The following is a 57,671-nucleotide window of genomic DNA, read 5'->3' as shown; positions in this document are numbered from 1 at the left end:
TATATAAAGGAATTGATCAGGCGATAATCGGTAATCATGTAGGAGACATTGGCTATGCAATTGAAAGTTATGTAGCAAATGAAGGTTTTTCTGTCGCAAGAGACTTTACGGGGCACGGGATTGGGAAAGAGATTCATGAAGAACCAGCGATTTTTCATTTTGGCAAACAAGGACAAGGTGCAGAATTACAGGAAGGAATGGTAATTACGATTGAGCCAATTGTAAATGTAGGTATGCGATATTCTAAAGTAGATTTAAATGGATGGACTGCGAGAACGATGGACGGGAAATTATCAGCTCAATATGAGCATACAATTGCGATTACAAAAGAGGGGCCGATTATTTTAACGACGCTTTGAAATGTTATGTAAGAGTTTACAAAACTCGAACGAAAACAGTGGTTTTTAAAATTTTGTACGTGTTTTTTTGATAAATGCTTTTCAAAGTATAAAAAGTGCGTTATAATCCTTCTATAAAATAAATAGTTAGCTACACTCATATAATCGCGGGGATATGGCCTGCAAGTTTCTACCGAAGTACCGTAAATACTTTGACTATGAGTGAGGACGAATATATTTGCTTGTTTAGCATTCTTTTTTGCGAAACTCCAAAAGCGCGTCTCTCACTTGTAACGAGTGGTGGCGGCTTTTGGAGTTTTTTATTGCATAAGAGGGGGAACAAACATGAAAGTATTACAAGAAAAGATTTTGAACGAAGGAAAGGTTTTATCTGGTGACGTATTAAAGGTAGATGCATTTTTGAATCATCAAATTGACCCAGTACTTATGCAAGAGATCGGAAAAGAATTTGCTAAACGTTTTAAAGAAGAGAACATTACAAAAATCGTAACGATTGAATCTTCAGGCATTGCACCGGCAGTTATGGCTGCATTAGAGCTTGGTGTAAAAGTAATCTTTGCAAGAAAACGTAAATCGTTAACGTTACAAGATAATATGTACGTTGCAAACGTATATTCATTTACGAAACAAGAAACGAATGAAATTTCATTATCTCGAAATCATATCGATGAAAATGACCGTGTTTTAATTATTGATGACTTTTTAGCAAACGGTCAGGCTGCTTTAGGTTTAATGAGTTTAGTAGAGCAAGCTGGAGCGAGTATTGCAGGAATTGGTATTGTTATTGAAAAAGCATTTCAAGATGGAGGAAAGAAGCTTCGTGAACAAGGAGTTCGTGTTGAGTCACTAGCAGAAATTGCATCACTTGATAACGGCACAGTTACATTTGTACAGCAAGAAACTGCGGAGGTGAAATAAACGATGAAGCAACATCCATTTAAAATCGCATCGCTTGGTATGCAGCATATGCTTGCTATGTATGCTGGCGCAATTATCGTTCCGCTTATTGTCGGCGGCGGACTTGGTTTAAATCAAAAAGAGTTAACATACTTAGTCTCAATTGATTTATTAATGTGCGGCGTTGCGACAATTTTACAAGCATTATCAAATCGCTTTTTCGGTATTGGACTTCCAGTTGTACTTGGTTGTACATTTACAGCGGTTGGGCCGATGATTGCAATCGGAAAACAATACGGCGTGTCTTCTATTTATGGAGCAATTATTGCTGCCGGGTTATTCGTTGTTATTTTTGCGAAATTATTTGGAAAGCTTGTAAAACTGTTTCCACCAGTTGTAACAGGATCTGTCGTTACCGTAATTGGAGTTACACTTGTTCCAGCAGCAATTAATGATATGGCTGGAGGAGTAGGAAGCAAGGATTTCGGTAGTCTTGAAAATTTAGCATTAGCATTTGGTGTGTTACTATTTATCATCATTATGTATCGTTTTTTTGACGGATTTATTCGTTCGATCTCTATTTTACTAGGTCTATTGTTCGGTACAATCGTTGCGGCATTTATGGGGAAAGTAAGCTTGCAAGCGGTTGGAGAGGCTGATTGGTTCCATGGTATTCAGCCATTTTACTTCGGTACACCAACATTTGAATTGACGCCAATTATTACGATGATTTTAGTTGCTTGCGTAGGGATTGTGGAAGCAACAGGTGTTTACTTTGCATTATCTGATATTTGCAATAAAAAGATTGGTGAAAAAGAATTAACAAAAGGCTATCGCGCAGAAGGATTAGCGATGGTGTTAGGTGGTATTTTCAACGCGTTCCCATATACAACATACTCTCAGAATGTAGGACTTGTTCAATTAACTGGAGTAAGAAATCGCGTTATTATTTATACTTGTGGTGGTATGTTAATCGTTCTTGGGTTCATTCCAAAAATCGCAGCCATTACAACAATTATTCCGAAATCAGTACTTGGCGGTGCAATGTTAGCAATGTTCGGTATGGTAATGGCATATGGTATTAAAATGTTAAGTAGCGTTGATTTTGGAAGACAAGAAAATTTATTAATCGTTGCATGTTCTGTTGGGATTGGGCTTGGAGTTACAGTCGTTCCTACTTTATTCTCACAACTTCCTGAAAATATTCGTATTTTAACAGATAACGGAATTGTACTTGGAAGTGCGTCAGCAGTACTTTTAAATATTGTATTTAATATGGTGCCGCAGCGTAAAGCGAAAGTAAAAGAAGAGCCAGTTTCTATACAAAGTGCAGTAAGAGAAGCGTAAAAAGCAAGGTCTCGTTATGAGACCTTGCTTTTCTTTTTAAGTGGCATCATTTTCCCGTACGTACCAAGACGCCAAATGTACTCAAGTGGCCCGTATTGATAACGTGACAGCCACCAGCGGCTAATAAAGATTTGCAACGTGTAGAAACCGATGCAGAATAGTGGTCCTACCCATAATGGAGCAAGATAATTATTTTTGAACAATAGTCCGAATACAAGTAACGTAACAATTGTATGTGAGATGTAATTTGTTAACGCCATTCGACCAACGTATTGGAATGGACGTAATAATGTTTGCCATTTTTCTTTTTGTAATAAACGCATGAGCGTGAAAATGTAGAAGATGAATAATGTCTTTCCGCTAAACATTGTAAAGGCCTGCATATAAATTGGTTCATAAGATGGTTTTGATAAGAAATAACGGACCATGAAGAACCACATTGGCAATGTTAAAATGAACATAATAATTTGCCATTTTTTAAGCTTTGGATCTAACTCTTTCGTACGGCGGAAAATATCCTTTTTACCGGCATATAAACCAAGTAAAAATAGCCCAACCGTTTCTGGGAGCATGAATACGTTTAGTCCAATTCCATCAGCATAAAATGCATGGAAACGATTTTGTATTTGTGACACCCAGTCTTCAAGTGGCATGATTGGTAAGGATAACCCAAGTTCCTCCTTTGGCATGAAGGCAATACCAATACTAGCAATTAGCATAAGAAATTGAAAAATACTTAATAAAAAGATGACCCATATTAAAATTATGCGAGGTTCTCTCTTATAAAATAAAAATAAGAAAAATCCAGCGATTGCATACGTATGTAAAATGTCTCCGTCCCATAAAAGAACGTAATGTAAGAAACCAAATAATAATAAAATAAGTAAGCGACGAACAAATAAAGTTTTTGGTCGATCTGTTTTCGCTTCAGCACGAGTCATAAAAATGTAAAAGCCTAGGCCAAATAAAAATGAAAAGATAGTATAAAACTTTGTTTGAATAAACATATCGTAAAATAGACGGATATAGCTATCTAGCCCCTCATAAATTCCGGAAAGATCACGTGAGTCAATCCCAGCGATAACAGGCCAGTTTACAAGAAAAATACCTAGTACAGCTATTCCTCTAATAATATCGATGGAGTGTATCCTCTCGCCTTGCGTAATATTTTGTGTCATTATTTTCCTCCTTGTTAAGTAATTCCCTTTTATTATACAAAATGTAAGATGGAGGGTATAGGGTAGATTTCCATTTTTTTTAACTATTAAGTTGCGTAGTATGAGATATAATAAGAGTGCACAACAAGTTTTAATCTTCTTCAAAACAGGCAGTAAAGCTCCTTATTATAAGGGGCTTTCTTTATGAAAAAGTGTTGATAATGATTCTCTTTAATGATAAAATGTATTCAAAAGTGATAATCATTATCAAAAAAGGTTGGTGTATGAGTATGGTATATGCATTAGTAGCAGGTACAGTTGCTGTATATGCAGTTATTACAAAGTATGTTTTAAATGGAGTAGGAACAGCAAAATGAGTGATATGACATAAAATCCCTTTCATTTGTAAAAAGAATGAAAGGGATTTTTTATTTTTAATGAGAATATGCTGAAAATTTAGTATGATAGTAAAGTGAAACTGTAATCAATGAGAGGATGTATGTCCCGTTGATTATGAGCTCGCAAATAGCGGGGAAAAGTATATACATCTTGGATAAAGGGGAACAAGGGGATGACAAACATAGTACAGACAAACGGTATGAAAAAACTTGTTTGTTTTTATGAAGAGTGGCAAAAACACGGCGATGCAGAGAATAGTTTAAAGTTGTTTGAGGTGATTCAAAAATATAAGCAAGAGCAGCTTATGATTGCGTTCTGCGGTCACTTCTCTGCAGGGAAATCAACGATGATGAATCATCTATATAAAGCGCAGTTGTTACCAACAAGTCCAATTCCGACAAGCGCTAACGTTGTCAAAATTGAAAAAGGGATAGATCGTGTTGTTGTAACGGTTAAATCTGGAGAACAGTACGAGTATGACGGTGCATATTCAGCTGAAGAATTAAAACAAATTTGTAAAGACGGTGATGAGGTAATTGGTGTTCACATTTATCGGAATGATGCGCCAATTCCTGAGGGTGTTATGTTAGTTGATACACCAGGGATTGATTCAACAGATGATGCCCATCAACTAGCGACAGAATCAACGCTGCATCTAGCAGACGTAATTTTTTATATGATGGATTATAATCACGTCCAATCGGAAGTGAATTTACAATTTGTTAAAGAATTGAAACAACGTAATAAAACGGTTTATCTCGTTGTAAATCAAATAGATAAACATAAAGAAAATGAATTATCGTTTGAGGATTATAAAGATAGTGTAAAACAATCGTTCTCTAACTGGGATATTGAAGTAGATGGAGTGTATTATACTTCATTACGAATGATGAACCATACACATAATGAAATTGGAAGCTTAGAAACATTAATTACTTCTATTATGAAAGAAAAAGAGCAGTATGTAAGAGATGGAATGGAGAGAGAAACAGAATATTTAATGGGGGAACATTTCTCGTTTATTCTTTCTGAAAATGAAAAAGCTCTTTTGAAATATGAGGAAGAGTTAGCATCACCGCTTTCCATTTCAGAGATAGTTGAAAAGAAAGAAGAGCTAACGGAAACGAAACATCGCGAGACTAGTAAAGAATCTCATGTGAGAAACGAATTTATAAAGGGCTTACAAGCTATATTAGATAACGCGTATTTAATGCCATTTGAAATGAGAGAATTGGCAAATGCGTATTTAGAAACGAAATTAACAAAATTTAAGGTCGGTTTGCTATTTGCGAAAGGAAAGACGGAGCAAGAAAAACAGAGACGTTTAGATGCTTTTTATTCTGCCTTGCAAAAGACTGTTGAAACACAACTTGATTTTCATGTGAAAGAATTTATTGTTGCCTTCTTAAAAGAAGAAGGATTGTTTACAGAGGAAATTGGGAAAGACATATATGCATTAGAAATTGCTTTTGGACCAGAAATGTTAGCCGAAGTCATTAAACAAGGTGCAGGTTTCACAGGTGATTACTTACTTCTTTATACAGTGGATGTAGCGAATGAACTGAAGAAACGTTATTTTGCAAAAGCACAGCAAATTTTTGATAAAAGTGCAGTCGTTTTAAAGCAAAAGGTGAAGGAAGAAGTTGCCCGTATTGAAGAAGAGATAGAAAAATATACGATGTTGCAAACGGCAAAAGAAACGAAATTGCAATACAGTAACAATTTGGAGACATATGAAAGTTATTTGCAAAATGTTTGGCATGAGCGTATTGCTACACCAGAAGGATTGCAAATAGAGGAGATATTGCAAAGTAAAAAACAAATTGTTAGTGAGAAATTCACACTACAAGAGCAGGAAATTGTAAATGATAACGTAGCGGCTCATGAAGAAGAGATAAAAGGAACGGCAGCTTTAAATATTCAGCGTATATTAGAGAAAGTGAAGAAAGCTGAAACGATATTAGAGCCATTGCCAGCGCTGAAACATGTACAGCAAGAGGTAATAGAAAAAAGGCGTCGTGTGGAAACGAAACAATTTACAGTAGCGTTATTCGGAGCTTTTAGTGCTGGGAAATCATCATTTGCCAATGCATTGCTTGGTGAGAAGGTACTTCCTGTATCACCAAATCCGACAACGGCAACGATTAATCAAATTTTGCCGGTTACAGAGGAAAAACCACACGGAACAGTAATGGTTCAATTCAAATCAAAGCAAGCTCTATTAGAAGATATGAAAGCTGTTTATAAGCTGTTTCATTATGAGGTTACTACGTTAGATGAGGCGTTAGCACAAATTGATAAAGTTATGAAATATCCTTCACCAACTGGGAAGCAAAAAACAACATTTAGCTTTTTACGAGCGGTACAAAAAGGGTATGATATGGTTTCTGCTCATTTAGGGGAGCAAGTACAAGTTACATTAGAAGAGTTTTCTGATTATGTAGCGAATGAAGAAAAATCGTGTTTTGTTGAGTACATGGAGCTTTATTATGATTGTGCTTTAACAAGGCAAGGAGTAGCGCTTGTAGACACACCTGGAGCGGATTCTATTAACGCCCGCCATACGGACGTTGCATTCCAGTATATTAAAAACGCAGATGCTATTTTATTTGTAACGTATTATAATCATGTGTTCTCTCGTGCTGACCGTGAATTTTTAATTCAGCTTGGTCGTGTAAAGGATACCTTTGCTCTTGATAAAATGTTCTTCTTAATTAATGCAGCCGATTTAGCAGAGTCTGAAGAAGAACTTGAAATGGTAAAAGGTTATATCGCAGACCAGCTACTGCAATACGGTATTAGAAATCCGCGTTTATTTGCAATTTCAAGTTTATGTGCGCTTGAAGAGAAACAAGGAAAGAATATTGAAAAAGAGAAATATGGTATTTTACAAAACTCTGGGATTGCTAAGTTTGAGGAATCATTTACATCCTTTATGATGAGAGATTTGATGCTTGTATCTGTGCATGCTTTATATGGTGCATTACAAGGAGCAGGTCAGCTTTTAGTAAATATGATAAATGGTGCAAAGCAGGGGAATGAAGAGAAAGAGAAGCAAACAAAAAAATATGAAGCAGAGCGTGATCAGCTACTTCATATTATTTCATCATATAGTGTGCTTGCCGAAGAGCAGGCAATGCAAAATGAAGTGAAAGAATTGCTTTATTACGTGCACCAGCGTCTATTCCTACGCTATAACGATGTGTTTACTGAATTTATTAATCCAGCGTCACTTCGAACGGATGGAAATGTGAAAGTGCAGTTGCAACAATGCGTTATGGAATTAGTAGCATTTATTCAGCATGATTTATTACAAGAAATGCGTGCGACATCATTACGTCTTGAAAAATGGATAGATGAAGCGATGAAGCGTGCAAAGAATGAAGTTGTATTGAACTGTAAAGCAGAGAATAAATCAATTTCTATGAGTGGAACAGTGGATTATGAATATAAAGATATTACACATAAAGAACCGTTCCCGTCAGTTGAAGTAAAAGATTTTAAAAAAGCACTAGCACATTTTAAAAATGAAAAAAGCTTTTTTGAAAAAAATGATAAAGCTTTCATGCAAGAAGATGCTAAAGCGGTATTAGAACCGCTTGTATCAAATTATGTAGCTGATGAAAAAGATTTATTTGTTCATCATTATAAGCAAGAGTGGGATATGAAATGGAACTTATTCCAAAAAGTGATGCAGCAAGATGTGATGAACTATTATGAAAGTATATTATTTGCATTGGCTGAAACAATCGATGTATCACTATATGAACAAAGTAAAGAACAATTGCAAAAGCAGTTAGTAGAGATTGAAAGAGAAATTTATGTTATATAATCATTATGAGAAAAAGATTCGTTCGATTTTCTTTTGCAGTACTGTATCTAAAGATTTTACAAACCCTGCAAATTCATCAGTAGAAATCATATGAGTAAGAACAAGTCGTCTGCCGTCTGGTGTTTCACCGCATAAGACGAATGAAGAAAATTCATATGTTTTGTTTTCTACTACTAATTTTGGATAGGAATACGTGTCGCTTTTTTTCTTCTTTCCATCAATAGAGATGACGTTGCACTTTTTCTCATTGTTGTCCATGGTGAATCCCTCCTTTTTATTATTTATGGTAGACAAGGAGGGTTTAGAACAATAGAGAAGGGGGAATTTTTTATGTCTGTTGTAATAGAACCTATTTCGAAAGAAGCTATACCGAAATCTTTATTGCTGCTTGCTGATCCAAGTGAGCAGCAAATTGATGCATATGTACAAAGAGGGTTAACATATGTAGCTAAGCAAGAGGAGAGTGTTATCGGTGCATATGTTCTTTTGGAAACAAGGCCGAAGACGATGGAAATTATGAATATTGCGGTTGTAGAGCATTTGCAAGGAAAAGGGATTGGGAAGAAGCTAGTAAGTCATGCCATAGAAACTGCTAAAGGATATGGTATGTCAAAACTTGAAGTTGGTACAGGCAATTCTAGTGTTTCACAACTTGCTTTATACCAAAAATGTGGATTTCGTATTTTTTCTATTGATTTTGATTACTTTTCGAAGCATTATGAAGAAGAGATTATTGAAAATGGGATTGTATGCCGTGATATGATTCGGCTTGCAATGGAATTGACTCAGAACGTATAACTTATTTAGGGGGAAGAGAAGATGGAAGTACATAAAGCAATTACAGCACATTCTCGTAAACAAAATGAAAGTGTAAAAGCATGTTTACAATTAGATGCGCAGCGTGAAGCAGCTATTGAAGCAGCCGTATCTCTTGCGTCAAATGGGAAAGAATTTTCGGTTGATGTCATTAATGTTGTAACAAAGCAAATTAATGCTCTTGCAAAAAATGGTGTTACACTACAGCGTAAATATGTTACAGAAGAAATGGTTATGGAGTATGTAAGTCGTTTGCAAGAGAAAGAAGGTCGTTAAAGATGATAGTTACAGTCGAATGGTTACGTGAGCATATAGAAGATGAGAACGTCCGTATAATCGATTGTCGTTTTGATTTAGCGAATCCTAATTGGGGTAGAGAAAAGTATGAGGAAGAACATATTCTCCATGCGTTATATTTTGATTTGAATGTAGATTTATCAAGTCCTGTAACAGAACATGGTGGTCGCCATCCATTGCCGAATATTGAGGAGTTTGCAGACAAGCTTTCGCAAGCTGGTATTGATGAACATACGACAGTAATTGCATATGACAGTCAAGCGGGTGCAAATGCTTCTCGTCTCTGGTGGTTATTAAACTATGTAGGACATGAGAAAGTATATATATTAGATGGCGGATTTCCAGCTTGGAAAGAGAATGGACTACCGGTAACAACGGAAATGCCTGTTGTTATACGAAAAACATTCAAAGCCAATATACAAGATCGTATGCTTGTAACGATGGAAACGGTCAGAGAGAATATTCATGCAGGTGCAGATGTGACGTTAATTGATTCTAGAGAGCCAAAACGTTATGCTGGTGTAGAGGAACTAGTTGATCCAAAAGCAGGGCATATTCCGACAGCAGTAAACTATTTTTGGAAGGATGGAATTGTCCAATCAGGACAATTTAAGAATGAAGCACAGCAACAAGAACGATTCCAAAATCTTTCGAAAGATAAGGAAACAATTGTATATTGTGGTTCTGGCGTTACAGCATGTCCAAACATTCTTGCATTGAAATTAGCTGGATTCCAAAATGTTAAATTGTATGCAGGTAGCTGGAGTGATTGGATTTCTTATCCAGAAAATCAAATTGCAAAAGAAGAAGATTAATCACTTGCATGCAAAAATAATTTGTATTAAAATAAGGTCACAAGCAAGAAATTGCTCGAAAAACTTTGTATTTTACACATTGGAAACAATGTGATAATATAACGACAAGTAAATAATACATCCTGCGGTGTACGTAACTTATTTATGTCTAAAACCGATGTTAGTTATACGGAAGCTCAATATTTAGCGACCATCATCAAGCCTTCCTTGTGGAGGAAGATGTACGGTAACTGTGAGGGCATCCACCTGCGAGTAGCGGGTTTTTGGACATTTACGAGGAGCGGCACGTGCGGGGGTCTTATTTCAACTAACATTATATAAAATTCCTACGGTGTACGTAGCTTATGCATGTCTTAAACCAATAAGTTTAATATGGAAGTTCAATATTTAAATGTAGCTAACATGCCATCTTTTTAAGAAGGAAGTTACAAACATTTGTGAGAGCATCCACCTGTGAGAGCAGGTTTATGGACATCTAGAGAGAACGGCATATGTGGGGCTAAATAAAAACCTTACGTTTTATACGTAAGGTTTTTTTGTTGTATACATTTATCCATGTTATCTTGATTCACCTGTGAAGTTTCCATAATAAATATAGCACTTTCTGTCTTCATCAATCTCTCTTGAATCTAAAGTGAACTCCATATACATGCCGTCGCGCTGAATAAATATGATATCGGAATGAAGAGATGGTAAAATTTCTTCATAGTTCCATACATCTTTACTTTCAATCAAGTTTGAACTCGTATCCTTTAGCTCTCTAATTTCAAAACCGATGTGGAAGTAAGTAGGATCTGAAGGATCGTTAGAAAAAGTTTCTTGTTGAATATATATAACTGCTGTTCCGTCTGGATCTACTGAAGTTGCGGTAACAACATATGTATTTTTATCTTTTATAAAATATTCACAAGTCATGCGTGCGATGATTTCAGAATTAGAAATATTTGCGTAGTTCCATAAAGCAGGATACCCTTTTGTTTCATCATTAAGTCGATATTCTAAGCGCATTTTATCCCTCTTCTTCCTTTTTCTTCTACTTTATCATGCCATCTTATATAATAGGAATAGAATTTAAAAAGGGGAGTGCGAAGGTGACAAAAACGAAATGGCTAGTAGGCGGTGTCGTAACGTCTTTAATGACCGGCACCTTATTTGGCTGCGCACAAGATCTTCCCCCAAAACCGAATGATAATAGTTGTTCAGATTGGGATTGGGATGATGAACTTGGGGTATGGCAGTGTGATGATAGTAGTTCAGGTTATCGTGGGCATTACTTTTATGGTGGGAGTTACTATCAAAATAAATCCACTTTTAAAAATTCATCGGCGTTTAAATCGTATCAATCGTCTGCGGAATTTAAAGGTGGAATTGGAAGCGGTTCAAAGGGAGGATTTGGGGGCTAAAATATGTCGCAGTACATAAGGGATCGAAAAGAGTTTTATTCGAAATATCCGAATTTTTGGTCGGATCTATATGAATCTGAGTATAGTTTGTTTCATATTTTCTCTATAACAAATCAGACTATGAAACAATTACAATTAGCAACTGAACGAATGGGGAAAATATTTTTCAAGACTGCTAGACTTTTGCGTAATTTAAGTAACGAACAGCTTCTTGAACTTGGGTTTCCTCCTGCGAGCTTATCGTTCATTAGAATGAAAGGGTTATATCCTGAATCTGTTATTTCGCGGTTTGATTTCGTTTTAACAGGTGATAACCAAATTAAAATGCTCGAGTTTAATAGTGATACACCAACTTTTATTATGGAATGTTTTCAAATGAATGGAAAAGTTTGCGAGAAACTAGGCTATGATGATCCAAACTCGGATCAAGAGCGATTACTATCTTCTGGTATTACAAAAGCCATAATGGAAGCGACCAAGGGAATAGACAACCCAAATGTTGTTTTTACAGCACATCATGAACATATTGAGGATTGGAATACGACCATGTATTTGAGTCAGCTATGTCATGTTGAAAATAAAGTAGTGCCAATGTCAGAACTTAGAATTACAAAAGATGCTTTAGTGGATAGGAATGGAGTACAGATTGATGTTTTATATCGCCAAACATATCCGATAGAAGATTTAATTGAGGATCAAGATCCTGAAACAGGAGACTTGGTAGGTGTGGAACTGTTGCAACTTGTAAAAGCCGGAAAGCTTTTTATAATAAATCCATTGTCAGCATTTTTACTTCAGCCAAAATCAATCCAGTGTCTTATTTGGGGGTTAGCAGAAGAAGAGGCCTTTTATACAAATGAGGAACAACAGTGGATTAAAGAATATATGTTACCTACATATCTAGAACCAGATTTATTTTTAGGAAAAGATTTTTTCGTTCAAAAACCTTCATTTGGGAGAGAAGGAGATACAATTACCGTTCGCGATAAGGACGAAAATATTATGCTTCAAAATGCACACCAAACGTATAAAGCGTCACTACCGATATTTCAAAAGTATACAGAACTTCCAGTCATATCTTTGGAAACAGAGAAAGGGATGGAGAAACTGTCGTATGTGTTTGGTTCGTTTTTAATTGCTGGAAAAGCGAGTAGTATCGGTATTCGCGCGGGGGAAAAAATTACGGGGAATGAATCGTACTATTTACCAGTAGGTATAAAAAAGGAGGAAAGTATATGATTAATTTTTTATTATATTTAGCAGTAACATTGGGACTTTTATGTATTGGTCTTTTCCTGATGGAAGTGACAACGAAAGTAAAAGAATTTAAGTTAATGGCCCAAGGAAATAAGGCGGTAAGCTATGTGCTTGGAGGACGATTACTTGGATTAGCTATTGTTTTATATTCGACAGCAGCTAATTCCATTTCACTTCTTGATATGGTTTCGTGGGGAGCAGTTGGGATTTTGGCTCAAATTATCGTCTTTTATCTAGCTGAGTGGCTTACACCACGCTTTAATATAAATAAAAGTCTCGAAGAAGATAATCAAGCAGTCGGTCTTTTCCTTATGTTTTTATCGCTTTCCATTGGGATTGTAATTGCAGGTTGTATAACTTATTAAAAACTTTACGTTAGTTTGCCATACCTTTCGAAAAAATTGTAGGCTACTGTTGACATCTATTTTAAATAAGAGTAACATTTTCTATATAATAAAAATAAGTCTCTGTTAGGTGAGGCTCCTGTATAGAGAAATGCTACTGCCCAAAAATGTCGAGAGACGCCAATGGGTCAACAGGAATGATCGAATTAAGGTTTTTCTTAACGTAGCTGGTAATGTACCTATGCTATACAGTGCTAAAACTCGGCGAGGGAGAGGTCCGTAGATTTCTAATTGTATTAGGAATCGTTTATTTGTGTATGTCATGACCTTTACTCTTTTCGGAGTAAGGGTCTTTTTGTTACCAAGCTATGAGTAGTTTCATAGTATAAACTATAAAATTAAACGAGGAGGTGAGGAGCATGTCAAATTCTGACTCGGTTCCGTTACCCATATACTTCAAATCAAAAATATATGATGTAGGCAGGAAACGACTTGTTCCTCCCTCTATATTTATCGTAATGTAGCGTTTATATGCACGTTTAAGCGCTAGACACTTTCGCGGTAAAGTGGAAAAATTGAGAAACAAAGCGTTTCTTCCTATGTTGTACAGGAGGAGACGATAATATGTTATATGCAAACAAAACTGTGGGTAACACGTCATATAAATTAAGTAAAAAATCAATGAAAGAACAAACAATGCTTCAAAAAAATAAAGATTTATTAATTGAAATCGCAACGAGAGATGTAAAATCTGTATTTGCGTATTTTAAAACAACAAGAGACGGATTATCTATGAAAGAGGCACAAAAACGCATTCAAGTATACGGCCGAAATGAATTAACTTCAAAAAGAGCGCGTATTGCAGAAGTAATGATGAAGCTAAGTGGAATGATCCCAGGTTTTTCAAAACAACATGTGCGTGATAGATTACAATGTGAGAAAATTACTGTGTCTCGAGTAGCGTGTTCAAGTGTAACAGGTTTAAACGGTGAATTAAAAATGATGAATTTACCAGTACAAGAACTTGTTCCTGGTGATATGATTTTTCTTTCAGAAGGCGATACAGTACCAGCAGATGTACGTATCATTTACGCGAATGATTTATTAGTAAATGAATCTGTGCTAACAGGAAAAGATGTAAGTATTGAGAAATTTGAAAGTTGCTATCACCTTGAGCGTAAACGATTTATTCCTTTAAAACGAATGAAAGACTATAATCCACTTGAACTTGAAAATGTATGTTTCAAAGGGACGTATATTGTTGGCGGAAATGCAAAGGCTGTAGTTGTTTCGACTGGGAAAAATACGTATTCAGGAATTCTTCATACTTGTTGTAGTAGAACGTCCTAATGTGTAAATGATGCTAAATATACAAAAACAATGTATAATAGACAAAGTTGAAAAAACGTAGAATGGTAATCTATTTATATAACCTTACGTGATGACGTGGGGTTATTATTTTTTGGGTAGGAGAGGAATTATGAAAAAAGTATTATTAGTTGATGGTATGGCACTATTATTTCGTGCTTTTTACGCAACAAGTGTCTACGGACAATTTATGAAACGACAAGATGGTACCCCTACAAACGGGATTCATGGTTATATGAAACATTTATTAACAGCTATGCAAGCAATTGAACCAACACACATCGTAACATGCTGGGATATGGGAAGTACGACATTTAGAACAGAATCGTTCTCAAATTATAAAGCGAATCGTGCAGCGCCGCCTGAAGAATTAATTCCGCAATTTGATTTAGTACAAGAAATGACTGCGAAATTGTCCATTCCAGTTATCGGTATGAAAGGGTATGAAGCGGATGATTGTATCGGTACGCTTGCAAAACAATACTGCAATGAAGCGGAAGTTTATATTTTAACAGGTGACACGGATTTACTTCAGCTTGTTGATAAGAACGTTACAGTTATGCTCTTGCGCAAAGGAATTGGAAATTACGAATATTACACACCAGAAAAAATTATGGAAGAAAAAGGCGTAGAGCCGTGGCAAATCGTGCATGCGAAAGCGTTCATGGGAGATACGAGTGATAACTATCCAGGGGTAAAAGGTATTGGTGAAAAGACAGCGTATAAGCTTATTCAAGAGCATGGAACAGTATCAGCTGTACTAGAAAATGTATCATCATTAACGAAAGCGCAGCGTACAAAGATTGAAAGTGATTTAGAGAACTTAGATATTTCATTACAATTGGCACAAATTCACTGTGAAGTTCCAATTTCATGCTCACTAGAAGAAGGATTGCACACAATGGATGAAGAAAAACTTAGATTCGTTTGTGAAGAAATGAATTGGGGAAGACCTGAAATATTAATCAATATGCTATAAATAGTTTTGTAAGAGGGATGTTGCATAAGTCGAACTTTGACTTGGTGACACCTTCTTTTTGTTTTGGAAAACAGTTTCTTAGTAAGTGGGAATATGTGTAATGAAACTTTAAATATTTCGACAAGATAAATCGATATAAGATGATGGAAATGGTAATTTGTATAATTAAATGAAGCAATTTCAAAATGGTTTTAGGAGAATCTCTTTTTGTGTGTTCACAAAGTTGTCAGAAAATAAACGGAATTTTCATATGAAGTTCAAATGGAATTCACAACAATCAATTATTATAAGGGCACACAGATAATTCCTTATCTTTTATATAAACCATCCCCCAAGGAGGACAATGAAAATGAGAAAAAAAGTGAGAAAATCTTTTAAACAATTATTAATTGAAAATAAACAATCACTATTAAATAATAAAGAAAATATGAAAGAAATTGAAGAGAGAATTGAGAAACGACATGTAGCATACAGTGCTGCTAGCAATTGATAATTTTGCTTATGAAAAAAGCTTGTAGTTTGGATACTATCCAAACTACAAGCTTTTTCTTTTTTATTACCTCCACCAAATCCAAGCCCAAAAGTAATTTCGTATATTTCGAGGAGTAACGCGTATAAAACGTTCCCCGTCAAAGAAGCAATTTAAATTTGGAAGTGTTTCATCTGGATTGTCTGAAATAAAGGCGACAATGTTTTCATTGCTTGTAACGGTTACTGTAATTGGTGGATCGGTAGGCGAGACTTGAAGTTGTAACGAAATATTGGCCGTATTTTTAAATTCATTATTAACAGGTGGACTTATCACTTGCACTGTGAATAACACGCTGATTGTTTCGTTTGGTTCCAAAGTAGTAGCGACTAGGAAACCGATATTTGGATTCGCTAGTGGAGAACGTTCACCGTTAATAAAGACAGTATCGTTCATAAATTGTAAACCTGCTGGAATGGTATCTTGTAAAGAAACGTTTGAAAGTGAAATATCAGAAGTATTCGTAATACGCACCGTATAATCAAAATATTGGTTTAAATAAGCTGAGCTGACGGAAGCGTTTTTTACTACTGTTGCAGTTATAAATTGAACTGGTATGCGTACAATGTTTGAATTAACAATGAAAGTAATAATCGGTTCTTGTGGTGTCAATTGGAAAGCTGCTGTAACTGTTGCGGAATTGACAATTGTATTGTTTGAAGGAATAGAAGTGACTAGAACTTCAAATGTTATCGTTGCTACTCCATCTGCAGGTAAAGCGCCGATATTCATACCAGTGTCTGGACGAACATTTGGAACAGGAGTACCGTTAATTGTTACGCTGTTTTCTATAAATGTTGTACCAGCTGGAATGATATCTAGGACAGAAGTACTGATTGTAGGAATTGGTGAATGATTTATTACTTCCAATGTGAAAGTTATGGTCTCTCCTGTTGTTACGATAGATTTATCAGCTGTCTTTTCAATGCGAACCATCGGATCAACTACTGTTGTTGTAACGGTATTTGTTTGCTTTGTAATTGTAATAGGCGGTTCATTCGGATCAATGGTAACAGTGTAGGAAACAGAAGCATCGTTATTGATTGCAGATTGAAGAGTTGAAGGAGATATTGTTACTTGGAAAGTAATAATATCAGATTCATTAGGAGCAAGGTTTCCTAACGTAATACCATTTTCAGGATTTGCGTTAGGCTGATTAATTCCGTTAATCGTAACGCTGCCCGTAACGAAGGTTGTATCTACTGGTACAGTGTCTATGGCAAGAAGATCTTCAATCGTTACATTACCGCTATTCGTAATTGTAATTGTATACGTTAAAGTTTGACTAGGTAATGCATTCGTGGTATTAACAGACTTGGTGGCAACGACATTATCATTTTGGACAGTTGTTGTGACAGTATTTGTTGTAGTCGTATTTGTAACAGGTAAGTTATTTGGGTTGACTATATAGTTAAAAGTAGTAATTGCTTCGTTGTTGAGTTCATTTGGTGTTGGAATAGAAGTTACAGTTACTTGGAAGGAAGTGATAGCATTTCCACCTACTATTATAGTGCCAATTGGTATGCCACTTACTGGATTCACTCCCGGAAGAGTTTCTCCGTTTACAATGACGCTATTTTCTATAAACGTAGTACCTTGAGGAATAATATCTTGAATGATTACATCATTTGCTGCAACATTACCAGTTTGATTGAGTGTAATCGTATACGTTAACGTATCACCGACCGTTGCAAATGCAAGGTCAACAGCTTTATTACTATTCAAATTCGCATGATGAATTTCTGTTACAGCAGCTGATGAAATAATAGTTTCGGTAATAGGTGGTTGATCTGGTACTGTGTATTCATATTGAATTGTACTCGTGTTAGAGATTGGATTTGTTTGTGGAATGGAAGTAACCCGTACTTGGAATAGAATAGTGGCTGTCGTATTAGGCGGAATGTTATCAATTTGTATACCATTAAGTGGGTTGTCATTTGGACGAGCGTTGCCATTCACAATAACGCTATTCTCTATAAAGCTCGTATTTGCTGGGATGATATCTGTAACGATAATGTTTTCCACTTGTATATTTCCGTTATTTATGATGGAAATTGTATAAGGGATGATAGTTTGTAGGTCAGCATATTGGATAGGTGTTGTTTTTGTCGCAATTACATTAGCAGAAATAACTTCAGTGAAGGTAATGTTACTAGTCGATATTTCTTCTTCCCCGTTTATCGTATAACGAGAAGTTGATTGATTTTGAACATGGCCGCTAGCTGGAAGAGCTACGACGGTAACAGAAAATCTGACTGGGATAGAAATGTTAGGAGCAATCGTTCCTACAAGTATACCGGTACTTGGATTGGCGTTAAGCTGTGGAATGTTATTTACTAAAACGCTACCGTCTATAAAGGTTGTTCCATCAGGAATATTGTCTGTAAATATAACAGCAGTGGCATTCGTATTCCCTGTATTCGTTAAAGTTGTTGTATAAGTTAAAATGTCACCAATCGTTACAGAGGTCAAATCAACAGTTTTAAGTGAAACGACATCAGCATCATTAATTTGAACGAAAGTAGTATTGGAAGTAGTGGATTTTTGAATTGGTGCAAAGTCAGGATTGAAAATAAAGTCGTAGACGATGTTTGCAGTATTAGGTGTTGGATTTACAGCAGGTAAATTTGTAACGGAAACTTGGAATGTTATTGTAGCCATTTGACCTGCTGCGACATTAGGAATGGAAAAGCCGATATTCGGATCTGCTGCAGGAAGTACAGTATTATTAACTATTACACTTCCTGGAATAAATACTGTTCCATCCGCTATAGTATCTGTAAAAAAGATGGAGTTAGTTGTAGTCGATCCATTATTTTGAATGAATACTGTATATACAATGGTTTCATCAATATTAGCTAATACAGTATTAGCGGATTTTGTAGCAATAAGAATAGCATCAATAAATTGTATATTTGTACTATTGGAAGAGGTCGTTTCTGAAATTGGTGGTGCGCTTGAGTCTGGTCGATACTCATAGTGAATGACGGCGATATTATTAATGTTATTTTGTGGTGGTATAGAGACTACATTTACTTGGAACGTAACAATAATCGTATTATTTGGAAGGATAATACCAAGATTGATACCGGTAATTGGATTTTCATTAGGTCTTGGTATGCCATCTACAAGGATGCTATTTGAAATGAATGTGGTGCCAGCAGCAATTGCGTCAATTAGGAGAGTATTTGTAATAGGTACTGTACCAGCGTTTGTAACGGCGACTGTATATGTGATGATTTGACCGATACGTGTAATAGATCTGTTAGCGGATTTAATTGCACGAACATTCGCCGTCCGCACTTCAGTGTTTACTGCATTTGATAACGATCTACGCTGAATAATAGGAGAACTAGGGTCAATTTGGTATTCATATGAAGTGCCTGAAATGTTAATGACTGTATTGCCCTCTGGTATATTTGTAAGTTGTACTTGGAATGAAATAGTGACTGTTTCATCTGGTTGTATCGTGCCGAGAGTTACTCCATTTTCAGGATTCACACCAGGCTGAATCACATTATTTATTGATAAGCTATCTTCAATGAATATAGTACCTTCTGGAATGTTGTCAATGAACACGGTATTGTTAGCTGGCACGGTTCCTACATTTTGCAGTGTATTTGTGTACGTAATATTTTGCCCGATTGATACGAAAGTAACATCGGCCTGTTTAACAGAAATAATATTTGCATTTTGTAGTGATGTTGTAACGATATTAGAATTTGCAGAGCGATTCACTGGTGGAGCTGTAGGAATACTTACATATTGATAATTTACAGATGATTGATTTACAATTTCGGTTTCAGTAGGTGGATTATTTGTTTGTACTTGAAATAGTATTGTTTTTGAACTGTTTGGTGGAATCGTTCCAATTGGTATTCCATTTTCAGGATTTACACCAGGCTGAAGTACACCGTTAATTGTGACACTATCGGGAACGAATGTAGTCCCAGCTGGAATAGAATCTGTGAAAATAATATTTATTGCGTCAACATTGCCTATATTTCTCGCTTCCGAAATATAAAGTATAGTTCCACCAATATCCACAGTTATTGGATTGGATGTTTTTGTAATTATTAATTGTGCTTGCACGAAATTTGTAATGACGATATTACTTGTAGATGTTTCATTAATAGGAGGTTGCCCTGGATCTGGCTGAATTGTATAAGTTGTATTAGATTGATTTGTAATCGATTCTTGCGAGAATGGAGCGTTAATAAGAATTTGGAACGAAATCAGGTGAGTAGCATTTGCTGCTAGGTTAGGCAAAGTAACACCTACATTTGGATTGGCACCAAGTATAGCTGTTCCGTTAAGTGTAAAACTATTTTCTACGAATGTAGTCCCTTCTGGAATAGTATCTGAAAATATGAGATTTGTAGCTGGAATATTTCCGGTATTTTCTAGTGTTATTGTGTAGGTTAAAATGTCGCCAGTTGTTGCTTGTTGTGCATTGACTGCTTTTAAAGAAAGAATATTCGCATCCGAAATTTGTGTGAAAGCTGGGTTAGACGTAATTGTTCGAGAGATGATAGGAGCAGTTGGATCGGCGATAAAAGTATAGTCAATACGGGCTATATTAGAAATTGGATTCACGCTTGGAATGGATTGAACGGTAACTTGGAATGTGACGGTGACAATTTCTAACGGTGCGATAGAGTTTAATGGTATCCCTACGTTTGGATCAGCACCTGGAACTGAAATAGTATTAATGGTCACGCTATTCGGAATGAATGCCGTTCCTTCTGGTACTAAATCTGTTAAAGTAACTGTATTTGCCGTAGTATTCCCCTTATTTTGAACGACTACAGTGTAAGTGACTGTACCGTCAGTAGATTGTACGAGAGAATCTGTATTTTTAATTACAGATAATGATGCATCAACGACAGCTGTAGTAACTGTATTAGATGAAGATGTTGCTGTAACTGGAGGTTGACTCGGATTAACAATATACGTGTAACTTGTAAGTGCTTGATTTATAATTGCTCCTTGGGGTGGAATAGAGTTTGCAAGAAATTGGAACGTAATAGTAGCAGAATCACCTGGTGCGATAATACCAACTGGAATACCGAGAGTTGGACTTGCATCTGGCAGTGAAACCCCATTAAGCGTGACACTATTTGGAACAAATAATGCTCCTTCAGGAACTCCGTTAATGAGTAATACAGAGTTTGCAGGGAAGTTTCCAGTATTCGTTAATGTTGCTGTATACGTAATTACATCTCCGATAGATACGATTGTTCGATTTGCTTCTAAAACAGTTGTAACAGTAGCGTTATTAATTTGTGTTGAAGCGCCATTAGAATTTATTGTGCCTGTAACAGGAGGAGCAGTCGGATCAACAATAAATGCGTATTGAATAGATGCAACGTTTGTAATTGGATTTGAAGGTGGAGTAGATGTAACTACGACTTGGAAAGTAACAGTTAAGGAACTACCCGCGCTAACGGTTCCGATATTAACTCCGTTATTTGGATTTGCACCTGGAATGGTACTTCCATTTACAGCAAAACTATTTTCAACAAAGGTCGTTCCTGCTGGAATCAGGTCTGAGAAGTTTAGATTCGTAGCGTTTGTATTTCCACTATTTTGAATTAAAATGGTATAAGTGATCGTGTCACCGATATTTGCAAAAGCTGTATTAGCAGTCTTTACAGCTGAAAGTATTGCTGAGTTAATAGAAGTAACGAAGACGTTCGTTTCCACATTGCCAGGTTGAGCCTGTAATGCATTGCCTACGTTATATTGGAAGTTAACAAATCCTAAGTTTTGGAGTTCAGGAGTGAATGTTGTTGGATTGCTTACAATTTGAACTTGGAATATGATTGTTACAGTTTGATTTGGATTGATTGTATTTATACCAACACCGTCAATAATAGAAGCGGATGATAATGAAGTGCCATCAACAACAACTGATCCTGCAACAAATTGTGTCCATGTCGGTAAAGGGTCTGAGAAAACAACATTGTTAGCTGGAATATTTCCTGTGTTCGTAATCGTAGTTGTATACGTAATTGTATCACCGATCGTTGCAAAAGCTTTATCTCCGATTTTAATCGTGTTTAAAATAGCACTTTCAATTTTTGTTGTGACGTTGTTAGAAGTAATATTTTTTGAAACTGGAGGATTTGCTGGATTAACGATATGTTGGAAGCTAACGCTAGCTTGGTTGGAAATTGGATTTATAGGCGGAATTTCATTGGCATTAATATGAAATGCTACGATGACAGATTGGTTTGGCGCGATATCACCAATTGGAACACCTGTAATTATATTTGCATTTGGGATGCTAATTCCGTTAAGTGTAAAACTATTCGGTTCAAAGGAAGTTCCGTCTGGAATAAGGTCGGTAAAAATAACATTCGTTGCACTAACATTTCCGCTATTTGTAATTGTAACGGTGTAGATGATATCCTGCCCGATATCTACCGTTGATACATTTGAATTTTTTTGTGCAGTAAGGATAGCACTATTAATTTGTGTGGTCGTTGTATTAGATTGATTGGAAGTTGTAATAGGTGGCTGGCTAGGATCAACGACGTAATGATATGTGGTTGAAGTAGAATTAGATATTGGATTCAGTGTTGGAAGTGTAGTAACAGTTGCTTGGAATGTGACGATTGCCGTAGTACCACCATTAATGGAACCTATATTTACACCAGTAGATAAATCAGCGTTTGGAATGGTTTGCCCATTAACTGTGAAACTGTTTGGAACAAAAGTTAAATTGCTATCAAGTATATCGATAACGGTAACATCAGTTGCGGTCACATTCCCGGTATTAGGGAGGTTAAGTGTAAATGTTATTGTATTACCAACATCCGCAAAAGTAAGATCTGCTGTTTTTGTACTTATAATATTTGCGTTGTTTATTTGAAGAAGCGTAGTGTTGGAAGTAGCTGAACTCGATACTGGAGGATTAACAGGATCAACAATAAACTCATATGTCGTTGATGCTGTATTCGGTGCTGGATTAATAGGTGGAATGCTGTTAACCGTAACTTGAAAGACGATACTGTATATTTCATTTGGTGGAAGTGTTGCAAGTAATACACCTGTATTTGGATTCGCATTCGGTTGTAAAACGCCATCGACAGTTAGTGTGTTAGGAACAAATGTGAGTCCACTTGGTAATACATCTGTGAATACTATATTAGCTGCATCCGTATTTCCTATATTGGAAATAGAAGTAGTGTAAAAAGCAGTTTGCCCGATATCTGCAAAGGATGCACTTTCATTCTTCGTCATAGATAATATGGCTTCTTTAATTTGCGTTGAAACAGGATTGCTAATTGAAGTTTCTGCATCAGGCGGTGAGACTAATTGATATGATGTCGATGAGAAATTTACAATTGGGTTTTCGGCTGGTAATGAGGTCACGTTTACTTGGAAGGAAACATTTACTGTAGCCCCCGCTGTTATAGGCCCAATATTTACACCGTTTGTTGGATTCGCACCACTTTGAGGAATTCCATTAATGGAGAATGTGTTTGCAATAAATGTAGTTCCGTTCGGCATAGTATCTGTGAAAATAACATTTTGTGCAGATGAGTTTCCATTGTTTGTTAAAGCGACAGTGTAAGTGAGAGTATCTCCGATGTGGCTAAATGCTTTATCAACTTGTTTAGATGAAAGAATGGTAGCTGTATTAATTGTAGTAAATGTTGTGTTTGAAGTAACATTTCTTGAAACAATCGGTGCATTTGGATCAGCGATAAATGTGTAAGAAGCAGTAGCGGAATTGGCAATAGGATTTTGGACTGGTGTAGAAGTAGCGGTAACTTGAAATGCTATAGATATTGATTTGTTAGGAGCAATTGATCCAATTGTTATACCTGTATTAGGGTTGAGTCCGATTTGTGTGATGCCATCTATTATAACGCTATCAGTAATAAACGTTGTACCATCTGGTATAAGGTCAGTGAAAGTAATATTCGTAGCGTTTGTATTACCGGTATTTGTCAAAAGCGTCGTATAGGTAATGGTATCACCTAATGTTACAAGTGTTTGATCGACCGATTTTACCATCGTTATCATAGCATCTAGTACCGGGTTTGTAACGATATTCGTTGAAGTAGAAGCTGTAACAGGAGTTCCGTTTGGATCAACAGTGTAAGAATATAAAATTGTATCGTTACCCATAATTGAACTTGAAGGGGGAACAGAAAGAACATTTACTTGGAAAGTAACGGTTACGGTTTCACCAGGAGCGATATTTGGTATAGTTACTCCAAGTGCTGGTTGCGCACCAAATTGCTGAACTCCATTTATTGTGACTGAGTTTGGTATAAAGGTAGTGCTAGCTGGAATTGCGCTCGTGAAGGTAATATTCGTAGCTGTTGTATTTCCTGTATTCGTAATCGTAGTTGTATACGTAACTGTATCACCGACGGAAATGATAGATTTATCAGCACTTTTTTGGGTTGTTAATATTGCACTATTAATTGTTGTCGAAACAGCATTAGATACATTCGTTTGTGATACGGCAGGTTGGCTAGGATCAACCACATGTGCAAATTGTACAGAACTAAAATTAGAAATTGGATTTATACTTGGAATGTTTGTAACAAGTACATTGAGAGTTATAACGGCCGTTCCACTTGGATTTATATTTCCAATCTGAATCCCGCTAGCTGGATTTCCAATTTGCTGTGTACCAGAATCATTTGTCAAAGTTCCGGAAATAAATGTTGTTCCTTCAGGTAAAATATCTGTAAAAATTATATTTTGTGAAGTGACATTTCCAGGGTTACTTAATGTAATTGTATAAGAAATTGTATCGCCAATCGTTGCGAAAGTTTTATCTACAGATTTGATTGCCACAATTTCCCCAGAATTTATTTGTGTCGAAACAGGATTGGATGTCGTACTTCTTGAAACGAGTGGTAAATTCGGTCCTGTCATAAATTGATAATCAATGGAAGCTCCGTTTACAACTGGTGAGTTTGGTCCTCCAGGTCCGATTGTAAAAATAGGATTTGGGATGCTAACTACTTGCACACGGAAGGTAACGTTTATAAAATCTCCTGCAATAATATCTCCAATTGGTATCCCGTTCGCTGGATTTACTCCAGGTAATAAAGCCCCACCTACTCGAACGCTATCCTCTATAAATACTGTATTATTTGGAATCGGATCTGTAAAAATGATATTAGTAGCAGTTGTGTTCCCTATATTTTCTAATAAAACAGTATACGTTAAAAATGAATTTCCAGGTGCGACGTCAGAAAAGATACGGTCCACACTTTTCGTTGCTTGAATAATTGCTTCATTAATTTGAACTAAAGTTGGATTACTTGTAGCTGTTTCTGTCACCGGTGGCTGGGTAGGGTCGACAATGATGGAGTATGTTGTGCTAGATTGGTTCAATGTTGGATTTGTAGCTGGAATTGAGCCGACAATAGCTTGAAAGCTAATTGTTGTCGTTCCTCCAACTGGAATTGAGTCTAAAGAAATCCCGCTATCTGGCCTAAATCCAAGTTGTGGGATGGAGTTAATTTGTACGCTATCAGGAACGAATGAAAGTTCAGGTGGTAATATATCGATAAAAACAGGTGTGTTTGCGGTAGTATTTCCGCTATTCGTGAGGGTAGTTGTATACGTAATTGTATCTCCAACAGCAGCAAATGCACTGTTTGCAGTTTTTGTTGCGATAACGGAAGCAGTATTTACTTGTGTAAAAGTTTTATTGGATTGAACTGTTCGTGAAACAGGCGGCTCATTTATATCAACAATAAAGCTATATTGAAGCGATGATTTGTTCGGAATTGGATTAGGGTTTGGAAGCGTTGTAATGTTTACTTGAAAACTGAGTGTAATCAATGCATTTGCATTCAAGTTACCAATATTGATACCGTTTTGTGGATTTGCATTCGGGACGGTTACACCATTTATTTTAAAGCTATTTGGGACAAAGGAAGTACCGTTTGGAATTGCATCTGTAAAAACAATGTTGTTTGCAGTAGTATTTCCTGTGTTTGTAACAGATGAAGTGAATGTAATCGTATCACCAATCGTAGCGAAAGTTGTACTCGCATTTTTATTTAAAACTAAAGTAGCATCAATAATTGGAGTAACCGTCGTATTCGTAATTGTACTACTAACAGCAGGTGATTGGTTTGGGTTCACGGTATATTCATAATTTACAAGAGCATTATTTGTTAATGTGCCACTAGGTGGTATCGCTAAAATTTGTGCTTGAAAAGTAATGAATACAGTATCTTCTGGCGAAATATCTGCTAAGTGAACACCAAGTGATGGATCTAATCCTGGTTGTGGAACATTATTGATCGTTACGGAGTTTTGGATAAAGGAAGCTCCTGCGCCAAGCCCATCCGTTAAAACAGTTGCACTAGCAGGGATATTACCTGTATTTGTTACTGCAATCGTATAGGTCACGATATCACCAATTGCAGCTGTCGGTGTATTCACAGACTTCGTAGCGACAATAGTAGCATTATTAATTTGAGTTGTTATTACGTTACTTAACGTATTGGCGGATGCTGGAGGTAAGTTAGGATTTACGACATACTGGTACGTTGTATTGCTTTGGTTCGGGATAGGATTTGGATTCGGGATAGAATTTACTTGTACTTGGAACGAGATGGTCGTATTTGCATTGGGGTTTATTGGATCAATTGCTATGCCATTTGCTGGATTTACATTAGGGAGTGTATTCCCCTTTACTGTAACACTATTAGGAATAAAAGACGTCCCGTTTGGAATTACATCTGTAAATATTACATTTGATGCAAGTGTGTTCCCGCTATTCGTTAAAGTAGTCGTGTACGTAATAATATCATTTACATTCGCAAACTGTTTATCTGCAGATTTCTTAGAGGTAATCGTAGCGTTATTAATAGTTGTTTGTACAGTGTTAGAAGCAACCATCTGCATTACAGCAGGTTTGGATGGATCGTACGTGTATTGGAATGTTGTGCCCGATTGATTTGTAATCGGATTTACAGCAGGGATACTTGGTACAAAAACCTGGAATGCAACAGTACGTGATGAATTTGCTCCTATCGTACCAATTAAAATGCCATTAGCAGGATTTGCATTAGCTATAGGGACACCGTTAATTGTTACAGTATTAGGAAGGAAGATGGTACCAGCTGGAATGCTATCTGTAAACGTTACATTAGAGGCAGGGATATTGCCGTTATTCGTTAAAATTGTTGCATAGGTTATGATATCGCCAACATCAGCGGAATTTGTACTTGTTAGTTTCGTAGCAACAATATTAGCGGTGTTAATTTGTGTCATTACTATATTGCTAGTAGCATTTTTAACAATAGCAGGTAAATTTGGATCGGCGATAAAGCTATATTGAAATGTAGCACTGTTTTGCGCTGGATTTGGTGAAGGTAAACTATTTGTACTAATTTGGAAAACAATAGTTGTAATTCCGCCTGCTGGAATCGTACCAACTTGAAGGCCAACATTTGGATCCGCACCTAGCTGTAAAGCACCACCTATAAAAATACTATTTGGTACAAGAGTTGTGCCAGGAGGTAGTATATCGGTAACAACTACATTATTTGCTGGAGTATTCCCAGGATTGGCTAAGGCAATTGTATATGTGATTGGTTGCCCAACATCTGCGATAGTTAAGTCTACATTTTTGAAAATAATTACATTTGCTAAATTAATTTGTGTACTTACAGTATTACTTAAAGATGTTTCTATAGTTGGTGGATCACCTGGATTTAGAATAAAGCTATATTGTGTACTAGATGAATTTATTGTTGGATTTTGTACTGGTAAAGAGGTGACAGTTACTTGATAAGAGACGGTAAGTGAGCCGTTAGCAGGAATGGCAGGTAACGGAACACCTATATTTGGATCTGCATTATTTTGAAGTAAACCGTTAATAAGGAAAGTGTTTGGAATAAAGGTAGTGCCATCTGGATTTGTATCTACGAAAGTGGGACTATCAGCAGAAACACTTCCTGCATTCGTTAAAAGAATGGTATAAGTTAATATATCTCCAACGGTAGCGAACTCTCGATCCACCGTTTTTGCCGAAATGACATTTGCATCGTTTACTTGAGTAAATGTAGTGGTTGAAGTAGTGTTCTTACTTACAGGTGAAGCGTTTGGATCAACGATAAAGTTATAGGAGATGGAAGCGCTATTTGAAATAGGATTTGGGTTTGGAATGCTAGTTATTACTACTTGGAATGAAGCTGTAATTGTAGTATTAGCATTGATGCTACCAATATTGATGCTAGCTGGTGTAACACCTGGTTGAGCAACACTGTTAATCGTAACACTGTTTGGTACAAAGGCAGTACCATTTGCAATTGAATCGGATAGTACTACATTGTTCGCCGCAACATTTCCATCGTTTGTAAGAGAAAAGGTATAAGTTAATACATCTCCAACTTCCGCAAACGTTTGATTTACAGACTTGTTAGTATGAAGATTTGCTAGTCTAATTGTTGATGTTACAGAATTAGAATTTGCTGTTTTCGACGTCGGTGGCAGACTTGGATTTACAGTATATTGATAAGAGGCGAAAGCATTATTAATGATAGGATTTTGGGCGGTAATATTGATGACTGTTACTTGGAAAGAAAGGGTAAAAGTAGCTCCGCCAGGAATTGTGCCGATAGGTAAGGCAATGAGAGAATCTACATTTTGCAAAACGCCGTTTAGTGTTACAGTACCAGGAGTCAATATCGTTCCATTTGGAAGTGGATCTGTTAGTTGCACGTTAGTTGCAGCTGTATTTCCACTGTTTGTAATAAGGATTGTATAACTTATCGTTTCGCCAATTGTGGCAAATTGTTTGTTTGTTGATTTTGTTACTGTTACATTCGCGTTGTTAATTTGAGTGGAAACAAGATTAGAAGAGATGTTTTTTGTAACGGGTGATTGGATAGGATTTACAGTATATTGATAAGAAGCGCTGGATCCATTAGATACGACATTTGACGCAGGTATTGTGTTTACTACTACTTGAAATGAAATATTTTTTGTTGTACCAGTTGGGATAGATCCAATGTTCACACTATTAGCAGGATTTGCTCCAACTTGTGTCGTGCCATCTATTGTTAAACTGTTAAGGACAAAAGTGGTTCCGTTAGGAATGACATCTGTAAAAATAACATTGTTCGCATTCGTATTACCTGTAGCTGTAAAGGCAACAGTGTAAGTCAGTGTATCGCCAATATCTGCATAGTTTTTATCTACTGCTTTTGCCAAAGTTACAGTAGCATTATTCACTTGAGTAGAGACAATATTCGTCGTATCAGTCCCACTTACTGCTGGTTGATTTGGTACAGGAATGTATTGATAAGTTGTTGTACCGCTATTTAATATTGGGTTTGTTTGCGGGATAGAAGGAACGAGTACTTGAAATGAAACAGTAGTCGTAGAATTAGCAGCAATAGATCCAATTGATATCCCATTTGCGGGATTTGCCCCAGCTTGAGTAACTCCGTTAACAGTTACACTCCCTGGAATGAAAGTAGTCCCACTTGGAATTGGATCTGTATATATAACGTTAGTTGCAGGGATATTTCCTATATTAGCTAAGGCAATACTGTAAGTTAACGTTTCGCCAATATCGGTAAAGATTTTGTTAACTGATTTTGTGCCATTAATATCTGCAAGATTAATTTGTGTTCCTGCAGAGTTGCTTGTTGCGAGACCGTTAAAGGTTGTTCCTCCGGCAATTGGTGTATATTGAAAGGTAATATTAGCAGTGTTAGAGATAGGGTTTTGATTTGGAAGAGAAACGACAGTTGCTTGGAAAGTTACTGTACGAGAAGAGTTATTATTAATTGTTCCGAGAGATATACCAGCGGCAGGATTTGCATTTGTTTGTGGTACGTTATCTATCGTCACGCTTCCAGGTATGAAGGAAGTGCCGTTAGGGAGTATGTCTGTAAAAGTAACGTTATTAGCAGGCAGAAGCCCGGTATTAGGGATAGTAACGGTATAAGTGAGAACATCTCCAATGGCAGCGACACTTTTATTCACGTTTTTCGTTGCTTGTATATTTGGTGAATTTATATTGATTTGTAAACCGACTGTATTTAACATATAGGCATCTCCGTTAGTTGTTAAACGGATTGCGGCGGAAACTTGTGAGTTTGTTAAATAAGGAGAAATATCAATGGAAGTAATGTCCCAACCTTGCCGGCCGGCGGATATATTTGTGCTTGTAGAAGCACTTTGATTTCGTGTTCCAAATGTCCCAGTTGTATCTAAATTTCCAGCAGCATTATTAACTTGGGAACCGAAGAAATTATTTACAGCATTATTTGGCCCAGATAAAGCATTTAATGAACTGAAATTTGGTCCGAATAATGCTTGATCTCCAGTTAAATCAGCATCCCCTTCAGTAGAACTTATAAACAATCTCCCGCTTACAGGTCCCCCGGCAGGTGTTAAAAATCCTGAGACAGATACATCTGCACTACCAGTTTCTACAGAAACACGGTTACCAGCTACGTAAATTGTTAAATTTCTTGCGGGTAAGGAACCGTTTTGATAAGCGACAATGAGCGTCCATCCAGAAGAATTGATAGCCCCGTTAGAAGCATCTAAAGGATCTACAAGTCCAGGAACGGAACCTGTTGTATAGGATCCAGATCCAGCAGCTTGCACGAGTGATGTTACATCTGCGGATCGTGTATAAAATCCAAATGTGACAGATCCAGAAACGAATGTTTGATTTGAAGCTGTAACAGCTGAAGGAGTAATCGAGTATGTTGATACAGGTGTTGTGAAAGAAACAGGATTCCCTAAAACACTCGTAATGTTTTGATCACGAGATAAGTAGTTTCCGCCCCAAACAAGTTCTGCGTAAAGAATAGTACTACCAGCAGGGATATTTAAAATAGCGGTAGAACTATTTTGTGTATAGTTTAACGTAGTACCAGCAGGAAAAGTTGTGACTTGTAAAGCGGTATTCGTAGTTATAAACGCTCCAATTGCACCGATTGTACCAGCACGGTTTTGATTACTAATTTTACTTAAGCCTAAAGTGTTTCCTGTAATAGCGAGTGCGCCGTTAGTGGTGGTAGAAAATCGATTTGTAATTGGCATGTTGTCACCTCATTTACAATATAGTCTTGGTCAAAATAGGATATGTGTGTGACAAATAAAGGGAAACATGTACGAGTTGATTTGATAATAATGATTTAAATGTCTAGATAAGGGGATGAAGTATGCTTGAATTGGAAATTAAGGTGGAGCGTCTTAGGGACGAACAAATAGGCGATATTGTAGCATTATCTTCTTATATTGGCTGGGATTATAATAGAGAAGAAATCGAAACGATTTTTAATTCAGGTATTGTATACGGTGTGTGGAATGAGAGGAAGGAACTTATTGCGAGCGCTGCAATTATATTATATGGAGAGACGTTAGCGTCTATCGGAATGGTAATTGTACATCCAGATTATAAAGGAAGAGGAATTGGAAAGGTAATAACGGATTCATGCGTTAAAAGCGTATCAACTCGAACTCCAATTATGCTTATTGCTACGGATGAGGGAAAGCCTTTATACGAAAAGTTAGGGTTCAGGGCAGTGAGCGATGTTTCTAAATACATATGTAACTCATACAATGCGAATCATAAATATGCAGGAAATGAAGAATATATGATGGATTATGAAGAGGGGAATTTAGAAGAAATAATAAAAATAGATGAATATGCATTTGGAACAAATAGAAAAGAGTTTTTAAAGAAAAGAATTATACAAAGTGAACAGTGTATCGTTGTGAAGGGTAAGGAACAAAATGTACTAGGATATGGTTTAAGCGTACAAACACCAGAAAATAAAATAATAGGACCAGTCGTTGCTAAAAATGATGCGATGGCAATGCGAATTGTTCATCATTTAGCAAGAGATCATAATGGTAAATTGAGAATTGATGTACCAAAAGGAAAGAACAATTTTATGAAAGAATTAGAGGTTGCTGGTTTTAAAAAGGTTAATACACCACCAATTATGATGAGAAATAGTGATCAATTATTAAAAAGGAATAATGGGCTCTATAGTATTGCAGCACAAATTTTTGGGTAAAAAAGAATCCTTTCGTGAAAAGGATTCTTTTTTACAGTTAATTTAATCACGATATTGATCATGAATAGGTTGAAAAAGGTCTTCTTCGACATCTCTAACAACTGAAAAATGATCAACGTTATAATGCCCATGTAAAATTTTATTGTGATGACCAATAATTTGCTCTGCAGACAACACGTTAGAATCAGTGGTTGAATGACCGTTTTTAATTAATGTGACGTCAAAGCCTTGTACAGTTGCTGTTCTAACAGCAGTGTCAATACAATGTTCTGTTTTACATCCACCAATAACAATATGATTAATATTTTCTTCTTTTAAAAGTTCAAGTAAAGAAGTGCCATAGAATGAATTGGTTGCTGCTTTATTAATAAGGGTCGCAGACTGAGGTACTTGAATTTGATTATGTACTTCAAAGCCCACGCCACTACCAGAAGCAACATCGATATCTCTTACGAAAATAATAAGAGCATTAGAATCTATTGCTTTCTGTACAGCTGTATTTAATGTAGATAATAGCTCGGTTTTACGAAAAACCTCATTTTCTTGCTCATTTCCATCCATTAATTCTTGCTGAGCATCGATAATTAATAGTGCTTGTTTCATCGTGTCTCCCCTTTAATATGAAATAAGTTCCACTGTACATATTCCGTTAGATTGATGGGAAATCCTTCATTGCAAGCGAAGTAGACGATAGATTTACAAAGTTGTCAAATAAATTTCATTCTCTTAGCGTGTAAAAACATGTATGATAGGAGATGGAGAATTTTTGAGTAGGTGGGAATAACATGCAAACAGTAGAAGATTATCTTTCATTCTTACATACGAAAGGATTTAAATTATCAGAGGAAGCACAAGGATTTATTATGTTCGGACAAGGATATACTGGTGCGTCTGATGGAATTGTGAACGCGGCAATAGAAGCGACAATTAAACATCAATTACAGTTTGATGGGAGTTATTTTGTTGCGTTATTAGAACGATTGAAAGAAGAAGAAATTACAGATAAAAAAAGCGCTAAGGCTTTTATGCGGAAGTTACAAGGGTAACTTCACGCAGCCTGCGCTTCTTTTTTTGTTTTGGAAGGTAATTCAACAAAAACCATGCCTAGGAAAATACATAGGCATCCGATAATAGCAGAAATAGAAAGTTGTTCGTTTGCAACGAGAACGCCTGTTAATGCAGCAAATACGGGCTCCATTGCGAAAATAATTGCTACTCTCGTTGGAGAAGTATGTTTTTGTGCTGATGTTTGGATGAAAAAAGCAATGGATGTCGCGAATAAGGAAGTTAGAAATAGGGCGAATAAAAAGGAAGAATTCGTCCATAGTGCTACTGAAAATAATTTTTCCCAATCTTCAAACAAAAAGGCGCAAATAGAAGAAAACATACCGACGGCTAATACTTGTGATGTGCTTAGTAATAAAGGTGATATTTTCTTAGAGAAGAAGCCGTTAACAAGAATATGGGCAGCAAAAGCTACTGCACAGCCGAGAACGAGTATATCTCCAATGTTTAATTGAAAAGAATCACCCGCCGTTAATAAGTATAATCCTGCTGTTGCTACAGCAATGCCAATTACGATAAAAAGGGTAGCTTTTTGTTTTAAAAAGATAAAAGACAAAATTGGTACCATAACGATACTAAGCCCTGTTAAGAACCCAGCTTTTGAAGAAGTTGTATAAAGTAAGCCGAATGTTTGTAATACATAGCCAACACATAAAAAGAATCCAACGATTAATCCAGCGAGGTTACTCTGTTTTATATCTTGTTTTGAAGTTTTTTTTGAGAAAATCAGTTGAACGAATAATAAAATAATTCCGGCGAATAAAAAGCGAATACCATTAAAAGTAAATGGACCAACGAAAGACATTGCATTTTGAACGACAACAAACGTAGCTCCCCAAATAAAAGAGACAAATAATAAAGCAAGAGGAGCAACCCAATCTTTTTTCACACCCATACCCCCGTTAATTTTGTAAGATAGCTTTTCTAGCTAATTCATCAGCGACTTTATTTTGACTACTTGGAATCCACTTAATAAAAAAGAGATCGAAACTTTTTATGTACTGCAGTGCTTCCTCTAATAGTGGTGCAAACATTTTATTTTTTGCGTATTCTTTTTCAACAGCTCGCTCAACAAGTTGCGAATCTGTACGAAATGAGACAATGTTATAATTATGCTCCGTGCAATATTTTAATGCCGCAAGTAAAGCGTGGTACTCTGCTTCATGATTGGACATTGTCCCAAGGGGCAATGATAATTGTACAGCTGGTTGCACCCCTTTAATAAACACCCCTGCACCAGAAGGACCAGGATTTCCTTTTGATGCACCATCAATATATACTTCAATCAAAATGTGAAACCTCCAAATGATAAGATGATCCCCTACTTAAATGTTTCTTTGAAGTAGGGGATAGAGTAACTTAGCCGATTGTAATACTATAACGACATGTAAATGTTTCATTCGCTTGTAAAGATTGAATTCCTTTTTTTTCCTTAAAATCTTTTGCTGGATTTATTTCATCAGCAATTCCGTACCAAGGTTCAATACATAAGAAAGGTGCGTTCTCGCCTGGTGTCCATACGCCGACAAATGGGAATCCGTCAAATTCTACTTTTACAAATTTATCATGTTTATGAGAACGAATAGAGATTTCATCCGTATTCATATTTTCAAAAATAAGCGCATCATTTTTAAATAAATCGTATGTAAGTGGTAATTCATTCGTATTTTCAGCGATTAATTGCTTTTTACTTGAAAGATAAGGTCCTTCTAATACGCTTGTTTCTAAGCGTTCAGAACCATTAAATGCTAAATGATAATCTGTAAATGATTCGCCCTCTAATAAGGGGAAGTTGAAACCAGGATGTGCTCCGATTGAGAAGAACATCTCTTTTGAAGCAGGGTTATGTACTTCATATGTTACATGGACGATTTGTCCGTCTAGCTCATAAGAAACGAGTAATTCAAATTCGTATGGGTATTTTTTTAATGTTTCTTCATTACTAGTTACAATATAAGTGATTTTCGTTTCACTTTGTTCTTGTACAGAGAATGTAAGATCACGAGCAAAGCCGTGTTGTGTTAAAGAATATGGTTTACCATCTACGTAGTATGTATTATCTACTAATCGGCCGACAATTGGGAATAAAATTGGTGCGCGGCGCCCCCAATAAGTAGAATCGCCTTGCCATAAGTATTCAGTGTTATCTTCTTTTAAGCGAACGCTTTGTAATTCTGCACCTTTGTCAGAAATGGAAACGATCACTTTTTCATTTTGAATTGTTGCTGTCATGAAGTGAAACCTCCTAAATCTTTCATATGTTTTATTATACGTTGTCTAAAAGAAAAAAGGTAGTTCATGATAGGAATCTATTGACGAAAGAGTGTGTATTGCGTAGAATATAATCTTGTTGCTTAAAAAACGAATAACGTGGTTCGAAACCATCCCACGTAAAAAAACTAAGGAGATTTTGTCATGAATATTAGAACATTAGTCGGTAATGGTATTTTAGCGGCATTATATATTGCTGTTTCTATGCTTATTCAGCCATTTGGCTTTACGAATGTACAATTTCGTATTTCAGAGATGTTTAATCATCTTGTTGTATTTAATAAGAAAGCAATTTACGGAATTGTATTAGGTGTATTTTTAACGAATCTCTTTTTCTCACCTATGATCGCTTACGATTTAGTATTTGGAGTAGGGCAATCTATTCTGGCGCTAGTTGCAACGATTATATCTATGCGATTTATTAAAGGTGTTTGGGCTCGTATGATTTTTAATACAGTTATTTTTACAATTACAATGTTTATGATTGCAATTGAACTTCATCTTGCATTGGGTTTACCGTTTATGTTGTCTTGGTTAACATGTGCAGTCGGTGAATTTGTTGTCATGGCGATCGGTATGCCTGTAATGTACTGGATTAATAAGCGAGTACGATTTGAAAGATTTATGCAATAGATGAAAGAGCTATTCCTATAGGGATAGCTCTTTTTGCATGTGATAATATTGAATATAATTCTTCGACTCTTGATACAATATAATAAAATAAAGTGAGGCTTTCATTAGCTGGATACATATAAGAAGTCTTACATAAGGGGAATCTAGTATGAAATATAAAATTCATTGGTTGTATAAAACAAAAAGCGGTTTGCAGACGGAATTAACGACAGATTATATGAACATAGAAGATGTATTGCAATTTGCGGAGGATTTCGAGAAAACAGGAAGAGTGAAAGAATTATTATTTTACGATGAAATGGATGCAGAATGGTCATTAAAGGAAATGAAGAAGCTGAGCAAACAAGTGGAGGAAGAACCCCAAGAAATACTCGTTTATTTTGATGGCGGCTATGATGTACAGACGAAAGAAGCTGGAGTAGGTATATGTGTATACTATAAAAAAGGAAATACAAAATACCGAATTCGCCGTAATGCATATATAGAAGGTATATATGATAATAATGAAGCGGAATATGCGTCATTATTATACGGTATGAATATACTCGAGGAATTAGGCATTAAGTATGAAGCAGTTACACTTCGCGGTGATTCTCAAGTGGTATTACAACAATTGGCCGGGGAATGGCCTTGCTATGATGAGCATTTAAATCATTATTTAGACCAAATTGAGCAAAAAGCGAAGCAAATGAAATTAAAACTTGTATGTGAGCCAATATCTAGAAAACAAAATAAAGAAGCACATCAATTAGCAACGCAAGCATTAGAAGGAACAGTTATCGATAGTCATAAAGAAATAACCGAATAGAGAGGTGCAACGGTGGATAAAAAGCAACTCATTACAGAGGTAAATGACTTATTAGAAACATATTGTGAAGGGTGTTTTTTGCGAGAACATAATCGGAAGACAAATAGTAAATATTACGCCCATTCATTTTGTATACGTCAATGTACAGTTGGAGAAACATTGAAAAAGTATGGAGAACAGTTGTCATAAAAAACATCCAGAGAACATTCTCTGGATGTTTTTTTAATGCTTCGCTTCATTTAATTGATGCTCGCACTTGCTTAATTTCTTTTCCTCATTCATTAGAAAGGGCTCGTCTAAATCTGTCGCAACAGATTTCATAATTTCAAGCTGAGAGCGAGCTTCTTCTACAGCAGTAGTAGCATGCTCTAATGTATCTGGATCCATTGAAATTGTCGCTGATCCTACCATTTTTTGTGCTGTTTCTACACGGAATTTCACTTCTTCAAAATCATTTACTTCTGATCCCATTATTACTTCCTCCTTTGTATATTGCGCATTTCACATAGTTTTTGCTCTGTAAAACGGAAATATACAAAGGAATAACAAAGGAGGTTACCAAGTAAGGTAACCTCCTGTCATATGTTGGATTAAAGTTTTACTACGTTAGCAGCTTGAGGTCCGCGGTTTCCTTCAGTGATATCGAAAGATACTTCTTGGCCTTCTTCTAAAGCTTTGTAGCCGTCACCTTGAATAGCAGAGAAATGTACGAATACATCGTCAGCGCCTTCCATTTCGATAAATCCAAAACCTTTTTCGTTGTTAAACCATTTTACTTTTCCTTGCATGTTACAATTCCTCCTAAAAACATTTGCTTTTTTCATTTAGTGAAATTCATTTAAAAGATAAGATAAACTAAAAATGCTATAATCTTGAATATTCTGCTAAATGATTAATTTAAATATACACGAATTGGTAGAAATTAGTCAAGTAAGCGATTTTATTTTTTTGTATTTTTAAATAATTTTTCAGCCGAATTTTTAAATAGGTATAGGACAGGCCGAGTATGTAATATTCTTAATTGAATGCTATACATAATGAGGTGAAAGAATGAATGAGTCTTATTTATTAGATAATGAAGGAATGAGAACGAGAACTGACATACCAAATTGGGTTACAAAAGAATTTCAAAATTTTTCGAGTGTCGTGCTAGAACCAACTTTCCCGTGCTATTTCGGCTTAACAGCTTTGAAAAAGAATGAACTTCGTTATTCATTTCTTTCTCATAATGATTGGAGTCATTTGCCACATACAATGTTATCTTTTTTAGAGTTAATGAAAGAGCGGCCAATTGTAAGAAGAGGCTTTTTTCTTTTTGTAGAGCCGGAATGTGAAGAACAATCACTTGAATATTATCGTGATTACTTTTGGAAAGTACTACAATATTTACATGAAAACGATAATCAAACATGGCCGAAGCAAATTCCTGAAGACCCAGACCATTACTTATGGGAATTTTCATTTGGTGGGGAACCGATATTCGCATTTGGAAATGCGCCAGCTTATAAACAACGAAAAACTAGGCATTTAGGGAATTCTCTCGTTATTGGGTTTCAGCCACGGACTATCTTTGATGGATTAGAAGGGGATCGCCCTAAAGGAGCATATTCAAGACAAACGGTCCGGGAGCGAGTTGAAAAGTGGGATCAGTTGCCGAAACATCCTAACATTAGTCATTATGGTGATCCGGATCATCGTGAATGGAAACAATACTTCATAGGAGACGATGTAGAGCCGATAAAAGGAAAATGCCCTTTTCTTCATAGGATAGAAAAGTAAGAGCCATCATCGGGATGGCTCTTTTGCATATTTTGGATAAAAAAGGGTATTTTAGTAGTAAATATTTTGATGAAAGCTAGTCTATTTTTAAACATTACATCATTACTTAATAGTAAAGGAAGTAGAAAGGATAGAGCTATGTTTGGAGCGATTATACAACAAATTGTATTAGGTATTTCATTAGCTGCACCAGTAGGTCCGATTAATATTGAAATGTTAAAACGAGGAATTGAACGAGGTTTTTGGCATGCATGGGTTGTTGGAATTGGTGGAATGACTGCAGATATTTTGTTTATGCTTCTCATCTATTTCGGTTTATCTTCTGTATTTATGTATACATATGTACAAGCTTTTATGTATTGTACAGGGTTTTTCTTGTTATTTTATTTAGGATTTCAAAGTGTAAAACAAGGAATCTTCCACTCGAATATGGAATATAAAAAAGAAGAGGTAGGTGGCCTTAAACAATCGTTTATGGCAGGTTTTTTAATTGCGATATCCAATCCATTAAATCTTGTTTTTTGGTTTGGTATATACGGAAGTACACTTAGCTCATTGCTTACCAAGGTAACGAAACAAGAAGCCTTTTTGTACAGCCTTTGTATTATCGTTGGTATTATTTTATGGAATTTAAATATTGCTTTTTCTGTCCATTTTGGCAGAACTTTATTAAAGCAAAAAGCACTTGGCTATATAACAGCCGGAGCAGGTATTATTTTAGTAGGATATTCTATCCATTTTGCATACAAAGCTTTACAGTTGTTCACATAAGATTGAAGGGGAGATTTTTATGTATCGAACCACTATTGACGGAAAAGAAATTATTATTACGTTAGCACCAAAAATCCGAAAAGAAATTACTGATAGGAATCCACTATATGAAGCGGTATTTCATAATGCAGCAAGATTACTACAAACAAAGCAACCAACGTTTGCGGTAAATCATGAAGTACTTGGGCTCATTATTGGAGAGGTACAAAGAGGAGAAGTAACAGTGTTTGCGGTGGAACATATTATTCCGAAGCAAAATATATTTGGATCGAATAATTTTTTCTCGACAATAGAGCAACAGGCAAATTTGTAAAGGGAATAGAATAAGAATAGAAAATAAAAGAAATAGTCGTAACGATATGTTGCGGCTGTTTTTTTGGAAAAGGGGAAGAAAGATGAAGAGAGTGGGGAAAGAGTTCTTTTTACAACATGATATCGTTATTATGTATAGTATTCTAATTATTTTCATCATTATTTTAAAAATGCAATTTTTTACATGGATCGGTATGTTAGCGTGTTTGTTTGGTATTGTTTTTTATACGCTTAACGAATATATGACACATCGGTTTTTATTCCATTTAAAGCCACCTAAAAACGTATTTTTATTAAAAATGTTAAGAAGATTACATTATGATCATCACGTATATCCAGATGATTTAAAACTTTTATTTTTGCCTGTATGGTTTAGTATACCTAGCTTTACTATATATTTACTTATATCATACGGTATAACAAAAAGTGTTACTATTACACTTTCATTCGGAATCGGAATGATTATCATGCTTCTCGTTTATGAATGGAAACATTATATTGCGCATAAGCCAATTCGTCCTTTCACTAAGTTTGGAAGATGGTTAAAAAAACAGCACATATTACACCATTATAAAAATGAAAAGTTTTGGTTTGGTGTTTCAAATCCAGTATTTGATTTCCTATTTGGAACACTTAAAGATGGAAAAGACGTTGAATTAAGCGAAACAGCTCGTAATTTAGAAAAAGAGAAAAAGACAGAAGTAGTGCGATAAGCGCTACTTTTTATTTTATTTTAACGAGAATAAAAGCTCGATTGGTACGGGTTGAAAAGTAAAAATTTTATGTTGAAAAAGTATATTAAAAACTTAGGGAAAAATGCCGAAAAATGTCTATCGAAAAATCTTTGCAGGAATGTATGGATTGTCTAAAATGAAAATAAGTTTCTGAATATTTATAAAATTTAGTCTTTAGGTATACAAGGGGGAATTGTATTTCTAGTAAGAGAGGGGATCGGAGAATGAAACGAGATGATACGTCAGCACGTAAGTTACAAAATGAGGTGAATTATACAGAGGTTGTTCAGTCAGAAGAATTTCAATTGCTATTAAATACGAAAAAGAAGTTTATCGTTCCGATGAGTATTTTCTTTTTAAGCTTTTTTATTGCACTACCTATTTTAACATCGTATTCAAAGGTGCTCAATACACCAGCATTTGGTGATGTTACATGGGCATGGGTATTTGCTTTCGCACAATTTATTATGACATGGGCATTATGTATGATTTATAGCAAAAAGGCGGAATCATTTGATGAAATCTCGCAAAAAATTCTACAAGATATGCAAAAAGGGAGGGGCTGAACTTGAATACGACTGCGTTTGCACTATTTTTAATTATTGTCCTTGGTACGCTAGTCATAACCTATTTTGCATCGAAAAAAACGAAAAATGCGAGTGAATTTTATACGGCTGGAGGGGGATTAACTGGTTGGCAAAATGGGCTGGCCATTGCGGGAGATTATATGTCTGCTGCGTCATTTCTTGGTATAGCCGGGGCGATCGCGTTAACTGGGTTTGATGGATTCTTTTATAGTATCGGCTTTTTAGTTGCTTATTTAGTTGTTCTATACCTTGTCGCAGAACCGCTTAGAAATTTAGGGAAGTACACGTTAGCAGATATGATTGCGGCGCGTTTTGATGCGAAAAAAGTTCGCGGAGTTGCAGCGCTTAATACGATGACGATTTCGATTTTTTATATGATTGCACAATTAGTTGGGGCTGGTGCACTTATTAAATTATTATTAGGAATCGAATATACGACATCAGTTTTAATCGTTGGTACATTAATGACAGTGTACGTTATTTTTGGTGGAATGACTGCGACGAGTTGGGTACAAATTGTTAAGGCTGTACTACTTATGGCTGGTACATTTATTATTTCTGTTATCGTTTTCTCCAAATTTAATTTCAGTGTGACTGAAATGTTTGCGCAAATGAAAACAGCTACACCATTAAAAGATTCGTTTTTAAATCCAGGAGTAAAGTATAAAGATGGTCTTGATACGCTATCTTTAAATTTAGGACTAGTCCTTGGTACTGCAGGATTACCACATATTCTTGTTCGCTTTTTTACAGTACGTGATGCAAAAACAGCACGTCAATCTGTTGTATACGCTACGTGGTTAATTGGTGCATTTTATATTATGACAATTTTCTTAGGGTTTGGAGCAGCGGCGTTTGTAGGAAATGAGGCAATTATGAAAGCAAACCCTGCTGGTAATATGGCAGCACCTTTATTAGCTAAAGCGTTAGGTGGAGATTTCTTATTTGCTTTCGTATCAGCCATTGCCTTTGCAACAATTTTAGCTGTAGTGGCAGGACTTGTATTAACAGCGGCATCAGCATTCGCGCATGATTTTTATAATGAGATTCTTCGCAAAGGAAAATCAACGGAAAAAGAGCAAGTGTCCATGGCTCGTTATGCGTCTATTGGAGTAGCGGTATTATCTATTATATTAGCGTTATTTGCTCAAACATTGAACGTAGCATTTTTAGTTTCATTAGCATTTGCGGTTGCAGCGAGTGCAAACTTGCCAGTTATATTATTCACAATATATTGGAAGCGCTTCAATACAACAGGTGCCATCTCTGGTATGATTGTTGGTCTTGTATCAGCAATTGTTCTTGTAGCGTTAAGTCCAAATGTTTGGAACCCTGTAGCTGGAAAAGCTATATTTGTTGGGGAAGCGATATTCCCATATACGACACCTGGAATTATTTCGATTCCGCTCGGATTCCTGGCAGCATATTTAGGAACCGTTTTATCTAGTAAGAAAGAAGATGCTGCGAAATTTGATGAAATTCTTGTGAAATCTAATACTGGACATGGTATTAGTGATGCATCCTCGCATTAAAAAAGAGGGGCTTTTCGATAGATAAGAAAAGCTCCTTTTTCTTTTGTCATTTTCTTGTAAATAATACTGCTTTGTAAGTAGGATTTGTCTTAATTTTGTGGAATGAAAATAAGCAGGGAGAAATTTAAATCATCATGGCACCAGCGCAGCTTTTGTGAAAAATAAGTTGTTATGGAAGGTGGAAGAAATGATGAAAACGAAACAGACTGATGAATTATTAGCAAAAGACGAGCAATATGTGTGGCACGGAATGCGTCCCTTTAGTCCAAATAGTACAATGATAGGGGCAAAAGCAGAAGGGTGCTGGGTTGAAGATATACAAGGAAAAAGATATTTAGATGGAATGAGTGGTCTTTGGTGTGTGAATAGTGGATACGGAAGAAAAGAGCTCGCAGAGGCGGCTTATAAGCAATTACAAACATTATCATATTTTCCGATGTCACAATCGCATGAACCGGCTATAAAGCTTGCAGAAAAATTAAATGAGTGGCTTGGAGGAGAGTATGTTATTTTCTTCTCTAATAGTGGTTCGGAAGCGAATGAAACAGCTTTTAAAATAGCAAGGCAATACTATGCTCAAAAAGGTGAACCACATCGTTATAAATTTATGTCACGTTACCGCGGGTATCATGGAAATACAATGGCAACGATGGCAGCGACGGGACAAGCACAACGTAGATATCAATATGAGCCATTTGCTTCAGGATTTTTACATGTAACGCCGCCAGATTGTTATCGTATGCCTGAAATAGAAACAGAGAACATTTATGATGTAGAATGTGTAAAAGAAGTAGATCGTGTCATGACATGGGAATTAAGTGAAACGATTGCAGCTTTTATTATGGAACCAATTATTACGGGCGGAGGCATTTTAATGCCGCCACAAGACTATATGAAAGCTGTTCATGAAACGTGTCAAAAACACGGTGCACTACTCATTAGTGATGAAGTGATTTGCGGTTTCGGACGTACAGGAAAAGCGTTTGGATTTATGAATTATGATGTAAAGCCAGATATTATTACGATGGCAAAAGGGATCACGAGTGCATATTTACCGTTATCAGCGACAGCTGTGAAAAAAGAAATATATGAAGCATTTAAAGGGAAGGGAGAATATGAATTCTTCCGTCATATTAATACATTTGGTGGAAATCCTGCGGCTTGTGCATTAGCGCTTAAAAACTTAGAGATTATGGAAAATGAAAATTTAATTGAGCGATCTGCACAAATGGGCTCGCTTTTATTAGAGCAATTAAAAGAAGAAATCGGGGAACATCCGTTAGTTGGAAATATTAGAGGAAAAGGTCTACTAGTTGGAATCGAACTAGTAAATGATAAAGAGACGAAAGAGCCAATTGATAACGATAAAATTGCAAGTGTTGTAAATGCTTGTAAAGAAAAAGGTTTAATTATAGGACGAAACGGCATGACAACAGCAGGATATAATAACGTCTTAACATTAGCACCACCACTTGTTATTTCAAGTGAAGAAATTGCTTTCGTTGTTGGAACGTTGAAGACGGCGATGGAACGTATTTAATGAATGAAGCGAGCTGTAATATACAGCTCGCTTTTGTTTATTATGTGAAATATGATAAATTTTCAAAGGGAGGGAATTATTATGAAGAAATAAGATCCTAGTCAACATTATCACATCGGATATTATGAAGATGGACATGATTTAGAGGTGACGGCATACAAAAGACTACATGAACCAGTTTGGGATGCTTATATTCCGCACTATGAGGCAGGCAATTTTTATAAGAAAGTGGAGGAAATGAAGCTAGGTGAATATATAGATGATTATGGTATTATGGTGTATTCATTTCGTAATGATATTGATGATGAAGAAGCACGAATTATTTTTGAAAAATGGTTGAAAAAGAACGGGATTGTTTAAAGATACAATAAAAAGGAGATTGCTATCTTATAAGGTAGCAATCTCCTTTTATTATATGAAACTTATTTACTTGCTTTCAGTGCTTTATCTTTTGCACCAAAAGTGTATTTTAACATTGGTGGTGTAATCATTGTAGTTAAAATAACGACAATAACGATAGCTGTAAAGTAATCTTGTGCTAGTAGACCTGAAGAAAGTCCTGTTCCTGCGATGATAAGTGCAACTTCACCACGAGAAACCATTCCAGCACCGATAATTGCAGAAGACTTAGCGTCAAATCCAGTCATTCGTGCACCGAATCCACAACCGATTAGTTTCGTTAATACTGCGATGACTGTTAAAGCTAGGATGAACCAAATTTGATTGCCAATACCATCAAATGTAATATTCATACCGATACTTACGAAGAACACTGGAACGAACATAGCGTAAGCAATTGGTTCTACTTTCTTTTCTACTTCATGTTTGTAGTTCGTTTGAGAAATAGCGATACCAGCTGCGAAAGCACCGATAATACCAGCAATTCCTAATAGTTCGCCGAAATATGCGAATGAGAAACAGATGATAAGAGCCGCGCTCACGATAGACTCAGATACGCGTAGTGGTGATAACCAGCGCATAATCGCAGGAACACCTTTCCATCCGATTAAAATAATAGAAGCGAAGAATACAACTTTCTTCAAGATAACCATTGTTAAGTTAACATCGTCTGTACCTAAGAAGCTCATTGCAAATGCTAATAAAATAACAACAAGAATGTCATCAAATACAGCAGCACCAAGCATCGTTGTACTTTCACGTGTTTTCATCTTTCCTAAATCGCGAAGTGTTTGTACGGAAATACTAACACTTGTCGCACATAGAAGTAATCCTAAAAATACAGCATTTCCTTGTTCCATTCCCATAATAAGACCAGAAACGTAACCACCTACGAATGGAAGAACGATACCTCCAAGTGCAACTGCTAAAGAAGAATTACGATTTGCGTTTAATTCTTCTAAGTCTGTTTCAAGTCCTGCCATAAACATTAAAAGAATAACACCGACATTACTTAATTGTGTTAGAAGCTCTGAATTTTCAATCCAACCTAATACAGCTGGACCGATAACGATACCGACAATTAATTTACCTAGTACAGAAGGTTGACCTAATCTAACACTAAGATCACCAGCAAGCTTTGTACTTAATAAAATAAGTGCAATTTGAAAGAAAAATTCGAATTCCATCGGATCCTCTCCTCATCATTTTTATTTTTATCATACGATTTCTCGGAATTTGCCTAATGAAAATATGTAAAACCCATTAAACAAAGGGTCTGATTACAAGTTCTTTTGAACTCGTAATTTGAACCTGTAATTAATATATAATAAAATGTATGAAAAATCAATGAAAAAATAGCAGATTTTCATGATAGGATTCGATTTAGATATGGAGGGAATCACTATATAATAAGAAGAAATAGGGCACATTTTTATGAATTGGAGAAAGAAATATGTTATTAGATAAACGTTTTACAATTGGAGAAATGGCAAAAATGCATAATATAGCGGAATCTACTTTACGTTATTATGATGAAAAGGGAATTTTTCATCCGTCCATTGTGGACCCACAAACAAATTATCGCTATTACACAATCGATCAATTTTCACTATTAGATACGATTAAGTTTTTACGCCAATTAAATATTCCATTAAAGGAAATTAAGAAATATATTGATGAAAGAAATCCAGCATACGCACTCAATTTACTAGAAAAACAACAAGAAATGATGTTGAAAAAACAAAGAGAAATTGAGTATGCTTTGGCGAAAATGGAGCATAGAATTCATTTAATTAAGGAAGCAACAAAAGCAAAAGCTGAACAAATGGTAATTAAAGAGATCCCGCAGCGAAAAATTACAGCAATTGCGGTTGCCCCGAATACGACGGATGATATGTTTGAGTACTACATCCATTCGTTGCAAAAAAATATGAGGCAAATGGATGATAGTTTATTTTCTGGAGATATTGGTGTAACTGTTGCGAAAAAAGGGCTCATGCAAAATGAGTTTCAAGCATATAGCAGTGTTTTTATTCTTTTGGATTACATGCCTTTTCAAGTACATAGTGCAGATGAAATTAAAGAAGGTATATTTGCCTGTGTATATCACCATGGACCATATGAAGAAACTGATGAAACATATAAGAAGTTAATGAAATACATTGATCAAGAGGGATATGAAGTAGACGGAGATGCGATTGAGATTGCATTAATTGATTGGTCTGTAACAGAAAATCCGGAGGAGCAAGTAACGGAAATTCAAATTCCTGTAGTGAAAAAATAAGGTGAAAACCTTTGAAATGATTACAAATTCACATTCATTAGTACAATTCAGTTACCTATTTTTTAATTCTCTCTTGACCTTCAAGTTACTTGAAGGTTTAAACTGTGAACAGAGCGTTGAAAAAAGGAGCATACTAGTATGGAAGTAACAGAAAAATTAAGAGAAAAACCAATTAAAAGTTTATTTATTTCTTATTTAATACCATCCGTTCTTGGAATGGTATTAATGTCAGTTAATATTGTGATTGACGCGGTTATGATTAGTAGAGGAGTTGGAGCGAACGGTTTAGCAGGAGTAAACGTCGCTATTCCAGCGTTTTCAATTTTCTTCTCGATTTCATTGTGGATCGGAATGGGCGGGGCAACGCTATATTCCATTGCACTAGGTGAAAATAAATTAGAAAGAGCAAGGTCTATTTTTACTCAATCTATGACGGTAGCAGTCATTATCGTAGGTATTTTAGCAGCGATTTGTTTATGGAGAATAGAAGATTTAGCATACTTATTCGGTGCAAATGAAGTGATTTTACCGTATGCGTTAGACTATTTACATGTGTTATTAACATTTGGAATGATATACGTTTTAGAAAATATTTTAAGTACATTTATACGAAATGATGGAAATCCTAATTTAGCAATGGCAGGTCTAGTTGTAACTGCTGTATTAAATATAGTGTTTGACTATATCTTTATTTTCATCTTTGGATGGGGCGTAACAGGTGCTGCTTCAGCGACGATTCTTTCAGCAGCAATTGGCTTCCTCGTATTATTAACTCACTTCTTTAGAAAAAGTAGTATTTTAAAGTGGACGAAATTCCATTTTGAATGGGATACGATTAAACAAATTATGATAATAGGTTTCCCAAGCTTTACAACAGAAAGTACGGTCGCAATCGTAACGATTGGTTTTAATATCGCATTCGTCCAATATGCAGGAGAAGTAGGAGTTGCTTCCTATGCGATGGTAAATAGTATTCACGCGATGACATTACTATTATTCTTCGGTGTAGGTGCTGCATTGCAACCAATTGCTAGTTTCCATTACGGTGCAAATTTAGCAGAAAGATTGCGTGAAGGTTTACAGTTTGCTGTGAAAATTGCAGTTGTACTCGGAGGCGTTGCAATAATTGTCGGATTATTCTTCGGGAAATATATTATTGGTCTATTTGATGTCCAATCTCCAGAATTATTGGAGTTAACATTAACAGGTATTAGTTTGTTCTTTATCCAATACGTATTTTTAGGCTATAACATTGTGTATGGAGAGTATTTCCAATCAGTGCGACAAACGAAGAAATCGGTGCTTATTATAATGAGCCGAGGGTTACTATTTATAATTCCATTGTTATGGATTATGCCAAAGTTATTTGGGATAAACGGAATTTGGCTCGTTATGCCAGTAGCGGAAGTGTTGACAGCGATTATCGTATTTACGATGAATCGTATGAAACATCCTGTTCCATTAAACATGGCAGGAGAGAAAGAAGTAATATAATGAAGAAATCCCCTTGAGCAAGTAAGGGGATTTTTTATTTTTTTAAACTAATAGCAAAAGATCCATCTGTTTCTTGAACAGACGCAAAGGCAACGTTTTTAATATTTGTGATGCCTTTTTCTTTTAATTCTTTATATAACCACTTTTCGTCCTTATGAATTAGCTTTAAGTTATCGTATTGAATTTGTGAATCAACGATAAGAGCAATTGGTAATCCGGCATACGTAACATCTATGTTCAAATCTTTTGGGGTTAATGGTACAAGTTCACGTTTTGGTAAAATACTAATGGCTCCATTGGCTTCTAAAATAGCGTATTCAATTTCATGAACACTTGGGTATCCTGCGACGCGAAGGTTAGAAAGTAATTCAGCGATGGGATATCTACTTTTTTGTAAGTTCTCAAAAATAATGTCACCATGTTTAATTAAAATGATAGGGTGCCCGAGAATAAAACGATTTAGTTTGTTGAATAGGCTTAATTTTGTAAGGATTAAATGCAAACATGTAATAACGACCATACCAAGAAAAGCTTGTAAAGCACCAGAGACTGGTATGGCTTGAAAAGCTAAATAAGATAAAAAGATAATAGCACCAAAATCATGAGGAGTTAGTTGTGCTAAAGCTGATTTACCGAGCATCTTAAGTGATAGTAAAAATAAGATGAAAAAGAACGATACGTTACATAAAAAGAGAAGCAATAGAGACACTCCTTCGTGCAAAGTTGTACTTACTGTTCCCGAAAGGAATATAAATATTACTTTCTAGAGGATAAATTAGGGTGAATTGGAATTTGTCTGTATACAAACAAATAAATGGATATTATGATGAAAGAAGCAAAAAACATAGGAGTATATGGATATGAGAAAGAAGAAAATAATTAAATATATTATAGGAATTATAATGGTTTGCGCTGTTTATGTGGGATTTTTACAATATAACATTTATAAGCATGGGCAAATGAATGCGGCCTATGATGCTGATTATATAATTGTATTAGGATCGAAAGTAAATGGGACGGAACCATCGTATTCCTTGCAATATCGTATTGATAAAGCAGCTGAGTATTTAAAATCACATGAGAGAACAATTGCTATTGTGTCTGGAGGGAAAGGAAAAGGAGAAGATATTTCAGAAGCATTAGCAATGAAAAATGGATTAATGAAACTAAAAATTGCAGAAAATCGCATAGTAATGGAAGATAAGTCAACGAGTACAGATGAAAATATTAAATTCTCAAAACCTTTAATTCCGGACAATATGAAAAAAGGAATGATCGTAACAAACGATTTCCATATGTTTAGAGCGAAAAAAATAGCAGCCAAACAAGGTTTACAATTAGAAGGTCTTCCGGCGAAAACACCGAAGCGAATTGTCATTCCATCAAATATACGAGAGTATTTAGCCATTACGCAATATTGGTTTATGAATCGAATATAGAGAAAAAATCCCGTTTGGAAGTCCAGACGGGATTTTTTTGGAGGGAAATCTTACAAATATGTCATGTTCATGAAAGGTAAAGCGATAGTTTCTAGAATGGATTCCTGACATAATGAAGATAACAAAAACTATTTAGAGGTGAATCGGATGAAAGGAAATAATATATTATCTTCACTATGTTACTTTAGTATCTTTTTTGCACCATTTTTACTACCAATTATCGTGTACTTCGTTGCGGAGGATGAAGTGAAATACCACGCGAAAAAAGCATTTTGGTCACATATTTTCCCATATGCAATCTTATTTGGTGGATTAGCATTATCAGGCATATATGGTTTAAGCTTCAATCAATCTGATGGTGCTGGAATTGGCATGATGATCACATATGCTGTATTCATTCTTGTAGGGATTTACTACTTCATTTGGAATATCGTAAAAGGTATTAAAGTTTTGAAAACGGCGTAATAAGACAAGAAATAATTTGCTGTAAATATGTCGGTATTTATCAGTGAAGTCGATATTCCTTGTCGAATCGTCAATATAATTTCATTTACCGTACTGATAGATGATTTAAAAAAGAGCAATTCAAAAAGAATTGCTCTTTTTGTGCTTATAAGTTGTGAATATTGAAAAAGATATGTTAATTTTTCATTATGAAGAGAAAAAGGAGTGATTTTCATGAATGAGATCATACATAAAATGGAGCAACACGTTTCAGTTCGTAAATATAAAGAAGAATCCATTCCGAAAGATGTAGTAGAAAGAATGGTGCAAGCTGCACAGCATGCGGCTTCCTCGCATTTTGTACAAGCCTATTCTGTTATATATGTAACAGATCCAGACCTAAAGGCTGAACTAGCAGAGTTATCTGGAAATCGTCACGTGAAAGACTGCGCAGCATTCTTTGTTTGTTGTGCAGATTTAAAACGACTTGAAATGGCATGTGAAAAACATGGTACAGAGATAAAGCATGAAGGAGTAGAAGACTTTATCGTAGCAACGGTAGACGCTTCACTATTTGCGCAAAACTTAGCGTTAGCAGCAGAATCGTTAGGGTACGGTATTTGTTATATTGGTGGCATTCGTAATAACCCGAGGGAAGTGAGTGAATTGCTTCATTTACCGGATAAAGTATATCCTGTGTTTGGAATGACAGTCGGTGTACCAGATGAAGATCATGGAGTGAAACCACGTTTACCAGTAGCAGCAATCCTTCATGAAAATGGATATGATGAAAAGAAATATGATGAATTATTAAATGAATACGATGAAACGATGAACTCGTATTACAAAGAAAGATCAGCAAACAAGAAAAGCATAACATGGACGGAATCAATGAGTTCGTTTATGTCTAAAGAAAAAAGAATGCATATGAAAGAGTTTTTAAGTAAAAAAGGATTTAATAAGAAATGAGTAAAAAGGCAGACCTGCATACGGGTTTGCCCTTTTTTGGAGGAGAAAAGTGATTGTCTTCGAATAAGTATAGGGGGAGGGGATAATATGAAAAAAGCTTTAATCTTTTTATTTGATGGGTTTGCAGAATTTGAAGTGAATATAGCGAGTTTATTTTTGATAAGTAAGGAATTTGAAATAATAACAGCAACTGTAGACGGAAAAACAGTGACAGGAGAAGGTGGTTTTTTGTGTCAACCACATGTCTCTATCGAGCAGGTTGAAGTAGCAGACTATGAAGTGTTTATTGTGCCAGGAGGGCATATTTTTGACCATTTAGAAAATGAACAATTGTTATCTATCGTGAACGAATTACATAAGCAGAATAAATGGATAGCGGGTATTTGTGCAGGAACATCTTTACTACATGCAGCAGGCGTACTTAATAAGAAGAAATTCTCAACATCATTAACATCAGATGAAAAACAATTAGCGCATTTACATGAATGGGAATATAAACAAAATAAAGATGTAACTGTTGATGGAAAAATAATAACAGCTGTAGGGTCTGCGTACGTTGAATTTGCTACTGAAATAATGAAGCAGCTCAATTTATTTAATGACACTGAAGCGAAGGAGAACTTGCAATACTTTAAAAATGTAACAGAGCTTTGTGATAAAACTTTAGTATAAATGAATAATTAAATTGTTAATACCTAAGTTCAGAATGTGGATACCACTTTCTGAACTTAGGTATTTTATTTGTTATCATATACATGAAATAAAAATTAATAAATTTTTACAAAAGTGATAGAAAATGAGAATGAAATACCAATAGTAAGTAAAGGCAGCTGCTAAAGGGGAACTGAGGAAGGAAGATGCATATGATTTTCGATTCTGAAGAGGATTTAATTATAGCTATGAAAAAACGCCATCAAGATGCTTTGAAAGAAGTGATTAATCAATATGGAAAATTAATTTTGTACATTATTCATAAATCATTAAGTACCCCTACTGAAAAACAATATGTGGATGATTGTTATAACGATGTATTTACTGTCATTTGGTTTCATATCGATCAATTTGATATCGACAAGGGAAACTTAAAATCTTGGATGATTGGCATTACTAAATTAAAAGCATTGGAATATAAAAAGAAAGTATATAAAGAGAATAAAATCGATAAGGAGGTAGAAATAGATACAAGTGTCCATGATAGGTATGAAATAGAACAAGAAGAAGAGATTATGGAAATCGTTCAAGATTTAAATAAGAAAGATCGATATATCTTTTTAAAGAGGTATATTGATGGATATTCCATTGACGATATTGCAAAAGAATTAAAAGTAACGGCGGATTATATATACAATCGAATTTCTCGTGGGAAGAAAAAAATTCAAAAACTGTGGAAAGGGAGTGTGTAATATGGATAAAAGATTATTATCTATGTTAAATGAGCTCCAATATTCAGAAGAAGAAATTGCACGTTTAGAGAAAGAAGCGAATGAGTCTATAAATATAGATAAATATTATGTGAAAAACGGGGAGTTATTGAAGAAATTAACGGTGCAAATGTTGGAAGAATCAGTTCGGAAAGAGTTGCAAGAAGGAGAAGAAATCGAATGTGAAATATTAGTGGAAGAAGGGAGTCTTGTAAATTCTAAAGTTATACCTAATATATTAACCACAGGTGCTACATTTTATTATTACATTGTTTTAACTAATACAAGGTTACAAATTATAGCGTTAGATTGTTATTTTAAAAAGTTAAATGAATACAATGTACTAGTAAACTCAATTCAAGCCGTTTCGCAACATAAAAAAATGAAAAATGTATATGGAATTAAAATAAATAACAATTATATACAATTAGGAAGTAAAGAGTATAATCAAGAATTAACAATTTTAATTGGAAAGCTAAAACAATGTGGAGTGAAAGAAGAGAGATATAAAGATTTTGAAAAAAGTTGGATGATTTTTTTCAATGTGTTTGTAATAGCGATAGCCGGGCTTCTAGTTTTTAAATATTTAATATGAAAATAAAAAGCGGCATAATAGCCGCTTTTTATCTTGCAGTTAATATTCTAGCGATGAACCTGTAGCTTTAAAATATTTTTCTCGTGAAGGAGTCATTACCCGGAGTGCTAATAAACAGGAAAGGAAAAGAATGAGTAACGAGCTACTTATTACAGTAATTTGAACGGAAAGAAATTGTGCGGATGCCCCAATTGCTAAAACGAAAAAGATTTGGATGAAATTTTTTATTGAATCAAACACGCTATCGATACGTCCTATCATATGTACAGGGATGTTATTTTGATAAAATGTTATAAAGCCAGTACCAGCAAATGATGAAGAAATGCCAAGTAAAATGAAACCGCTCGCTGCGACGATAAATGAATTTGAAAAGGCGAAAATTACATAGCCTATTGCTGTGAAAATCATCCCTAACCCGATACAATGTTGAATTGGTAATCGTTTGGAAAAGAGAGAGACAAGAAATGAACCGGAAACGTAAGCAGCTCCAGTTATACTCACAAGCATACTGTATTCTATATCGGATAAAAACAGTACTTGATTTGTGAAAACAACTTCTTGTGAATCGAGTGCCATAGAAACAAGCATAGTCGCTTGAAATAAAACGAATATGAGAATAATGTAAGTTTCAGTTCGAGCAAATGAAAAAACTTGTTTCAAATCACTTCGTAATGTTTGTACGAAAGTATTTGCAACCTCTTCGTTTTGCTTTGTTTGTAATGTAATGTTTGGTAAGAAATAAATGAGAATAGTAGAAAGTAGAAATGAAAGTGAGTTGCAGTAAATAACAAAGGATGCAGAGTACGTGGTGAGAAGTATTCCAGCAAGAGCTGGACCGACAATAAAAGCCCCGCTTGTACAAAAGTTATTCCAAGCGTTGAATTGAGCGCGTTCTTCAGCTCGTATGAGCATTGTTTTATAAGAAAATGAAGCTGGATCGAAAAATGATGTAGCAATGCGAGTCAAAAAGATAAAAATATAAATGGCCCAAATAGAATCAAATAGTGGAATACAGCCGATGAGAGCTGCTCGAATTATATCTGTGATGAGCATAATGGACCGTTTGTTTAATCGATCTACTATACTACCAGACCATACTTTTGTAACAACGGTGGCAATTGGGCCAACAATCCATAATCCTGCTACAGCAGCAGGTGAGTTTGTGCTATTTAATACCATTAAGTTTAGAGCGATGAGATACATAAAATCACCTAAACGAGAAATTCCTGTTCCCGACAATAATAATAATTTATTTTTCATGAACAAATGGCCCTTTCTTTCATTGTTTTTTAATCCTGCAGGAAATAGCGTATTCCTCTTCAGAGTTTGATTGACGAGCGGTTTTGTTTTCCCAGCGTAATAAAACTTGTGTAATCTCCCAAGTAAGCTGTTGTAATTCCTCCGGAGTTAAAAATAAATGAGAAACAATATGACTACCTGTATTCGTTCCTTCTGTGCCGCTTTCTTCAATATAGAAATGAGCAGCTTTTGCTTTATAATATTTTTCAATAATTCCTTGTTTTTCCTTCGTGTCTACTAATTCAAGTAACCCTCCATCATATAAAATTTGAACGTGATAATGTACGCTACCAGCAGATTTGTTTAGTTTAGTAGCTACTTGCTTTGCAGTGAGTGCTTCGTCTTTTAAAAGGTGAAGAATTTGAATACGAGTTGCATTAGAAATGAGCTTCTGCTGCTCAGCTGAAATAGTAAGTCTATCTTCAAACATTATGATATCTCCTTTCTTATAATCTAAATTTATTGTACATTCTAAAAAATTAGAACGTAAGGAAAATAAATCTCCTTTTTCCTTTATATTTCGACATAAATAAAAATAGCATGTACATAAACATGCTATTAAGTGATAGTAGATTCTTCACTTAGTTTCCCGCGATAAAACAAGAACAGCCATATAAAACTAACAAAAATACAGCATATAGCTAATAGGCTACCAATAATTTGCGGAGAAAGAATTTCTAAAAGCCATCCCGTAAAAAACATGGATAATTGAATAAGAGATCCGTAAATGGAATAATGGAATGAAAAAACTTTACCCATCATAGTTTCCTTCGTGTAAGTTTGAAGTAATGTCGTATCAAGTGGAACGATGATTCCTCCTGCTATGCGCATGCATAGTAATGTAATGATACCGCTAATAAGTTGATCGGATAAAATGAATGCAAGAAAGAAAATTCCTTGTAGGAAATAGGCCCAACCGAATACCTTTTTCATTTTTTCTTTATTTTTAGATGTATAAAGATTAACGAGAAGGCTTCCCATCATAAGCCCAGCCCCTTGAACTGTATATAAAATCCCAATGTTAGTGTGGAAAATTTTTTCGGCATAGATCGTTAAAAGTAGCTGATAGGCGCCTCCAATAATGCCCCATGAAATGCCGACAAGAATTAAAGTTAAAATGATTTTTGTTTGTAATATGTATGTATAGCCATCTTTTATATCAGTAAAAAATGCTTTTTTCTTGCTAAAAGTATCATGAGAAGGGACACTCATATTATAAATAAAATAGGCTGAAATAAAGTATGACAGGCTATTTACTAAAAAAGCGAACTCAATATGTAAAGATTGTGCAATGATCCCGCCTAAAGAAGCCCCCATAATAGACATAAAACCATTCATTGTACTAGAAAGAGAGTTAGCAGTTACGAAATGATTTTGGTGTACGATATTTTTTAAGGTTGCTTGTTTAGCCGGCTCAAATAAACAAGAAAGTACGGATAAACATATATTAGAAATGAAAATAATCTCAATTTTATATAGTGCAAATAAGTAAGTGAGGACGATCATGCCTCGTAAAATATCGGTAAAAATCAGAATCTTCTTTTTAGAAAAACGATCTACAACGCCGCCTATGAAAGGGCTAAGAAGAAGCTGGGGCAAACCTTTACTTATAAAAGTGAGTGCTATCATAAATGGAGACTCCGTAATACTATAGACGAATGTTACTAAAGCTACCGTATGAAACCAATCTCCAAGTACACTTAATGTTTGCCCATAAAATAATTTATTGAAGTTATTATTTGTTTTCAGAAGTGTGCTATAAGAAACTGACATAAAAGATTAATCCTTATGTAATGATGATGCTTGAACTTGTTTTTTCCATTCGCTTACATACACTTTCTCTTCTATAGGAAGTTCAACAGGTAATTGTGCAATCAATTCTAAACTATTTCCATCAGGATCGTTAAAGTATACGGCGGCATGTGCTAATTCAGGAAAAACAATTGGTTCAATTGGTTCCATTCCGAAGTCTTTTCGTGCTGAAATTCCTTTTTGGTTTAGCCAGTGTATCGCATTTTCTAAATCATGTAAGCTTACTTGAAAGGCGATGTGTCGTAAAGAGGGGTGATAATTCACTTTGTATTCTGTGCCTTCCCAAAGACCGAGCCAACTTTCATTTTCTTTAATCCAAAAGAAAGCAATATCATCTCCTCTTTTATATAATCTTAGCCCTAGCGATTCGTAAAAAGGTATAGACACTTCTAAGTTACGGACAGGTAAATGTGCTTCGTAAAGACCTTTAATCATTGTAATCCTCCTTAATAAAAATGTTTCTGATTTCATAGTAAACGGTTTTTTATTAGTTGGAATCACAAAAAAGAGGGATATCACTTCATACGAAAGTATGAAAAAACAGCTCAAATATGAGCTGTTTCGTATAGTTTTTCGTTCGTTTGTTAAGGATAGGATATATTAGTATCCGTATCCGCCGCCACCCCAACAGCTACATCCGATGATGATTAGAAGGATGAATAGTACGATAAGCAAAGCAAATCCACCGCCGAAACCAGCGCAACTTCCACCATAGCTCATATGTTTTCCTCCTTTGAGTAAGTTAATCTATATAATTCATGGACTACTGTATACAGTATGTTTTTTGTGTGGAAAAGGAGCCAGTCTCTTTTGTAATTAGACAAACGCCTGTGTGGTCATTTTAAGTGTATATTGAGCTAGGGATGTATGAATGAATCGTTATATGTTTTGCGATTTGTTCATAAAAAAATATAAAATTGTAAAAAAAACCATTTTTATATTTTTTTATGAGAGGATTTGTACTATAATTTTACAAGTAATATTATGGGAAAAGGGAGTTTTAGTAAAGAGATGGAGATGGGACAATTACAAAATAAAATAGAAAACAAAAAGAAAGAGCTAATTCAACTTGTTGCTAGACACGGATTGGATCATGATAAAGTTTTGTTATTTAGCCGAGATTTAGATATACTAATTAATAAGTTTATGAATGTAAAAGATAAAGTACATAAATAAATAATTTGTAGTTTTTTATATTAAGATATTTTATAAAAGAAGGAGAGAACAGTATTTGGAACATTTACAAGAAGAGCTGTATAAACAAATAAAAGAAGAAAAAGGTATTGTTACAATTTTTTTAAAGAGTGGCGTTAGAATAGTAGGAGAAATTGTTGCGATAGATAAATTTACTGTTTTAATGTTAGTTGATGGAAAACAACAACTTATTTACAAGCAGGCTGTATCAACAATAATGAAATAAGACACTCATATTGAGTGTCTTATTTCATTATCTTTTGCAAGCTTCAACGTCAATGCCGGCAGCTAGTAATTTCTTTTCTCCATCTTGCTCGATGAGTTTTTGTAATTTAGATAGGAAAGAATCAAAGTTTGTATGCTTTGCTACTTGGAATGTCATTTTATGCTCAATTGGTAGCCACGTATCAATATCAGCTTCGTTATGCTGAATTTTCACCTCAAGTT

The 57,671-nt window shown here is 35.4% G+C and carries 54 protein-coding genes, 2 other RNA genes and 3 riboswitches (2 of these 59 running past the window's edge); of the genes, 38 read left to right on the top strand and 18 right to left on the bottom strand.

Translation table 11 applies throughout. The features are described 5' to 3' along the window. From QCI44_RS20260 to pbuX, 3 genes are all read left to right on the top strand, one after another. Nucleotides 1–359 carry the final stretch of a type I methionyl aminopeptidase gene (locus QCI44_RS20260; protein WP_353811424.1) on the top strand. It extends 388 nt beyond the left edge of the window, so only the last 359 of its 747 coding nucleotides appear in the window; the start codon falls outside the window, past its left edge; the stop codon is at nt 357–359. 116 nt (nt 360–475) lie between these two features. After that, nucleotides 476–577: riboswitch (purine riboswitch) on the top strand. 106 nt (nt 578–683) lie between these two features. Next, nucleotides 684–1,277, top strand: a complete 594-nt coding sequence (locus tag QCI44_RS20255) for a xanthine phosphoribosyltransferase (protein ID WP_000866483.1) — start codon at nt 684–686, stop codon at nt 1,275–1,277. A 3-nt stretch (nt 1,278–1,280) separates the two neighbouring features. Beyond that, nucleotides 1,281–2,603, top strand: a complete 1,323-nt coding sequence (pbuX, locus tag QCI44_RS20250; RefSeq protein ID WP_016088588.1) for a xanthine permease PbuX — start codon at nt 1,281–1,283, stop codon at nt 2,601–2,603. A gap of 14 nt (nt 2,604–2,617) precedes the next feature. On the opposite strand, the gene QCI44_RS20245 is transcribed toward pbuX, so the two are convergent. Then, a complete protein-coding gene (locus QCI44_RS20245) occupies nt 2,618–3,781 on the bottom strand; it encodes a DUF418 domain-containing protein (RefSeq protein WP_353811423.1) in 1,164 nt (387 codons plus the stop codon). A 550-nt stretch (nt 3,782–4,331) separates the two neighbouring features. On the opposite strand from QCI44_RS20245, the gene QCI44_RS20240 reads away from it, so the two are divergent. Further along, complete coding sequence (locus QCI44_RS20240; protein ID WP_353811422.1) at nt 4,332–7,991, top strand: dynamin family protein; 3,660 nt, start codon at nt 4,332–4,334, stop codon at nt 7,989–7,991. A 3-nt stretch (nt 7,992–7,994) separates the two neighbouring features. Here the strand turns inward: QCI44_RS20240 and QCI44_RS20235 are convergent, their stop codons facing one another. Next, nucleotides 7,995–8,249 carry a DUF3931 domain-containing protein gene (locus tag QCI44_RS20235; RefSeq protein ID WP_000369740.1) on the bottom strand — a complete coding sequence of 85 codons (255 nt, stop codon included), beginning with the start codon at nt 8,247–8,249 and terminating at the stop codon, nt 7,995–7,997. 72 nt (nt 8,250–8,321) lie between these two features. Here QCI44_RS20235 and QCI44_RS20230 point away from each other — a divergent pair, with 72 nt between their 5' ends. The 5 genes from QCI44_RS20230 to ssrS (QCI44_RS20210) all read left to right on the top strand — a co-directional run bounded on the left by QCI44_RS20230 (nt 8,322) and on the right by ssrS (QCI44_RS20210) (nt 10,423). After that, nucleotides 8,322–8,789, top strand: a complete 468-nt coding sequence (locus QCI44_RS20230) for a GNAT family N-acetyltransferase (protein WP_016088584.1) — start codon at nt 8,322–8,324, stop codon at nt 8,787–8,789. A gap of 21 nt (nt 8,790–8,810) precedes the next feature. After that, entirely contained in the window at nt 8,811–9,083 is a 273-nt protein-coding gene (locus tag QCI44_RS20225; RefSeq protein ID WP_016088583.1) for a YpbS family protein, read from the top strand. A 2-nt stretch (nt 9,084–9,085) separates the two neighbouring features. Beyond that, the gene (locus tag QCI44_RS20220; RefSeq protein WP_353811421.1) at nt 9,086–9,919 is read left to right on the top strand and encodes a sulfurtransferase; all 834 of its coding nucleotides are present in this window, start codon (nt 9,086–9,088) and stop codon (nt 9,917–9,919) included. A gap of 116 nt (nt 9,920–10,035) precedes the next feature. Then, nucleotides 10,036–10,218, top strand: a non-coding RNA gene (gene ssrS / locus QCI44_RS20215) — 6S RNA. Nucleotides 10,219–10,239: 21 nt separating this feature from the next. Then, nucleotides 10,240–10,423: non-coding RNA, 6S RNA (ssrS, locus tag QCI44_RS20210), on the top strand. Nucleotides 10,424–10,477: 54 nt separating this feature from the next. Here ssrS (QCI44_RS20210) and QCI44_RS20205 read toward each other — a convergent pair. Next, on the bottom strand, nt 10,478–10,927 hold the full coding sequence (locus tag QCI44_RS20205; RefSeq protein ID WP_016088581.1) for a hypothetical protein: 450 nt from the start codon (nt 10,925–10,927) through the stop codon (nt 10,478–10,480). A gap of 83 nt (nt 10,928–11,010) precedes the next feature. On the opposite strand from QCI44_RS20205, the gene QCI44_RS20200 reads away from it, so the two are divergent. The 6 genes from QCI44_RS20200 (at nt 11,011) to QCI44_RS20175 (ending at nt 15,760) form a co-directional block, all read left to right on the top strand. After that, nucleotides 11,011–11,322 (top strand): hypothetical protein, encoded by a 312-nt coding sequence (locus QCI44_RS20200; RefSeq protein WP_000169032.1) that lies wholly within the window; start codon nt 11,011–11,013, stop codon nt 11,320–11,322. A 3-nt stretch (nt 11,323–11,325) separates the two neighbouring features. Beyond that, on the top strand, nt 11,326–12,561 hold the full coding sequence (locus QCI44_RS20195; protein ID WP_016134034.1) for a glutathionylspermidine synthase family protein: 1,236 nt from the start codon (nt 11,326–11,328) through the stop codon (nt 12,559–12,561). After that, a complete protein-coding gene (locus QCI44_RS20190; RefSeq protein WP_000606860.1) occupies nt 12,558–12,944 on the top strand; it encodes a DUF350 domain-containing protein in 387 nt (128 codons plus the stop codon). The genes QCI44_RS20195 and QCI44_RS20190 overlap by 4 nt, the downstream gene beginning before the upstream one ends. Nucleotides 12,945–13,038: 94 nt before the next feature. After that, a riboswitch (M-box (ykoK) riboswitch) is annotated at nt 13,039–13,204 on the top strand. A gap of 343 nt (nt 13,205–13,547) precedes the next feature. Next, entirely contained in the window at nt 13,548–14,273 is a 726-nt protein-coding gene (locus QCI44_RS20185) for a P-type ATPase actuator domain-containing protein (RefSeq protein ID WP_098560734.1), read from the top strand. A gap of 130 nt (nt 14,274–14,403) precedes the next feature. Continuing rightward, complete coding sequence (locus tag QCI44_RS20180) at nt 14,404–15,270, top strand: 5'-3' exonuclease (RefSeq protein WP_016088577.1); 867 nt, start codon at nt 14,404–14,406, stop codon at nt 15,268–15,270. 349 nt (nt 15,271–15,619) lie between these two features. Next, nucleotides 15,620–15,760 carry an FbpB family small basic protein gene (locus QCI44_RS20175; RefSeq protein ID WP_016088576.1) on the top strand — a complete coding sequence of 47 codons (141 nt, stop codon included), beginning with the start codon at nt 15,620–15,622 and terminating at the stop codon, nt 15,758–15,760. A 66-nt stretch (nt 15,761–15,826) separates the two neighbouring features. Here QCI44_RS20175 and QCI44_RS20170 read toward each other — a convergent pair whose 3' ends face one another. Next, on the bottom strand, nt 15,827–30,859 hold the full coding sequence (locus QCI44_RS20170; protein ID WP_353811419.1) for a DUF7507 domain-containing protein: 15,033 nt from the start codon (nt 30,857–30,859) through the stop codon (nt 15,827–15,829). 122 nt (nt 30,860–30,981) lie between these two features. Here QCI44_RS20170 and QCI44_RS20165 point away from each other — a divergent pair, with 122 nt between their 5' ends. After that, a complete protein-coding gene (locus QCI44_RS20165; RefSeq protein ID WP_016088574.1) occupies nt 30,982–31,842 on the top strand; it encodes a GNAT family N-acetyltransferase in 861 nt (286 codons plus the stop codon). Nucleotides 31,843–31,884: 42 nt separating this feature from the next. Here the strand turns inward: QCI44_RS20165 and QCI44_RS20160 are convergent, their stop codons facing one another. After that, nucleotides 31,885–32,445, bottom strand: a complete 561-nt coding sequence (locus QCI44_RS20160; RefSeq protein WP_098505906.1) for a cysteine hydrolase family protein — start codon at nt 32,443–32,445, stop codon at nt 31,885–31,887. 182 nt (nt 32,446–32,627) lie between these two features. Here QCI44_RS20160 and QCI44_RS20155 point away from each other — a divergent pair, with 182 nt between their 5' ends. Continuing rightward, a complete protein-coding gene (locus tag QCI44_RS20155) occupies nt 32,628–32,888 on the top strand; it encodes a DUF6123 family protein (protein ID WP_088083520.1) in 261 nt (86 codons plus the stop codon). A 2-nt stretch (nt 32,889–32,890) separates the two neighbouring features. On the opposite strand, the gene QCI44_RS20150 is transcribed toward QCI44_RS20155, so the two are convergent. The 3 genes from QCI44_RS20150 to QCI44_RS20140 all read right to left on the bottom strand — a co-directional run bounded on the left by QCI44_RS20150 (nt 32,891) and on the right by QCI44_RS20140 (nt 35,139). Then, a complete protein-coding gene (locus QCI44_RS20150; RefSeq protein WP_353811418.1) occupies nt 32,891–33,796 on the bottom strand; it encodes a DMT family transporter in 906 nt (301 codons plus the stop codon). Nucleotides 33,797–33,809: 13 nt separating this feature from the next. Then, on the bottom strand, nt 33,810–34,196 hold the full coding sequence (locus QCI44_RS20145; RefSeq protein ID WP_000573873.1) for a reverse transcriptase-like protein: 387 nt from the start codon (nt 34,194–34,196) through the stop codon (nt 33,810–33,812). 70 nt (nt 34,197–34,266) lie between these two features. Beyond that, complete coding sequence (locus QCI44_RS20140) at nt 34,267–35,139, bottom strand: aldose 1-epimerase family protein (RefSeq protein ID WP_098404961.1); 873 nt, start codon at nt 35,137–35,139, stop codon at nt 34,267–34,269. 132 nt (nt 35,140–35,271) lie between these two features. Then, nucleotides 35,272–35,316, top strand: a riboswitch (PreQ1 riboswitch). A 6-nt stretch (nt 35,317–35,322) separates the two neighbouring features. On the opposite strand from QCI44_RS20140, the gene QCI44_RS20135 reads away from it, so the two are divergent. The 3 genes from QCI44_RS20135 to QCI44_RS20125 all read left to right on the top strand — a co-directional run bounded on the left by QCI44_RS20135 (nt 35,323) and on the right by QCI44_RS20125 (nt 36,808). Then, entirely contained in the window at nt 35,323–35,811 is a 489-nt protein-coding gene (locus tag QCI44_RS20135) for a QueT transporter family protein (protein ID WP_016088570.1), read from the top strand. Nucleotides 35,812–35,959: 148 nt separating this feature from the next. Beyond that, complete coding sequence (locus QCI44_RS20130; RefSeq protein WP_016088569.1) at nt 35,960–36,619, top strand: ribonuclease H family protein; 660 nt, start codon at nt 35,960–35,962, stop codon at nt 36,617–36,619. A gap of 12 nt (nt 36,620–36,631) precedes the next feature. Further along, on the top strand, nt 36,632–36,808 hold the full coding sequence (locus QCI44_RS20125) for a zinc-finger domain-containing protein (protein WP_000358801.1): 177 nt from the start codon (nt 36,632–36,634) through the stop codon (nt 36,806–36,808). Nucleotides 36,809–36,841: 33 nt separating this feature from the next. On the opposite strand, the gene QCI44_RS20120 is transcribed toward QCI44_RS20125, so the two are convergent. Continuing rightward, nucleotides 36,842–37,090, bottom strand: coding sequence for a DUF2564 family protein (locus QCI44_RS20120; RefSeq protein ID WP_016088568.1), 249 nt, complete (start codon nt 37,088–37,090; stop codon nt 36,842–36,844). Nucleotides 37,091–37,209: 119 nt separating this feature from the next. After that, a complete protein-coding gene (gene cspB / locus QCI44_RS20115; RefSeq protein WP_001161731.1) occupies nt 37,210–37,407 on the bottom strand; it encodes a cold shock-like protein CspB in 198 nt (65 codons plus the stop codon). A 262-nt stretch (nt 37,408–37,669) separates the two neighbouring features. Here cspB and QCI44_RS20110 point away from each other — a divergent pair, with 262 nt between their 5' ends. The 8 genes from QCI44_RS20110 (at nt 37,670) to QCI44_RS20075 (ending at nt 44,234) form a co-directional block, all read left to right on the top strand. Beyond that, a complete protein-coding gene (locus QCI44_RS20110) occupies nt 37,670–38,398 on the top strand; it encodes a YqcI/YcgG family protein (RefSeq protein ID WP_016134041.1) in 729 nt (242 codons plus the stop codon). A gap of 138 nt (nt 38,399–38,536) precedes the next feature. After that, nucleotides 38,537–39,169 carry a LysE family transporter gene (locus tag QCI44_RS20105; protein ID WP_016088566.1) on the top strand — a complete coding sequence of 211 codons (633 nt, stop codon included), beginning with the start codon at nt 38,537–38,539 and terminating at the stop codon, nt 39,167–39,169. 19 nt (nt 39,170–39,188) lie between these two features. Then, nucleotides 39,189–39,482 carry a hypothetical protein gene (locus QCI44_RS20100; protein ID WP_016088565.1) on the top strand — a complete coding sequence of 98 codons (294 nt, stop codon included), beginning with the start codon at nt 39,189–39,191 and terminating at the stop codon, nt 39,480–39,482. Nucleotides 39,483–39,564: 82 nt separating this feature from the next. Continuing rightward, nucleotides 39,565–40,194, top strand: coding sequence for a sterol desaturase family protein (locus QCI44_RS20095; protein ID WP_088083522.1), 630 nt, complete (start codon nt 39,565–39,567; stop codon nt 40,192–40,194). 245 nt (nt 40,195–40,439) lie between these two features. After that, nucleotides 40,440–40,781, top strand: a complete 342-nt coding sequence (locus QCI44_RS20090) for a DUF485 domain-containing protein (RefSeq protein ID WP_016088563.1) — start codon at nt 40,440–40,442, stop codon at nt 40,779–40,781. Nucleotides 40,782–40,783: 2 nt separating this feature from the next. Further along, nucleotides 40,784–42,334 (top strand): solute symporter family protein, encoded by a 1,551-nt coding sequence (locus QCI44_RS20085; protein WP_016088562.1) that lies wholly within the window; start codon nt 40,784–40,786, stop codon nt 42,332–42,334. A gap of 190 nt (nt 42,335–42,524) precedes the next feature. Continuing rightward, the gene (locus QCI44_RS20080) at nt 42,525–43,874 is read left to right on the top strand and encodes an aspartate aminotransferase family protein (protein ID WP_116349057.1); all 1,350 of its coding nucleotides are present in this window, start codon (nt 42,525–42,527) and stop codon (nt 43,872–43,874) included. A 114-nt stretch (nt 43,875–43,988) separates the two neighbouring features. Next, on the top strand, nt 43,989–44,234 hold the full coding sequence (locus QCI44_RS20075; protein ID WP_098505911.1) for a DUF3986 family protein: 246 nt from the start codon (nt 43,989–43,991) through the stop codon (nt 44,232–44,234). Between the two features lie 62 nt (nt 44,235–44,296). On the opposite strand, the gene QCI44_RS20070 is transcribed toward QCI44_RS20075, so the two are convergent. Next, on the bottom strand, nt 44,297–45,460 hold the full coding sequence (locus tag QCI44_RS20070; protein WP_016088559.1) for a cation:proton antiporter: 1,164 nt from the start codon (nt 45,458–45,460) through the stop codon (nt 44,297–44,299). Nucleotides 45,461–45,726: 266 nt separating this feature from the next. Here QCI44_RS20070 and QCI44_RS20065 point away from each other — a divergent pair, with 266 nt between their 5' ends. After that, nucleotides 45,727–46,557, top strand: coding sequence for a MerR family transcriptional regulator (locus QCI44_RS20065; protein ID WP_016088558.1), 831 nt, complete (start codon nt 45,727–45,729; stop codon nt 46,555–46,557). 138 nt (nt 46,558–46,695) lie between these two features. After that, nucleotides 46,696–48,051 (top strand): MATE family efflux transporter, encoded by a 1,356-nt coding sequence (locus QCI44_RS20060; protein WP_353811417.1) that lies wholly within the window; start codon nt 46,696–46,698, stop codon nt 48,049–48,051. Nucleotides 48,052–48,085: 34 nt separating this feature from the next. Here QCI44_RS20060 and QCI44_RS20055 read toward each other — a convergent pair whose 3' ends face one another. Continuing rightward, nucleotides 48,086–48,751 (bottom strand): DUF421 domain-containing protein, encoded by a 666-nt coding sequence (locus tag QCI44_RS20055; protein ID WP_016088556.1) that lies wholly within the window; start codon nt 48,749–48,751, stop codon nt 48,086–48,088. Between the two features lie 160 nt (nt 48,752–48,911). Here QCI44_RS20055 and QCI44_RS20050 point away from each other — a divergent pair, with 160 nt between their 5' ends. The 6 genes from QCI44_RS20050 to QCI44_RS20025 all read left to right on the top strand — a co-directional run bounded on the left by QCI44_RS20050 (nt 48,912) and on the right by QCI44_RS20025 (nt 52,919). Further along, nucleotides 48,912–49,490, top strand: a complete 579-nt coding sequence (locus tag QCI44_RS20050) for a YdcF family protein (protein WP_088083524.1) — start codon at nt 48,912–48,914, stop codon at nt 49,488–49,490. Between the two features lie 147 nt (nt 49,491–49,637). Continuing rightward, the gene (locus QCI44_RS20045) at nt 49,638–49,955 is read left to right on the top strand and encodes a magnetosome magnetite crystal formation protein family (protein ID WP_016134047.1); all 318 of its coding nucleotides are present in this window, start codon (nt 49,638–49,640) and stop codon (nt 49,953–49,955) included. A gap of 213 nt (nt 49,956–50,168) precedes the next feature. After that, on the top strand, nt 50,169–50,903 hold the full coding sequence (gene nfsA / locus QCI44_RS20040; protein WP_098485793.1) for an oxygen-insensitive NADPH nitroreductase: 735 nt from the start codon (nt 50,169–50,171) through the stop codon (nt 50,901–50,903). A gap of 87 nt (nt 50,904–50,990) precedes the next feature. Further along, entirely contained in the window at nt 50,991–51,575 is a 585-nt protein-coding gene (locus QCI44_RS20035; protein ID WP_353811416.1) for a type 1 glutamine amidotransferase family protein, read from the top strand. 185 nt (nt 51,576–51,760) lie between these two features. Continuing rightward, the gene (locus tag QCI44_RS20030) at nt 51,761–52,306 is read left to right on the top strand and encodes a sigma-70 family RNA polymerase sigma factor (RefSeq protein ID WP_353811415.1); all 546 of its coding nucleotides are present in this window, start codon (nt 51,761–51,763) and stop codon (nt 52,304–52,306) included. 1 nt (nt 52,307) lies between these two features. Further along, nucleotides 52,308–52,919: a flagellar motor switch protein FliG gene (locus QCI44_RS20025; protein WP_098560723.1), complete on the top strand. Its 612-nt coding sequence runs from the start codon at nt 52,308–52,310 to the stop codon at nt 52,917–52,919. A gap of 39 nt (nt 52,920–52,958) precedes the next feature. Here the strand turns inward: QCI44_RS20025 and QCI44_RS20020 are convergent, their stop codons facing one another. From QCI44_RS20020 to QCI44_RS20000, 5 genes are all read right to left on the bottom strand, one after another. Next, a complete protein-coding gene (locus QCI44_RS20020; RefSeq protein WP_353811414.1) occupies nt 52,959–54,179 on the bottom strand; it encodes an MFS transporter in 1,221 nt (406 codons plus the stop codon). 19 nt (nt 54,180–54,198) lie between these two features. Continuing rightward, on the bottom strand, nt 54,199–54,648 hold the full coding sequence (locus QCI44_RS20015) for an ArsR/SmtB family transcription factor (RefSeq protein ID WP_353811413.1): 450 nt from the start codon (nt 54,646–54,648) through the stop codon (nt 54,199–54,201). A gap of 128 nt (nt 54,649–54,776) precedes the next feature. Next, on the bottom strand, nt 54,777–55,991 hold the full coding sequence (locus QCI44_RS20010; RefSeq protein ID WP_353811412.1) for an MFS transporter: 1,215 nt from the start codon (nt 55,989–55,991) through the stop codon (nt 54,777–54,779). Between the two features lie 6 nt (nt 55,992–55,997). Continuing rightward, complete coding sequence (locus tag QCI44_RS20005; RefSeq protein ID WP_353811411.1) at nt 55,998–56,465, bottom strand: VOC family protein; 468 nt, start codon at nt 56,463–56,465, stop codon at nt 55,998–56,000. 165 nt (nt 56,466–56,630) lie between these two features. Then, a complete protein-coding gene (locus tag QCI44_RS20000) occupies nt 56,631–56,750 on the bottom strand; it encodes a YjcZ family sporulation protein (RefSeq protein WP_000120179.1) in 120 nt (39 codons plus the stop codon). Between the two features lie 237 nt (nt 56,751–56,987). On the opposite strand from QCI44_RS20000, the gene QCI44_RS19995 reads away from it, so the two are divergent. Both QCI44_RS19995 and hfq read left to right on the top strand, forming a co-directional pair. Continuing rightward, nucleotides 56,988–57,206: an aspartyl-phosphate phosphatase Spo0E family protein gene (locus QCI44_RS19995; protein WP_060630268.1), complete on the top strand. Its 219-nt coding sequence runs from the start codon at nt 56,988–56,990 to the stop codon at nt 57,204–57,206. A 55-nt stretch (nt 57,207–57,261) separates the two neighbouring features. Beyond that, nucleotides 57,262–57,450, top strand: a complete 189-nt coding sequence (gene hfq / locus QCI44_RS19990) for an RNA chaperone Hfq (RefSeq protein ID WP_000400658.1) — start codon at nt 57,262–57,264, stop codon at nt 57,448–57,450. A 27-nt stretch (nt 57,451–57,477) separates the two neighbouring features. Here hfq and QCI44_RS19985 read toward each other — a convergent pair whose 3' ends face one another. Continuing rightward, a protein-coding gene (locus tag QCI44_RS19985) for an HD domain-containing protein (protein WP_098505915.1) crosses the window boundary here: on the bottom strand, nt 57,478–57,671 show its end. It continues 409 nt past the right edge of the window; only the last 194 of its 603 coding nucleotides appear in the window; the start codon falls outside the window, past its right edge; its stop codon occupies nt 57,478–57,480.

Source organism: Bacillus cereus group sp. RP37 (assembly GCF_040459695.1).
Lineage (GTDB): Bacteria > Bacillota > Bacilli > Bacillales > Bacillaceae_G > Bacillus_A.
Note: the sequence above shows the minus strand (reverse complement) of the source record. Positions and strands in the feature narration are given on the sequence as shown.

Excerpts from the sequence above, each read along its gene's own strand:
- QCI44_RS20255 (WP_000866483.1), top strand. The coding sequence starts at position 684 with ATGAAAGTATTACAAGAAAAGATTTTGAACGAAGGAAAGGTTTTATCT.
- pbuX (WP_016088588.1), top strand. The coding sequence starts at position 1,281 with ATGAAGCAACATCCATTTAAAATCGCATCGCTTGGTATGCAGCATATG.
- QCI44_RS20245 (WP_353811423.1), bottom strand. The coding sequence starts at position 3,781 with ATGACACAAAATATTACGCAAGGCGAGAGGATACACTCCATCGATATT.
- QCI44_RS20240 (WP_353811422.1), top strand. The coding sequence starts at position 4,332 with ATGACAAACATAGTACAGACAAACGGTATGAAAAAACTTGTTTGTTTT.
- QCI44_RS20235 (WP_000369740.1), bottom strand. The coding sequence starts at position 8,249 with ATGGACAACAATGAGAAAAAGTGCAACGTCATCTCTATTGATGGAAAG.
- QCI44_RS20230 (WP_016088584.1), top strand. The coding sequence starts at position 8,322 with ATGTCTGTTGTAATAGAACCTATTTCGAAAGAAGCTATACCGAAATCT.
- QCI44_RS20225 (WP_016088583.1), top strand. The coding sequence starts at position 8,811 with ATGGAAGTACATAAAGCAATTACAGCACATTCTCGTAAACAAAATGAA.
- QCI44_RS20220 (WP_353811421.1), top strand. The coding sequence starts at position 9,086 with ATGATAGTTACAGTCGAATGGTTACGTGAGCATATAGAAGATGAGAAC.
- QCI44_RS20205 (WP_016088581.1), bottom strand. The coding sequence starts at position 10,927 with ATGCGCTTAGAATATCGACTTAATGATGAAACAAAAGGGTATCCTGCT.
- QCI44_RS20195 (WP_016134034.1), top strand. The coding sequence starts at position 11,326 with ATGTCGCAGTACATAAGGGATCGAAAAGAGTTTTATTCGAAATATCCG.
- QCI44_RS20190 (WP_000606860.1), top strand. The coding sequence starts at position 12,558 with ATGATTAATTTTTTATTATATTTAGCAGTAACATTGGGACTTTTATGT.
- QCI44_RS20185 (WP_098560734.1), top strand. The coding sequence starts at position 13,548 with ATGTTATATGCAAACAAAACTGTGGGTAACACGTCATATAAATTAAGT.
- QCI44_RS20180 (WP_016088577.1), top strand. The coding sequence starts at position 14,404 with ATGAAAAAAGTATTATTAGTTGATGGTATGGCACTATTATTTCGTGCT.
- QCI44_RS20175 (WP_016088576.1), top strand. The coding sequence starts at position 15,620 with ATGAGAAAAAAAGTGAGAAAATCTTTTAAACAATTATTAATTGAAAAT.
- QCI44_RS20170 (WP_353811419.1), bottom strand. The coding sequence starts at position 30,859 with ATGCCAATTACAAATCGATTTTCTACCACCACTAACGGCGCACTCGCT.
- QCI44_RS20165 (WP_016088574.1), top strand. The coding sequence starts at position 30,982 with ATGCTTGAATTGGAAATTAAGGTGGAGCGTCTTAGGGACGAACAAATA.
- QCI44_RS20160 (WP_098505906.1), bottom strand. The coding sequence starts at position 32,445 with ATGAAACAAGCACTATTAATTATCGATGCTCAGCAAGAATTAATGGAT.
- QCI44_RS20155 (WP_088083520.1), top strand. The coding sequence starts at position 32,628 with ATGCAAACAGTAGAAGATTATCTTTCATTCTTACATACGAAAGGATTT.
- QCI44_RS20140 (WP_098404961.1), bottom strand. The coding sequence starts at position 35,139 with ATGACAGCAACAATTCAAAATGAAAAAGTGATCGTTTCCATTTCTGAC.
- QCI44_RS20135 (WP_016088570.1), top strand. The coding sequence starts at position 35,323 with ATGAATATTAGAACATTAGTCGGTAATGGTATTTTAGCGGCATTATAT.
- QCI44_RS20130 (WP_016088569.1), top strand. The coding sequence starts at position 35,960 with ATGAAATATAAAATTCATTGGTTGTATAAAACAAAAAGCGGTTTGCAG.
- QCI44_RS20120 (WP_016088568.1), bottom strand. The coding sequence starts at position 37,090 with ATGGGATCAGAAGTAAATGATTTTGAAGAAGTGAAATTCCGTGTAGAA.
- cspB (WP_001161731.1), bottom strand. The coding sequence starts at position 37,407 with ATGCAAGGAAAAGTAAAATGGTTTAACAACGAAAAAGGTTTTGGATTT.
- QCI44_RS20110 (WP_016134041.1), top strand. The coding sequence starts at position 37,670 with ATGAATGAGTCTTATTTATTAGATAATGAAGGAATGAGAACGAGAACT.
- QCI44_RS20105 (WP_016088566.1), top strand. The coding sequence starts at position 38,537 with ATGTTTGGAGCGATTATACAACAAATTGTATTAGGTATTTCATTAGCT.
- QCI44_RS20100 (WP_016088565.1), top strand. The coding sequence starts at position 39,189 with ATGTATCGAACCACTATTGACGGAAAAGAAATTATTATTACGTTAGCA.
- QCI44_RS20095 (WP_088083522.1), top strand. The coding sequence starts at position 39,565 with ATGAAGAGAGTGGGGAAAGAGTTCTTTTTACAACATGATATCGTTATT.
- QCI44_RS20090 (WP_016088563.1), top strand. The coding sequence starts at position 40,440 with ATGAAACGAGATGATACGTCAGCACGTAAGTTACAAAATGAGGTGAAT.
- QCI44_RS20080 (WP_116349057.1), top strand. The coding sequence starts at position 42,525 with ATGAAAACGAAACAGACTGATGAATTATTAGCAAAAGACGAGCAATAT.
- QCI44_RS20070 (WP_016088559.1), bottom strand. The coding sequence starts at position 45,460 with ATGGAATTCGAATTTTTCTTTCAAATTGCACTTATTTTATTAAGTACA.
- QCI44_RS20065 (WP_016088558.1), top strand. The coding sequence starts at position 45,727 with ATGTTATTAGATAAACGTTTTACAATTGGAGAAATGGCAAAAATGCAT.
- QCI44_RS20060 (WP_353811417.1), top strand. The coding sequence starts at position 46,696 with ATGGAAGTAACAGAAAAATTAAGAGAAAAACCAATTAAAAGTTTATTT.
- QCI44_RS20050 (WP_088083524.1), top strand. The coding sequence starts at position 48,912 with ATGAGAAAGAAGAAAATAATTAAATATATTATAGGAATTATAATGGTT.
- QCI44_RS20045 (WP_016134047.1), top strand. The coding sequence starts at position 49,638 with ATGAAAGGAAATAATATATTATCTTCACTATGTTACTTTAGTATCTTT.
- nfsA (WP_098485793.1), top strand. The coding sequence starts at position 50,169 with ATGAATGAGATCATACATAAAATGGAGCAACACGTTTCAGTTCGTAAA.
- QCI44_RS20035 (WP_353811416.1), top strand. The coding sequence starts at position 50,991 with ATGAAAAAAGCTTTAATCTTTTTATTTGATGGGTTTGCAGAATTTGAA.
- QCI44_RS20030 (WP_353811415.1), top strand. The coding sequence starts at position 51,761 with ATGCATATGATTTTCGATTCTGAAGAGGATTTAATTATAGCTATGAAA.
- QCI44_RS20025 (WP_098560723.1), top strand. The coding sequence starts at position 52,308 with ATGGATAAAAGATTATTATCTATGTTAAATGAGCTCCAATATTCAGAA.
- QCI44_RS20020 (WP_353811414.1), bottom strand. The coding sequence starts at position 54,179 with ATGAAAAATAAATTATTATTATTGTCGGGAACAGGAATTTCTCGTTTA.
- QCI44_RS20015 (WP_353811413.1), bottom strand. The coding sequence starts at position 54,648 with ATGTTTGAAGATAGACTTACTATTTCAGCTGAGCAGCAGAAGCTCATT.
- QCI44_RS20010 (WP_353811412.1), bottom strand. The coding sequence starts at position 55,991 with ATGTCAGTTTCTTATAGCACACTTCTGAAAACAAATAATAACTTCAAT.
- QCI44_RS20005 (WP_353811411.1), bottom strand. The coding sequence starts at position 56,465 with ATGATTAAAGGTCTTTACGAAGCACATTTACCTGTCCGTAACTTAGAA.
- QCI44_RS20000 (WP_000120179.1), bottom strand. The coding sequence starts at position 56,750 with ATGAGCTATGGTGGAAGTTGCGCTGGTTTCGGCGGTGGATTTGCTTTG.